The 57,671-nt window shown below is 39.9% G+C and carries 54 protein-coding genes and 3 tRNA genes; 29 read left to right on the forward strand and 28 right to left on the reverse strand.

Features of this window, described 5'->3' with window-relative positions:
- The 12 genes from FXF62_RS02905 to ychF form a co-directional block, all read right to left on the reverse strand.
- Positions 1-464 (reverse strand): sigma-70 RNA polymerase sigma factor region 4 domain-containing protein (locus FXF62_RS02905; RefSeq protein WP_149517577.1); only part of this gene is annotated, 464 nt, incomplete at its 3' end.
- 190 nt (positions 465-654) lie between these two features.
- On the reverse strand, positions 655-1,245 hold the full coding sequence (gene rpoE, locus FXF62_RS02910; RefSeq protein WP_015604416.1) for a DNA-directed RNA polymerase subunit delta: 591 nt from the start codon (positions 1,243-1,245) through the stop codon (positions 655-657).
- Between the two features lie 335 nt (positions 1,246-1,580).
- Positions 1,581-3,548: an ATP-dependent zinc metalloprotease FtsH gene (gene ftsH / locus FXF62_RS02915; protein WP_149517578.1), complete on the reverse strand. Its 1,968-nt coding sequence runs from the start codon at positions 3,546-3,548 to the stop codon at positions 1,581-1,583.
- 17 nt (positions 3,549-3,565) lie between these two features.
- Positions 3,566-4,108: a hypoxanthine phosphoribosyltransferase gene (gene hpt / locus FXF62_RS02920; protein ID WP_045499858.1), complete on the reverse strand. Its 543-nt coding sequence runs from the start codon at positions 4,106-4,108 to the stop codon at positions 3,566-3,568.
- A 4-nt stretch (positions 4,109-4,112) separates the two neighbouring features.
- Positions 4,113-5,390, reverse strand: a complete 1,278-nt coding sequence (gene tilS, locus FXF62_RS02925; protein ID WP_149517579.1) for a tRNA lysidine(34) synthetase TilS — start codon at positions 5,388-5,390, stop codon at positions 4,113-4,115.
- Positions 5,387-6,670 carry a serine hydrolase gene (locus FXF62_RS02930; protein ID WP_149517580.1) on the reverse strand — a complete coding sequence of 428 codons (1,284 nt, stop codon included), beginning with the start codon at positions 6,668-6,670 and terminating at the stop codon, positions 5,387-5,389. The genes tilS and FXF62_RS02930 overlap by 4 nt, the downstream gene beginning before the upstream one ends.
- Positions 6,663-6,791, reverse strand: a complete 129-nt coding sequence (locus FXF62_RS10820; protein ID WP_125372373.1) for an SP_0009 family protein — start codon at positions 6,789-6,791, stop codon at positions 6,663-6,665. The genes FXF62_RS02930 and FXF62_RS10820 overlap by 8 nt, the downstream gene beginning before the upstream one ends.
- Positions 6,792-6,793: 2 nt before the next feature.
- The gene (locus FXF62_RS02940; RefSeq protein ID WP_045499867.1) at positions 6,794-7,162 is read right to left on the reverse strand and encodes an FtsB family cell division protein; all 369 of its coding nucleotides are present in this window, start codon (positions 7,160-7,162) and stop codon (positions 6,794-6,796) included.
- Positions 7,155-7,421 (reverse strand): RNA-binding S4 domain-containing protein, encoded by a 267-nt coding sequence (locus FXF62_RS02945; protein ID WP_149517581.1) that lies wholly within the window; start codon positions 7,419-7,421, stop codon positions 7,155-7,157. Before FXF62_RS02945 ends, FXF62_RS02940 begins: the two co-directional genes overlap by 8 nt.
- A gap of 88 nt (positions 7,422-7,509) precedes the next feature.
- Positions 7,510-11,013: a transcription-repair coupling factor gene (gene mfd / locus FXF62_RS02950; RefSeq protein WP_149517582.1), complete on the reverse strand. Its 3,504-nt coding sequence runs from the start codon at positions 11,011-11,013 to the stop codon at positions 7,510-7,512.
- Complete coding sequence (pth, locus tag FXF62_RS02955) at positions 11,006-11,575, reverse strand: aminoacyl-tRNA hydrolase (protein ID WP_149517583.1); 570 nt, start codon at positions 11,573-11,575, stop codon at positions 11,006-11,008. Before pth ends, mfd begins: the two co-directional genes overlap by 8 nt.
- Before the next feature lie 72 nt (positions 11,576-11,647).
- Complete coding sequence (gene ychF, locus FXF62_RS02960) at positions 11,648-12,763, reverse strand: redox-regulated ATPase YchF (RefSeq protein ID WP_149517584.1); 1,116 nt, start codon at positions 12,761-12,763, stop codon at positions 11,648-11,650.
- 166 nt (positions 12,764-12,929) lie between these two features.
- On the opposite strand from ychF, the gene FXF62_RS02965 reads away from it, so the two are divergent.
- Positions 12,930-13,424 (forward strand): DUF1307 domain-containing protein, encoded by a 495-nt coding sequence (locus FXF62_RS02965; RefSeq protein ID WP_149517585.1) that lies wholly within the window; start codon positions 12,930-12,932, stop codon positions 13,422-13,424.
- 241 nt (positions 13,425-13,665) lie between these two features.
- Here FXF62_RS02965 and FXF62_RS02975 read toward each other — a convergent pair whose 3' ends face one another.
- From FXF62_RS02975 to FXF62_RS02995, 5 genes are all read right to left on the reverse strand, one after another.
- Entirely contained in the window at positions 13,666-13,860 is a 195-nt protein-coding gene (locus FXF62_RS02975) for a DUF951 domain-containing protein (RefSeq protein ID WP_015604158.1), read from the reverse strand.
- Between the two features lie 162 nt (positions 13,861-14,022).
- Positions 14,023-15,159 carry a DNA polymerase III subunit beta gene (gene dnaN, locus FXF62_RS02980; RefSeq protein ID WP_015604157.1) on the reverse strand — a complete coding sequence of 379 codons (1,137 nt, stop codon included), beginning with the start codon at positions 15,157-15,159 and terminating at the stop codon, positions 14,023-14,025.
- A gap of 158 nt (positions 15,160-15,317) precedes the next feature.
- A complete protein-coding gene (gene dnaA, locus FXF62_RS02985) occupies positions 15,318-16,673 on the reverse strand; it encodes a chromosomal replication initiator protein DnaA (protein WP_005591378.1) in 1,356 nt (451 codons plus the stop codon).
- 212 nt (positions 16,674-16,885) lie between these two features.
- Entirely contained in the window at positions 16,886-17,647 is a 762-nt protein-coding gene (locus FXF62_RS02990; RefSeq protein ID WP_149517586.1) for a ParB/RepB/Spo0J family partition protein, read from the reverse strand.
- Between the two features lie 62 nt (positions 17,648-17,709).
- Positions 17,710-18,888, reverse strand: a complete 1,179-nt coding sequence (locus tag FXF62_RS02995; protein WP_125373191.1) for a S1C family serine protease — start codon at positions 18,886-18,888, stop codon at positions 17,710-17,712.
- A gap of 202 nt (positions 18,889-19,090) precedes the next feature.
- Here FXF62_RS02995 and rlmH point away from each other — a divergent pair, with 202 nt between their 5' ends.
- The 9 genes from rlmH to sdaAA all read left to right on the forward strand — a co-directional run bounded on the left by rlmH (position 19,091) and on the right by sdaAA (position 23,998).
- Positions 19,091-19,570, forward strand: coding sequence for a 23S rRNA (pseudouridine(1915)-N(3))-methyltransferase RlmH (rlmH, locus tag FXF62_RS03000; protein ID WP_149517587.1), 480 nt, complete (start codon positions 19,091-19,093; stop codon positions 19,568-19,570).
- A 43-nt stretch (positions 19,571-19,613) separates the two neighbouring features.
- Positions 19,614-19,687: transfer RNA gene (locus tag FXF62_RS03005), tRNA-Arg, on the forward strand.
- A 175-nt stretch (positions 19,688-19,862) separates the two neighbouring features.
- Positions 19,863-19,991, forward strand: a complete 129-nt coding sequence (locus tag FXF62_RS03010; protein ID WP_149517588.1) for a competence protein — start codon at positions 19,863-19,865, stop codon at positions 19,989-19,991.
- Positions 19,992-20,013: 22 nt separating this feature from the next.
- On the forward strand, positions 20,014-21,360 hold the full coding sequence (locus FXF62_RS03015; RefSeq protein WP_394366087.1) for a GHKL domain-containing protein: 1,347 nt from the start codon (positions 20,014-20,016) through the stop codon (positions 21,358-21,360).
- On the forward strand, positions 21,357-22,100 hold the full coding sequence (comE, locus tag FXF62_RS03020; protein ID WP_061909940.1) for a competence system response regulator transcription factor ComE: 744 nt from the start codon (positions 21,357-21,359) through the stop codon (positions 22,098-22,100). Before FXF62_RS03015 ends, comE begins: the two co-directional genes overlap by 4 nt.
- Before the next feature lie 62 nt (positions 22,101-22,162).
- Positions 22,163-22,234 (forward strand) — tRNA-Glu (locus FXF62_RS03025).
- A 5-nt stretch (positions 22,235-22,239) separates the two neighbouring features.
- A tRNA-Asn gene (locus tag FXF62_RS03030) sits at positions 22,240-22,313 on the forward strand.
- A gap of 132 nt (positions 22,314-22,445) precedes the next feature.
- Complete coding sequence (sdaAB, locus tag FXF62_RS03035; RefSeq protein ID WP_149517589.1) at positions 22,446-23,117, forward strand: L-serine ammonia-lyase, iron-sulfur-dependent subunit beta; 672 nt, start codon at positions 22,446-22,448, stop codon at positions 23,115-23,117.
- An 8-nt stretch (positions 23,118-23,125) separates the two neighbouring features.
- Positions 23,126-23,998, forward strand: coding sequence for an L-serine ammonia-lyase, iron-sulfur-dependent, subunit alpha (sdaAA, locus tag FXF62_RS03040; protein ID WP_149517590.1), 873 nt, complete (start codon positions 23,126-23,128; stop codon positions 23,996-23,998).
- 57 nt (positions 23,999-24,055) lie between these two features.
- Here the strand turns inward: sdaAA and FXF62_RS03045 are convergent, their stop codons facing one another.
- From FXF62_RS03045 to yfmF, 8 genes are all read right to left on the reverse strand, one after another.
- The gene (locus FXF62_RS03045; RefSeq protein WP_149517591.1) at positions 24,056-24,712 is read right to left on the reverse strand and encodes a LysM peptidoglycan-binding domain-containing protein; all 657 of its coding nucleotides are present in this window, start codon (positions 24,710-24,712) and stop codon (positions 24,056-24,058) included.
- Positions 24,713-24,898: 186 nt separating this feature from the next.
- Entirely contained in the window at positions 24,899-25,693 is a 795-nt protein-coding gene (locus FXF62_RS03050; RefSeq protein WP_015606084.1) for an energy-coupling factor transporter transmembrane component T family protein, read from the reverse strand.
- Positions 25,686-26,525 (reverse strand): energy-coupling factor ABC transporter ATP-binding protein, encoded by an 840-nt coding sequence (locus FXF62_RS03055; RefSeq protein WP_149517592.1) that lies wholly within the window; start codon positions 26,523-26,525, stop codon positions 25,686-25,688. Before FXF62_RS03055 ends, FXF62_RS03050 begins: the two co-directional genes overlap by 8 nt.
- Positions 26,510-27,337 (reverse strand): energy-coupling factor ABC transporter ATP-binding protein, encoded by an 828-nt coding sequence (locus tag FXF62_RS03060; RefSeq protein WP_048792296.1) that lies wholly within the window; start codon positions 27,335-27,337, stop codon positions 26,510-26,512. Before FXF62_RS03060 ends, FXF62_RS03055 begins: the two co-directional genes overlap by 16 nt.
- A 1-nt stretch (position 27,338) precedes the next feature.
- The gene (gene pgsA / locus FXF62_RS03065) at positions 27,339-27,878 is read right to left on the reverse strand and encodes a CDP-diacylglycerol--glycerol-3-phosphate 3-phosphatidyltransferase (protein ID WP_005592114.1); all 540 of its coding nucleotides are present in this window, start codon (positions 27,876-27,878) and stop codon (positions 27,339-27,341) included.
- A gap of 10 nt (positions 27,879-27,888) precedes the next feature.
- Positions 27,889-28,704, reverse strand: coding sequence for a cytoskeleton protein RodZ (rodZ, locus tag FXF62_RS03070; RefSeq protein WP_149517593.1), 816 nt, complete (start codon positions 28,702-28,704; stop codon positions 27,889-27,891).
- Between the two features lie 58 nt (positions 28,705-28,762).
- Positions 28,763-30,058 (reverse strand): EF-P 5-aminopentanol modification-associated protein YfmH, encoded by a 1,296-nt coding sequence (gene yfmH, locus FXF62_RS03075; RefSeq protein WP_149517594.1) that lies wholly within the window; start codon positions 30,056-30,058, stop codon positions 28,763-28,765.
- Positions 30,058-31,305 (reverse strand): EF-P 5-aminopentanol modification-associated protein YfmF, encoded by a 1,248-nt coding sequence (yfmF, locus tag FXF62_RS03080; protein ID WP_316578646.1) that lies wholly within the window; start codon positions 31,303-31,305, stop codon positions 30,058-30,060. The genes yfmH and yfmF overlap by 1 nt, the downstream gene beginning before the upstream one ends.
- Before the next feature lie 189 nt (positions 31,306-31,494).
- Between yfmF and yaaA the strand changes: the two genes are divergently transcribed.
- Together yaaA and recF are read left to right on the forward strand one after the other, a co-directional pair.
- A complete protein-coding gene (yaaA, locus tag FXF62_RS03085) occupies positions 31,495-31,884 on the forward strand; it encodes a S4 domain-containing protein YaaA (RefSeq protein ID WP_111694604.1) in 390 nt (129 codons plus the stop codon).
- A gap of 3 nt (positions 31,885-31,887) precedes the next feature.
- Positions 31,888-33,000 (forward strand): DNA replication/repair protein RecF, encoded by a 1,113-nt coding sequence (gene recF / locus FXF62_RS03090; RefSeq protein WP_149517596.1) that lies wholly within the window; start codon positions 31,888-31,890, stop codon positions 32,998-33,000.
- Positions 33,001-33,089: 89 nt separating this feature from the next.
- On the opposite strand, the gene guaB is transcribed toward recF, so the two are convergent.
- Together guaB and trpS are read right to left on the reverse strand one after the other, a co-directional pair.
- Positions 33,090-34,571, reverse strand: coding sequence for an IMP dehydrogenase (guaB, locus tag FXF62_RS03095; RefSeq protein ID WP_015606074.1), 1,482 nt, complete (start codon positions 34,569-34,571; stop codon positions 33,090-33,092).
- Positions 34,572-34,736: 165 nt separating this feature from the next.
- Complete coding sequence (gene trpS / locus FXF62_RS03100; protein ID WP_149517597.1) at positions 34,737-35,762, reverse strand: tryptophan--tRNA ligase; 1,026 nt, start codon at positions 35,760-35,762, stop codon at positions 34,737-34,739.
- 239 nt (positions 35,763-36,001) lie between these two features.
- On the opposite strand from trpS, the gene FXF62_RS03105 reads away from it, so the two are divergent.
- The 16 genes from FXF62_RS03105 (at position 36,002) to rpsD (ending at position 54,298) form a co-directional block, all read left to right on the forward strand.
- The gene (locus tag FXF62_RS03105) at positions 36,002-37,624 is read left to right on the forward strand and encodes an ATP-binding cassette domain-containing protein (protein WP_015606072.1); all 1,623 of its coding nucleotides are present in this window, start codon (positions 36,002-36,004) and stop codon (positions 37,622-37,624) included.
- Positions 37,625-37,699: 75 nt separating this feature from the next.
- Entirely contained in the window at positions 37,700-40,294 is a 2,595-nt protein-coding gene (locus FXF62_RS03110) for a YfhO family protein (protein WP_149517598.1), read from the forward strand.
- A 144-nt stretch (positions 40,295-40,438) separates the two neighbouring features.
- Positions 40,439-40,975 (forward strand): aggregation-promoting factor, encoded by a 537-nt coding sequence (gene apf / locus FXF62_RS03115; protein ID WP_149517599.1) that lies wholly within the window; start codon positions 40,439-40,441, stop codon positions 40,973-40,975.
- Between the two features lie 258 nt (positions 40,976-41,233).
- On the forward strand, positions 41,234-42,379 hold the full coding sequence (gene mnmA, locus FXF62_RS03120; protein WP_262881580.1) for a tRNA 2-thiouridine(34) synthase MnmA: 1,146 nt from the start codon (positions 41,234-41,236) through the stop codon (positions 42,377-42,379).
- A gap of 21 nt (positions 42,380-42,400) precedes the next feature.
- Entirely contained in the window at positions 42,401-42,832 is a 432-nt protein-coding gene (locus FXF62_RS03125; protein ID WP_149517601.1) for an SseB family protein, read from the forward strand.
- Between the two features lie 146 nt (positions 42,833-42,978).
- The gene (gene mnmG / locus FXF62_RS03130; protein WP_149517602.1) at positions 42,979-44,889 is read left to right on the forward strand and encodes a tRNA uridine-5-carboxymethylaminomethyl(34) synthesis enzyme MnmG; all 1,911 of its coding nucleotides are present in this window, start codon (positions 42,979-42,981) and stop codon (positions 44,887-44,889) included.
- Positions 44,890-45,177: 288 nt separating this feature from the next.
- Positions 45,178-47,163: a DHH family phosphoesterase gene (locus FXF62_RS03135; RefSeq protein WP_187984218.1), complete on the forward strand. Its 1,986-nt coding sequence runs from the start codon at positions 45,178-45,180 to the stop codon at positions 47,161-47,163.
- A gap of 1 nt (position 47,164) precedes the next feature.
- Positions 47,165-47,617: a 50S ribosomal protein L9 gene (gene rplI, locus FXF62_RS03140; protein WP_125373170.1), complete on the forward strand. Its 453-nt coding sequence runs from the start codon at positions 47,165-47,167 to the stop codon at positions 47,615-47,617.
- A gap of 26 nt (positions 47,618-47,643) precedes the next feature.
- Positions 47,644-48,999, forward strand: coding sequence for a replicative DNA helicase (gene dnaB, locus FXF62_RS03145; RefSeq protein ID WP_015606064.1), 1,356 nt, complete (start codon positions 47,644-47,646; stop codon positions 48,997-48,999).
- A 1-nt stretch (position 49,000) separates the two neighbouring features.
- On the forward strand, positions 49,001-49,279 hold the full coding sequence (locus FXF62_RS03150; RefSeq protein WP_149517603.1) for a Veg family protein: 279 nt from the start codon (positions 49,001-49,003) through the stop codon (positions 49,277-49,279).
- 202 nt (positions 49,280-49,481) lie between these two features.
- Positions 49,482-50,105: an HAD family hydrolase gene (locus tag FXF62_RS03155; RefSeq protein ID WP_187984225.1), complete on the forward strand. Its 624-nt coding sequence runs from the start codon at positions 49,482-49,484 to the stop codon at positions 50,103-50,105.
- 404 nt (positions 50,106-50,509) lie between these two features.
- Positions 50,510-50,800 (forward strand): thiamine-binding protein, encoded by a 291-nt coding sequence (locus FXF62_RS03160; RefSeq protein WP_045499954.1) that lies wholly within the window; start codon positions 50,510-50,512, stop codon positions 50,798-50,800.
- Positions 50,763-51,515 (forward strand): ABC transporter permease, encoded by a 753-nt coding sequence (locus FXF62_RS03165; RefSeq protein WP_149517604.1) that lies wholly within the window; start codon positions 50,763-50,765, stop codon positions 51,513-51,515. The genes FXF62_RS03160 and FXF62_RS03165 overlap by 38 nt, the downstream gene beginning before the upstream one ends.
- A gap of 42 nt (positions 51,516-51,557) precedes the next feature.
- Positions 51,558-52,556, forward strand: a complete 999-nt coding sequence (locus FXF62_RS03170; protein ID WP_187984219.1) for an ABC transporter substrate-binding protein — start codon at positions 51,558-51,560, stop codon at positions 52,554-52,556.
- Positions 52,556-53,278 (forward strand): ABC transporter ATP-binding protein, encoded by a 723-nt coding sequence (locus tag FXF62_RS03175; protein WP_149517606.1) that lies wholly within the window; start codon positions 52,556-52,558, stop codon positions 53,276-53,278. The genes FXF62_RS03170 and FXF62_RS03175 overlap by 1 nt, the downstream gene beginning before the upstream one ends.
- 408 nt (positions 53,279-53,686) lie before the next feature.
- Positions 53,687-54,298 (forward strand): 30S ribosomal protein S4, encoded by a 612-nt coding sequence (gene rpsD, locus FXF62_RS03185; RefSeq protein ID WP_037614998.1) that lies wholly within the window; start codon positions 53,687-53,689, stop codon positions 54,296-54,298.
- 255 nt (positions 54,299-54,553) lie between these two features.
- Here the strand turns inward: rpsD and FXF62_RS03195 are convergent, their stop codons facing one another.
- Positions 54,554-55,084 carry a TetR/AcrR family transcriptional regulator gene (locus FXF62_RS03195; RefSeq protein ID WP_149517607.1) on the reverse strand — a complete coding sequence of 177 codons (531 nt, stop codon included), beginning with the start codon at positions 55,082-55,084 and terminating at the stop codon, positions 54,554-54,556.
- Between the two features lie 141 nt (positions 55,085-55,225).
- On the opposite strand from FXF62_RS03195, the gene FXF62_RS03200 reads away from it, so the two are divergent.
- The gene (locus FXF62_RS03200) at positions 55,226-57,625 is read left to right on the forward strand and encodes a YhgE/Pip domain-containing protein (RefSeq protein ID WP_149517608.1); all 2,400 of its coding nucleotides are present in this window, start codon (positions 55,226-55,228) and stop codon (positions 57,623-57,625) included.
- The last annotated feature ends 46 nt before the right edge of the window (positions 57,626-57,671 follow it).

Consider the following 57,671-nt stretch of genomic DNA (forward strand, 5'->3'; position numbering starts at 1 on the left):
AAGTCGCTTAAATATTCCTCTAACTCTCGCAACAGGCTTTTACGTCCCTTAAAACGTTCATCGCCTAGTAAGCGGTGGTATAACTCTAGTTGTTCTTTATCTAACTTAGAAGTGTAGGTTGCTAACGAACTTCGAAGAGCAACCAAATCATCTAAGGCTAGTTCTCGCTTACTCAGTCTATGACTAATGGTTCCAACTTCTTCATAAGACTGACGATCGAAGCGGCGTTTTTGGCTCTCTTGCTTTCGAAGAATGTCATGGATATGATTCCGAAATTTTGTCTTGAAGTAGCGATAGAGGCGGCTTTCATCTTGACTGATATCTGGATGGCTTTCTTCCAGCTGGTGATAAACCAGCATACCCTCTTGTTCCCAGTCACTACTCTCCCATAAATGTACATAATAATCCCGTGCACAGCGCCGGACGATCCACTGCACTTTCTCATAGCGTTCCTTGAAGTTCATGTTATCTCCTTTTCCTTTGATAATATGATTCTACAAGAAAAACTCTTCCCTCAGGCCTCCTGTCCCTATCCTGTCTATTTTATACCCTAACTGGTACTTAATGTAAGAAATTTCGACATCTCAGGAACTTTTTAAGACATATCGGAACACAAAAACAACCGCTTTAAAAGCAGTTGTTTTCTCAGGGATATTATTCTTCGTCTTCAACATCCTGATCATCGTCAGAATATTCATCGTCTTCTTCATTTAACTCAACTTCTTCGCCGAGATCATCTGGAGCTATTTCATTGATTTCAGCATCGTAGGCTTCAACCTCACTCTTTTCATCATCTGGATTGTCTTCATCGTATGAAAGAGCTGGATCCTCTTCATATGAGTCCTCATCTTCAGGATCATCATCGCTGTAATCAATTGCATCTTCGTCGCCGTCCATAAAGGCATTAACGCGTTTTTTCTTGCGTTTCTTAGGTTCGTCTTCTTCGTCCGTTTCTTCCAAAGCGATGATTTCTTCATCGACTTCGTCAATCGCATACCAAGAACGAAGGCCCCATTTATTGTCACCAAGTGGAATGAAGCTGCCATCTACATTCAGTTCTGTATAAAATAGAGGCAACGCTTCTCGGATCTCGCTATTTGATTTTTCCAGATAATTTTGAATTTCATTGACAAGCTCATCGAAATACATTTCATGGTCACGCCCGCGCAATTCTAAGATGGCACGTGCTACCTCAATCATCGAAAGCTCACTTTTTTCTTGTCCTGCAAATACTTCTAATTCCAAAGTTATTCTCCTTAAGATTACACAGGCATTTAGCCAGGCATTTTTTCGCTACTTTCTATTGTACGATAAATTTGCCGTCTAGTCAAAAAAATTTCACCTAAGCCATCCGACTTTTCAAGTCCAGCTTTTCTACTATAAATTAGAGCATCTATAAAACAGCACCTTCCTTCAATTTATACATTGACATATTTTGTACCTTTGTCAATGATGTGAGACCTAAAATGTTATTTTGAAGCAATCCATTTGTTAAGCTTTACTANGTTAGACTTTAAAGAATAAAAAAATAGCTTGATTACTAATTGTGTAATCAAGCTATTTAATAAGAAAAGCATCTCTTACTTTTCTTCCATTTTGGACTTAATTTCATCATAAGAAAGGGCATGTGCTTCTCGTTCTAAGTCTTTTTCAGACTCTTCCGGCATCTGACCTGTTTCATAAAGAGATTTAATCTGTGTACTATCCAATGTTTCGTATTTCAACAATGCTTCTGCAATCAACTTGTGGGTTTCACGATTTGATTGAATAATTTCAGCTGCTTTGTTTCGTGCCTCATTCAATAATGAACGAACTTCCTCATCAATCTCATAGGCTGTTTGCTCTGAAACTGATTTCTGAGGACTTTGTGCACCAAACATAGCATGATTACCTTCATATTGAACTGGGCCAAGTTTTTCACTCATACCGTATTCAGTGACCATTGCACGCGCCATCTGTGTAGCTTGTTCAAAGTCATTTGAAGCTCCTGTAGTTTGGACATTAAAGATAATCTCTTCAGCTACACGACCACCCATCAAACCTGCCAATTGCTCTTTCATGTCTTCTTTAGACAGAAGCATTTGGTCTTCCTTAGGCAGAGCAATCATATATCCGCCAGCGCGTCCACGAGGTACGATAGTTACCTTATGTACGACACGCGCATTTGACAATACCAAACCAACAATAGTATGTCCAGCTTCATGATAAGCAACTATTTGACGATCGCGTTCAGAAACCATCTTATCTTTCTTAGAAGGTCCTGCGATTACCCGGTCTTCTGCTTCATCAATATCATCAGCATCAATGACTTTCTTGTTACGACGGGCAGCAACCAAAGCAGCCTCATTCAAGACATTTTCCAAATCAGCACCAACAAAACCTGGTGTCTGCTGAGCAACTAGTTTCAAATCAACATTTTTAGCCAGCGGCTTATTCTTAGCATGAACACGGAGAATAGCTTCCCGACCTTTAACATCAGGACGGCCGACCAAGACTTTTCTGTCAAAACGGCCAGCACGCAGCAAGGCTGGATCTAATACATCCGAACGGTTAGTAGCCGCAATGATAATGATTCCTTCATTGCCTTCGAAACCATCCATTTCAATCAAGAGCTGATTGAGGGTTTGCTCACGCTCATCGTTACCACCGCCAAGGCCAACACCACGCTGACGACCGACTGCATCAATTTCATCAATGAAGATAATGGCAGGGGCTGCTTTTTTCGCATCTTCAAATAAAGAACGAACACGGCTTGCTCCGACACCAACGAACATTTCAACAAAGTCAGAACCTGAGATGCTAAAGAAAGGAACACCTGCCTCACCAGCAACTGCCTTAGCAAGCAAGGTCTTACCGGTCCCTGGAGGGCCTTCCAAAAGAACACCTGCAGGAATACGAGCACCCAGCTTAGTATAACGTTTTGGATCTTTCAGGAATTCAACAACTTCAACAAGTTCTTGTTTTTCCTCTTCTGCACCAGCAACATCTGAGAAGCGTACTTTGATATCTTCTTTATTGGCCGCACGAGCTTTGTTACGTCCAAAATTCATAGCGCCACGAGCACCGCCACCGCCTTGATTCATCATAGACATAAAGATGAAGGCGATGATGATAAATGGAACCAAGGAAATCAAAAGATTAATCCACATTCCACTGGAGCTTTCACGCTTAATAGTCACTTCTGTCTCATGCTCAGCAGCTAGCTTTTGCAAATCAGAAACTGTTGTATCTGATGGCAAAACAACACTAGTAAATCTGCTAACTTTTGAGATTTCCGGACTGAAAAACAGGATTCCTGTCGTATCTTTTGATTCTTTAGGTTTTTTATAAGTACCTGATACCTCGATAATACTACCATTTGGCTGGTAGCTCATCTCTGTAACATTATTATTTTGGATTTCTTTTACTAATTGGCTGTAGTTGATTTGCTGGCTACGACCTGTCGCATTTCCCGTAAAGAAATACTGAAAACCTGTAACAAGGACTACAATAATTAGAATATAGAGAAAAGGATTTTTTATAAAACCATTATTTTGTTTATTTTTCATTTATATCTAGTAAACCTTTATTTTGTATAAACTTCTTCTTTCAAGACACCTACATAAGGAAGATTGCGATAATACTCATCATAATCCAGTCCATAACCCACCACAAATTCATTTGGAATTGTAAAGCAAGTATAGTCCGCCTCAATATCAACAATGCGTCCTTCTGGCTTATCCAACAACGTAGCAATTTTTACAGATGCTGCATTTCTTTCTTTGAACAAATTACACAAATTCTTCAAAGTTTGGCCAGTATCGATAATATCTTCGACAAAAAGAATATCACGACCAGTAATATCTTGATCAATATCTTTGATAATATTAATCACGCCACTACTAGTTGTACCGCCATGGTAACTAGACACCAGCATAAAATCTAATTCAATATCTGTATCCACGTGTTTGATTAATTCGGCCATAAAAGGAACCGAACCCTTCAAAATTCCTACAAAAATAGGCTTTTTACCTTGATAGTCTACTGTCAGCTGTTGGCCCAATTTTTTTGCTGCTGCTACGATTTCCTCATGAGAAACCAATACTTTTTTAATATCTTGTTCTAGCATAATTTTACCTATCTAATTTCTGAATATAAAGTACAGTACTCATTATATCACTTTTTAATTCCTTACTCAAATCACTGATAGCGATATTTACAATTGCCAAGATTTGCTGATTTTGCTCAACAACAATCGCTTTTTCTCGTTCCTCAAATGGAATTTTTTGATCAATGAATAGCCGACGAAGTTTTTTGTGATGTCCTTTCAAACGAAGATAATCACCTGTTTTCCTGTGACGTAAAAGAAGTGGTGTTTCACGTGAAACTGCAATCGTTTGAACATTTTCACCCTCCAAAGGAGTGCCAAATGAGAATTGATAGTCCCCAAATTGAATTTGATTACCACATTCTAACAGAATTGAGTCCATTTTCAAATCAGACCTACGACTGATTTTTCTGATTTCAAAGTGCTTATAATCTTTAACCAACTCATATCCATCCTTCAAAGGGTGAATATAATTAGCCTTGTTTCGTAAGATGCCTAAGATTTCTTCAAATTGCTTTTTATTTAGATTTAAAGAAGGAAATTTCTTCAAATACTCCTGCAGAAGGAAATTTTGAACTTCTGGAATTTGCCGCTCAAACACTTCAAGTTTTGTAATGTCAAATCCCTGCGTCAGATGAGACAGGGCTGTCTGTAAATCCTCAACTTCTTTCCCTAAAGAAATCAGAGAATCCTTAAAGCGTGGATTTTCCTTTTCAAGACTGGGAAGATAAAGATTGCGAATCCTATTTCTGAGATAGTCATTTTGAAAATTGCTCTTATCTTCAAAATGCAAAATATCAGGAAAATCTTGCTTATGAAAATAAAGTAGAGGTCGGATTAATTCCCCGTTTGCAAAGGGTTGAACCTCTGTCATTCCAGACAAGTGGCGCAACCTTGCTCCTCTTAAAAACCTCATAAACACCGTCTCGGCCTGATCATCAGCATGATGAGCAGTTACTAAGGCAGTGTAGCCTTCTGTCAGCATGATTTCTTCAAAAAAACGATAGCGAAATCGCCGAGCTTTTTCCTCAGAAAAATCACCAGAAAAATTTGAGCTGAAAAATTTCACACCAAGTTGCTGGGCAAAATTTGACAGCTCTTTTTCTTCCATATTTGACTCTGGACGTTGCTTGTGGTTGACATGCGCTATCCCCAGCTCAATCTCCAGCTCTTCCCTATTCTGGTACAAAAGATGGAACAAGGTCATCGAATCCAAGCCACCAGAAACTGCTACCAACACTTTCCGATGATTTTGAAAATACCGCTTTTCCTGCATTTGTTTGCGAAACTTCTGATCGATCATTTCAGAACTCCGTACACATCATCCGCGATTTTAGAAATTGTATCGTAATCCGAATTATTCGTAAGAATTGCAATGATAAATGGCGAATCCGCATACACAATAGCGACATCATGCTTGAAGTCGTAAGCATCACCGATTTTATGGGCAACTTTTACATTGATATTTTTAGAAATCCGCTGATTATCATAATTTGTCTGAGATAAGGCATCGATAATCATGCCATTTTGTTCATAGATCGCTTCCATGACATTACCAGCCATTCGAGCAGAGGCTTGTCTGCTCTCCACATCCCACTTTTTACCTGCAATTTTTTCAATAGTATTTTGAAATTGGCTATCAGATTGATTGCTTGTATAGTAGGCGAGGATATTGTGGGCCACATTATCCGACTCTTTTGCTACACCATTGATTAAGTCCTGCACAGAATATTCCTTATCATTTGCTGATTTGGAAATACTGCCACTTCCCTCAGGGTCATAGGCACCTGCAAAATCATTGACAGCCGCTGTATATTTTAACTTTTTATCCAAGGAAATGGTATGATTGTTCAGTTGCTCCTGCGCATAATAAAGATAAGGAATTTTCGTCACACTGGCTGAGTACATTTGTTGATCTGGATTGATACCTGCTTCTTTGCCCGTTTCTAGCTGTTTTACATAAATTGAAAAGTCAGCTTTTTTGTACTTAGAATTTAAAAGCTCCTGAACCTTTTCCATTCGATTATCTTCTTGGGAAAGAAAATCAACAGAAACCCAACCTTGACCTTCAATTTTAGCGTACTCTCCCTTAGCTGTTTGAGCAATTTGTACTACCTTTACTTTGCTATAAGCAGGTAGTTTAGCTGCAATCTTTTTAGAAGAGTTGATTGGGATAGTATCGTAGAGCACATAGTTAGGGACCAGCCATCTTTCCTGTTTAACATCTGTGATAGACTGAACCGTATCCTCATAAATGCTATTCTTATCTGCAATTACAAACTGGCCATTCTTTAATTTAAAGATAGGAATCCCAGCTGCATTCACGTGCAACTCTGTCAACTGTAGTGGCTGATCTGGAAAAAGTTTCCCAGCTACCTTAGTCAAAGTAGCATCTGTAAAAGTAGGTGTTTCTTCATAAACATTAGGATTTGTAGGGATACTCGTATGATAACGGCCATAAGCTGTACCTGTCAGCTGATACTTTTCTTCTTCGTCTAAAACAAGTTCCTTTTCAGTACTGATTGCTGTTTGACTGCTCCATAAGGCTGGCAGTAAAAATATCAGCAAAAATAACTTACGCATGACCTCCCCTTTCCTTTTTTGTTTCTTGAAGTTTTAAAGCTTGATTCTTTTCGGATAATTCTGCTAGTTTTTCATCCGAAAAAGATAAAAATTTCTCTATATTTTGAAGTAAATTTTCCATGATTATTGTGGTAATAAATCTGGTGTTGTGTAAATATATTCTCCTTCTTTTGAAAAAGAATACTTGGCACGAGCATATTTGGCAGCATAGCTGTCATCTTTCAACTTAGTAGCGATATCAGACTGATAGCTCTTTTCTTCACCTAATTTTTCATATTTTTTCTGTAGTTGTGCATATTGAGCACGGCGATTAAGTAAAGTTTCGTAGCTCTGGTATAAATTATAGGCTGGAAGAATAAAAAGTAGCATGACTAAAATTAGAACCCATCCCATAAAACGATTTCGTTTCCGACGCTCCTCATCGAGGTATCTGCGACGCTGATTTTCATCTTGGATAAAGCGATTATTTATTTGAACAATATTTCTAGACATTTTCTTCAATCCTTGTCTCACTGATAATTTCATACATTTTAGCAGCATCTTCTTTTTTGGTGCTGTCTTTCATTTCTAGCACCCGCACTGTTAACAGCTTATTACCAAAACGAACTTCAATTTGATCATTGATTTTCAACTCTGTCGAACTTTTTGCCAGGATTCCATTTACCTTGATACGACCTTTATCTGCTACCTCTTTAGCTACAGGGCGCCGCTTGATAATGCGTGATACTTTTAAATATTTGTCTAATCTCATAGTCTTTTCCTCGATTTTCTCTTAATATTCTATCATTCTTTTGAAAGAAACCAAGCCAAAAAGCTGAAATTTTACCGAATTGTAATGTTTATTCAGCTTTTCGATTCTTGATTTCTACCAGTTTCTCACCAAAGTTCAGCAAATTTTCCAAAATCTCGAAATCTTTTTTCTTCCAAACATCAAAAACGACTTCAATCAAGCCTTGCTGCTCACCAATTCGAGCTTTTAGATTTGTCGCTGACAAGGCTTCAAAATAATCCTGAGTCAGATAGATTTGCTGAGAGATTTTTTCAAAACGAATAATGACAGACTCTTGCTTCCGCTCAGCAAGTGCAACAAAAGCCTGATCAAGATAGGACTTGACTAAGCCAATCTCTAATAGGTAAGCCACTACGTCCGGATATTCTCCAAAGCGGTCAATCAATTCATCTTGTAGATGTTCATAGTTTACACGGTTGTCAATTTCACGAATTCTCTTGTAAACTTCGATTTTCTGACGTTCATCAGAAATATAATCACTCGGAAGATAGGCATCAATCTGAAGATTGATTTCAGCATTGCTTTTTTGGCGCTTGATTTCCTTACCTTGCTTCTTAGCAATGGCTTCTTCTAAAAGCTGAGAATACATTTCGAATCCTACAGAATCAATGAAACCAGACTGTGAACTTCCTAAAATGTTTCCCGCTCCTCGGATAGACAAATCCCTCATAGCAATCTTAAATCCAGATCCCAACTCGGTAAATCCTTTAATGGCTTCCAGTCTTTTTTCTGAAACTTCAGTTAGAGTTTTATCCGGCCGATACATAAGATAGGCATAAGCGATTCGATTGCTGCGGCCAACTCGACCACGAAGTTGATACAAGGTTGACAGACCCATGTGGTCAGCATTTTCGATAAAGAGAGTATTTGCATTTGGAATATCGACACCTGTTTCAATAATCGTTGTTGTGACTAAAATATCATATTCGCCATTAACAAAGTCTAAGAGGGTATTTTCTAAACGTACCTCAGTCATCTGTCCATGAACATAACCAATTGAAGCCTCTGGAATCAACTCTTTTAATTCTGAAACTTTTTGTTCAATGGTGTCAACTTTATTGTAAAGGTAGTAAACCTGTCCACCTCGGTCTATTTCACGTAAAACTGCATCCCGAATAACTGTCCTATTATTCTCTAAAACATAGGTTTGGACTGGATAACGATTTGTCGGTGGTGTTTCAATTACCGATAAATCTCGAATTCCTAACATCGACATGTGTAGGGTTCTTGGAATAGGGGTAGCCGTCAAGGTCAGCACATCAACCTTCTTTTTTAGTTCCTTTAACTTTTCCTTATGCTTGACACCGAAACGCTGCTCCTCATCTATCACCAGTAGCCCCAAATCGGAAAATGTCACATCTGCCGATAAGAGGCGATGGGTACCGATAATAATATCAATCTGCCCTTTTTCCAACTTTTCCAGAGTCTCTTTTTGCTCCCCTTTGCTTCTAAAACGGCTGAGAACATCGATATTTACGGCAAAATCATTGAAACGTTCTTTAAAGTTTGTGTAGTGTTGCTGAGCTAAAACAGTGGTCGGAACCAAGATAGCCACCTGTTTATGATCGTTGACAGCCTTAAAAGCAGCCCGCATAGCCACCTCGGTCTTCCCAAAACCAACATCTCCAACCAAGAGTCGGTCCATAGGACGGTCACTCTCCATATCTTTCTTGATTTCCTGAATACTTCTGAGTTGGTCATCTGTTTCCACATACGGAAAGGCATTGTCAAACTCTACTTGATGTTGGTCATCACTAGAAAATTGGAAACCTTTTAATTGACTACGCTCTGCATATAATTTAATAAGGTCATCGGCAATGTCTTCAACCTGATGCTGGACTTTTTGCTTTGTTTTTTGGAAACGCCCATCATTTAACTTGTTAATTTTAGGTGCTTTTCCATCGCTAGCTACATATTTAGACAGAAGGTTGATTTGATCCACTGGAATGGAGATACGATCCGCATTCTGATACTGAATCGTCAAATAATCTCGGTGAACTCCTGAAACTTCAATCGTTTCAATTCCTAAATAGCGACCAATACCATGGATATTATGAACCACATAGTCGCCTTTTTCCAGCTCATTATAGTCTTTCAACCTTTCAGCATTAGAAATATTTTGACGACGAATCCTACGTTTGATTTTTTTCTGAATCATCTCATGTTCAGTAATCAAAACGATTTTTTCATCGACAAAATTAAATCCTTGAACTAGATTTCCTTCTATGAGCTGGACAGCTTTTTCATGGATGTCTTTTTCCTTGATGTAATCTAAATGAATCTCATAATCCTGTAAATTTTTGTGTAAATTTTGTAAACTCGAGGCTGAATTTACCTGCAAGACGACCGTATAATCCGATTTCCTAAAGCGATTGATTTCTTCTTTTAAGAGAGGAAACTGACTAAAAAACTCCTGCATCGGATATTGATTGAATTGATAAAGCGCATCAAATTTTAGATTTCCTAAGCCCTTATGAAAGTTAGAAAAAAATGTAGCAGGTTTATATTTGCGATAGTCCTGATAGTTATTTGCAAAGTATTGTTGATTTGACATTGCTTTACTATTTTGTAAATCATCTGTCAAGATATTGGCAACTTCTAATTCAAACTGGGCATGCTTGTCCATTATCTTTTGAAAATCATCAAAAAATATAGGAGTGTGCATTGGAAAATAGTCTAAAATAGTCCATTCTTTCTGATAGAAAAAGGAAAGAAATTTGCGAATATCTGCATGATGAAATTGCTCTCTAGCAGAGATCAATACTTCTTCTAAATAGGATTTCAAAGACGGATCAAGAACTGTAGAAAGAGCTGCTTCTAGATTTTTCTGGCCTCTTGCATAATCTTCTTCTGTAAATAGAAGATCTGTGACAGGCCCTATCAAAATCTCTTCCACATTTTCAAGAGAAAGTTGATTTTCAGGATTGAAAATTCTTATCCCATCAATCTCATCTCCAAAAAATTCTATCCGATAAGGATATTGAGCCGAGCGTTCAAAAATATCTAGAATATCCCCTCTCAGGCTGTACTCTCCTTGGCTGAGAACTTGCGAAACTTTTTTATAACCGTTCCTTGACAAAGACTTTACTAGCTTGTCAAGATTATATTCTTCACTAACAGAAAGAATAAGCTCAGATTTTTTAAAAATATCAGGCTGGGGCAAGAATAAGCGACTGGCTGCAACGTTGATGATTAGAATACCTTTTTTCTCTTTGTCCGATAAAAATTTCATGTCCTCTAACCGGGCAAAGATTTTTTCTTGGGATGAAAAAACAAACTCAGCCAAAGGTGTATCATCTGCCAAGAAAGTATAGATCTTTTCTTCTCCCAACAAAGAAATCAAATCACTAGCTAGACGCTCTGCTTCGTTTTGACTCGAAGTGATGACTAGGATTTTCTCCTGCTCTTCTAAGCTGCTAGCAATCGCCAAAGCTTTTGTTGAAGCTGAAAGTCCCATCACTAACTGCCGAGTCTTCTTTTGTAACTGTTTCTTCCAGTCTATAATTTGTTTGTTTCGACCAAATAGATCAAGTAGTGTCATTGTCTTATCCATTGTATTGTTGCATTGTTTGCTCAAAATTCTCAGTTTGTAAATAATGATTTACAGCACTGTCAACTTTCTCTAATGTATTTAAAATACTGATATAATCTTCCTCATCAAATTTCCCTAAAACATGATGAATAACTGACATATTATTTTTAGGTCTTCCTATGCCAATTTTTACTCGCTTGAATTCCTGTGTTCCAATATGTTTAATAATGGACTTGATACCATTGTGCCCGCCAGCTGAACCCTTGGTACGAAGACGGATTTTCCCAACTTCCATATCCAGATCATCATAAATAACGAGTAAGTCATCTATATCTAAGCCGTAGTAAGTGAGCAAGGCATGGACTGCTTTCCCACTTTCATTCATAAAAGTAGTTGGTTTTACAAAATAGACTTTTTCTCCATTCAAGAAAGTTGAAGTAATTTCTGCTTGAAAAATCTTATCTGCTGTAAACTTTAGATTTAATTTTTTACACATCTTGTCAACTAACATAAAACCAACATTGTGTTTTGTTTCGAAATATTTATCTCCTGGATTCCCTAATCCAACAATTAATTTTGCCATTTTACTCCTTTATAAAAGCCAAAAGGGCTGGAAATTTCTTTCCAACCTAGGTATTTTAAATTTACACTTGATTTACACGTTAAAGCGGAATTCCATAATATCGCCATCTTGAACGATATATTCTTTTCCTTCTTCACGCAAACGTCCAGCTTCTTTTACAGCTTTTTCAGAGCCATATTTCACTAAGTCGTCATAAGACATCGTCACTGCTCGGATGAAACCTTTCTCAAAGTCTGAGTGAATGATTCCAGCTACCTGAGGAGCTTTCATGCCACGCTTGAAGGTCCAAGCTCGGACTTCCTTTTCACCAGCAGTAAAGTAGGTTCCAAGCCCCAACAGATGATAGGCTGCACGTGTCAATTTGTCTACACCTGACTCTGTCAAGCCAATAGCTTCTAGAAATTCAGCCTTATCTTCATCATCCAATTCAGAAATTTCTTCCTCTGCACGCGCTGAAATGACAACAACCTCAGCATTTTCTGTAGCAGCAAATTCGCGAATCTGCTTCACATAGTCAATATTATCTGGTTCTGCAACTTCATCTTCACTGACATTGGCCACATAAAGCACAGGTTTAGTAGTTAAAAGAAAGAGACCTTTGACGATTTTTTGCTCCTCTTCTGTAAACTCAACTGTCCGAGCTGACAGACCGTCTTCCAGGACTGGCTTGATCTTTTGTAAAACATTAAATTCTGCAACTGAGTCCTTGTCCTTCTGGGTACGAGCCATTTTCTCAACACGCGCATAGCGTTTGTTAATGCTTTCCAGATCGGCCAAAATAAGCTCTAGATTGATGGTCTCAATATCAGCCATGGGGTCGACAAATTCAGACTCACGGCCCTGTTCCCGCATGACATTTTCATCATCAAAGGCACGGACTACATGAACGATAGCATCCACTTCGCGGATATTAGCCAAGAATTTATTTCCCAAACCTTCACCTTTCGAAGCTCCCTTTACAATACCTGCAATATCTGTAAACTCAAATGTAGTGGGAACCTTCTTTTGAGGTTTAATCAATTCTGTTAATTTATCCAAACGAGCATCTGGCACTTCTACCCGACCGACATTTGGATCAATTGTCGCAAAAGGGTAGTTGGCAGCTTCTGCCCCTGCTTTTGTAATTGCATTAAATAAAGTTGACTTACCAACATTGGGTAAACCAACGATTCCTGCTGTCAAAGCCATTCTTATCTTCTCCATTCATCTTTTCAATCCAAACCATTATACCATAAATCCTTATCCTAAACAGCGGATTTGAATGAAAAATTTCCTGCTTTCTGGATAGAAATAAAAAATATTTTCTACAAAAAATGATATAATATAGTTAATATTTTGATAAAAGGAGTTAGCCATGAAAAAAATGACAATTAAAACCTTTGTTCTTTCTTTCTTGACGATGTTTACTTTACTTTTTTTAGCTGCCTGCAGTAGCAGTCCTAAAAAAGCCTATTTTCAGTTGATTGACCAAAAAACCAAGCAAGACAGTCGGATCACTCTTGAGTACAAGGGCGATGATTTGCTGAACAATGAAACCAGCAATGTTTTCTATTATGAGCCTATCGGATTGACAAAAGATACCGCCAAAGAGCAAATTGGGGGCTACATGAAAACCCTGGAAAATATTAAAGGACTTACTAATAAAATCGAGTATAAAGACGATCATTTGACGCAAAAGATAACGATGGATTTTAGCAAGGCAGATATTTCAGAACTGAAAAGCAAACAACTTATCCAAACAGATGGAGACCAAAAAGCTAATTATATCAGTTATAAAGAAACGGTAAAATCCCTCGAAGCTTCTGGTTATAAAGAAGTCAAAGATGGCAAATTTGAAGATCTTAAATAAAAGCAGAAAAACGAGGCTGGGACTTTTGTCCCAGCCTCTCAATTGTCTTTGAATTGTCGAGCAAGACGCAGTGGTTGAGTGGGCTCTACTAGGCTGATTTCATCAGCTTTTACAGCCCTACTCAACTGTGCGGAGGTGGGACGACGAAATCGAATTCTAACGAATTACCGATTTCTGTCCCAATCTCGTTCTTTGTTGATGAGGTATCTTATTCAAAATCAAGCTAAGTCTAAAATATGGACTATTCAATGACCTTCTTCATTTTTCTTTCAAAATCATATCTGCTCATCATGACAACGTGTTCGCAGTTGCTGCAGCGAATCTTGATATCTGCTCCCATGCGGATAACTTCCCAACGATTGGCCTTCTTGCCCGTTGACTTAATGGTACAGGCATGGGGCTTTTTCATTTCTACAAAAGTTCCAAGTTCGTACATCTTCTCTCCTTTTGACAATCTATTTTTTATTCTCTTAAAAATACAGATTGACGCTTTTCTCAACCCTAGCTGTATTATACCACAAGTTTAGAATCAGCTGGCATGCAAATTATAAAAATAAGACAAGGCGGATCGAGTCAACCTTGTCTTAAATCTTATCTTCTAATTGGTACGGACTGGCGTGATCAGCTGGATAAAGTTTTCAGCATCTTCACTTGGAACCAAGGTGAAAGGCCGAACAGCTGAAATAAAGCTGATGGTCACCTTCTCGCTGTCGACTGCCTTTAGCGCTTCGATCAGATAGGTGGGATTGAAGCTGATGGTCAAATCTTCTCCTGACACACTTTCTGTATCAATTTCTTCATTTACGCGCCCAACTTCTGGTGAATGGACATGGGCGCTGACAATGCCCTTCACAATTTCCAATTTCACTGTTCCGTTCTGGGTCGCATTGGACAGAAGACGCGACCGTTCCATGGCATGACGTAAATTATTGGTATTAAAGGTCACAACGCTTGAAAATTCTGTCGGAATCAAGCGGTCTGTGTCAGGATAGTTGCCTTCCAACAGGCGTGTATAGAAGCTGATATTTTCACTTCTAAAGAGAAGTTGATTATTGGCAAAGAAAACCTCTACTGTTTCAATTTCGTCTGTGAAAACAGCTGTAAATTCACGCAGAGAACGGCTAGGAATCACCACATCAAAGTCGTCACCTTTCTTGTCCAAAGTAATTTTCTTTTGGCTCATCCGGTGAGAGTCTGTCGCAACTGTTTTGAGGGATTGGTTATCTGTCAAGACAAAATGAACCCCCGTCAAAATAGGACGACTTTCTTGCGTGCTGGCAGCAAAAGCTGTTTCATTGATGATATTTTTGAGGACTTTTGTTTCTAGAACCAAAGGATTGCTAGTAGAGACTTCTTGGATACGTGGATATTGATCAGCATCTTTTCCTTTTAGCGTAATTTCTGATTTGCCGCTGGTAAGGACGATTTGTTTTTGCTCAATTTCTTTAAAATCAAGCACGATATCTGGCAAGCTAGAAATGACATTGATAAAGAAATTTGCTTCAAGGAGGATAGAACCTGGTGAAGTAATCAAGAGCCCGGCATTCTCATTTTGCACTGAAATGAAGTTTTCAATGGAAATTTGGCCATTGGAACCAATCAAGGTAATGCCTTCTTTCGTTACATCAATTTTAACAGTTGATAAAATTGGAATAGCGTTTTTGGTACTGATAGCTCTCTTAGTTGTATTCAAGGCTTGTAGGAATAAATTTTTGTTAATAGAGAAGTGAATCATAGGGACTCCTTTTATTATTTATGATTATTAAGTTAATAGTAATAGTAGTTCTTGTGGAAGCTGTGGAAAAATGGAGCAAAGTATCTAAAATCAAGTTTTAAGACTTGTTCACAACCTGTGGAAAAAAACTTCAGATTAGCTCAATCTTTTCCACACCCTTATTTTATCTTGTTTTTGATATTTTCGATTTCAAGTCGCAGGCTATCGTCAGTTTCGAGTCGGTTTTTGATTTTTCCATGCGCGTGAATGACTGTTGTATGGTCTTTGCCGCCAAATTCTCGTCCGATTTTTGGTAGGCTATTGTCTGTTAGTTCGCGGGCTAGATACATGGCCACTTGTCTAGCCAAAACGATATTTTGGACTCGACGACTTCCCTTCATTTCCTTGACACTAACGCCATAGAAATTGCCGACCTCAGACTGGATCTTTTCAATCGGAATGACTGTTACCTGACTAGAGTCCTGCTTGCGAGCTCGAATAGCTTCAGCAGCGATGTCAATCGTAATTTCCTTGAGATTGCGGACTCTTGCAATGAGTGTAATATCATTGAGTGCCCCTTCTAGGTCACGGACATTCGAGTCAAATTGTCCGGCGAGGTACTCCAAAGTATCATTAGGGAAAATATAGTCCAGATTTTCGATTTTGTTTCGGAGGATGGCAATCCGTGTTTCAAAATCAGGTGGTGTAATATTTTGAGTGAGCCCCCATTTGAAGCGCGTGACTAAGCGCTCTTCCAAATTATCAAGATGATCAGGACTGCGGTCGCTGGTCAGCACAATCTGCTTGTTATCGCCATGAAGGGCGTTAAAAGTATTGAAAAATTCTTCTTGGGTAGAGACTTTTTTTCCGCCAAGAGACTGGATATCATCAATCAAGAGCAAATCCAAGCTCCGATAGATTTTTTTGAAATTATCCATATCACCGAGCCTCAGATGCTCCAGAAAGTCATTGATAAAGGTTTCTGCCGGAATATATTTTACACGCGCATCAGGAATATTTTCCAAAATTTGATTGCCGATAGCATTTAGTAAGTGGGTTTTTCCTAGACCTGGACCGCCATAGATAAATAGGGGATTATAAGTAGTCGCTAGGTTTTCAGACACAGCTAAGGCTGCTGCTTTGGCCCAGATATTTCCATCCCCTTGTACAAAATTATCAAAGGTATATTTAGCTTTTAATCCAGTATCAATGGGCGGTAAACTTGGTCGAAATGGAGTTTTTTCGGCCTGTTCCTCTAGCTGATATTTGGAAACAAGGTCATGTCCTGCTTCTTCAAAGACGTATTTAGCCGTGATTTGATCGTTAAAAATTTCAAAGCCAGCTGTAAGAATAACGCCCACTAAGTTTTGCTCCCAAAACAGTTGTTTGACTGGGCTATCAAGAAAGATAGTGGCCTGATTATTTTCAATGGCTATCAATTTTGCTTCTGCAACAAAAAAATCATAGGTTGTCTGTTTTAGTTGAGCAGCTGAAAGTTCTAAAATTCTTCGCCAAAATTCTTGCTCTTTGGTCATTGCCTCCTCCTTTTCAAAAAATTATTCTCTATGTCGACTCTCATTTTAACATAAATCGCCTAAGTTTTCCACAACTTGTGGAGAAAAATTAACAATGTTTATAAGACTTATCCACAGATTGTGGATTACAAGTAAAATCCTTATTTTTCAACAATTTAGGCCGCTTTTAAAGGTGGAAAAGTCTGTTAGTTTGAAAAAAGAAAATAACAGCCCTATTTCAGGCTGTTTATAATTCTTTGGTACTCTTCCTCATTTTCAAAAGGAATAATGATCTTTCCTTTTGAAGGAGTTTTCAATTGAATAGTGACATTGAGGCCAAGGATTTTTTTCAGTTTTTCTTCTTCTGAATGGGCGAAAATTTCTTTGTTCTTCCTAGTCTTTGACTTCTTGGTCTTTTGTAATGAAAGTTCAAGAGCACGAACGGATAAATTGTCTTGAATGATTCTGTCCAGCCAAAAGACTTGCTCTTCCTTTTTGAGTGGAATGAGGAGACGAGCATGACCTTGCGAAATCATTTCCTCTTTGACAGCGTCCAGCATAAAAGCTGGTAGTTGTAACAAGCGGACAAGATTACTGATGTAAGGCCGAGATTTTCCCATGATTTTTGCAATTTCTTCATGGGTCAGGCCTTTCTCAATCAGATGCTGATAGGATTCCGCTTCTTCGATTGGATTGAGATCTTCTCTCTGCAAATTCTCGATGATGGCTTGCTTCATCATGTCATCGTCAGATAGGTCTTTAATGAGGGCAGGAATCTTTTCTAAGCCAGCAATCTTAGCAGCTCGGAATCGTCTTTCACCTGCTAAAATTTCGTAACCAAATAAGGAAGATTTTCTCAAAATAATGGGCTGGATAATTCCATTCTCTTTAATAGAAGCTGCCAATTCATTTATTTTTTCTTGAGAAAAGCTTTTTCTGGGCTGATAAGGATTTGTTCGAATGTCTTTTAGTGGTATGTATTGATAATTTTCCATTTGTATATAGCATAACACACCTTTACGATGGTGTAAAGGTGTGTTGACAATTATGTAAAGTATTAGTTGTCACTTAAGTCCTGGGTTGATTTGGTCAATTTGATGGTTGTAGTAGCTTCTTTACCATCCCTAAAGTAAGTCACTTTCAACTCATCTCCCAGAGAGTGTCTGTAGAGAGCAGATTGTAAATCACTGGTTGACTCAACATCTTTATCGTCAACTTTTGTGATGACATCGTATTTCTGAAGTTTATTTTCAGCAGGCATTCCTTCTTGCACAGAGCGGACAAGGATACCTGATTTTACAGATGAAGGCAGACGTAATTTTGCTAAGTCAGAAGTGGCGATATTAGATAAATCGAGCATTTGGATACCCAGAGCAGGACGAGTTACTGTTCCAGTTTTCTCTAATTGCTTGATAATATTGACAACATCGTTTGATGGAATTGCAAAGCCCATGCCTTCTACAGCAGTTTGGCCATTGTGAGAGATTTTGCTGGACGTAATACCGATAACTTGCCCTTGGATATTGATGAGTGGGCCGCCAGAGTTACCAGGATTGATAGCAGCATCTGTTTGCAAGGCAGTCGTCGAAATATTTTGGCCGTCTTCAGATTGGAGAGTTACATTTCTGCCTAAACTAGAGATGATTCCTTGTGTAACAGAGTTAGCGTATTCTGTTCCAAGAGGGCTTCCGATGGCAATAGCAGTCTCTCCTACTGTCAGAGAGTTGGAATCTCCGAATTCAGCTACATCTTTCACCTTTTCAGAGCTAATTCTTACTACAGAAATATCAGAATAAACATCTGAACCAACGACCTCACCAGGAACCTTACTACCATCTGCTAGTAGAATATCAGGATTTTTTGCTCCATTTAGCACGTGAGTATTGGTAACAAGGTAGGCATATTTTCCTTCCTTCTTATAAATAACGCCAGATCCCTCACTAGCTACTTGAGGATCACTGGTTGATTCATTATTGATCACTCCTTCTTGATTAGAACCTGTATAAGTAATTACTGATACAACTGCGTTTTGCACCTTTTTTACAGCCTTTGTAGTGTCGGTTGTGTTTTTATAAGATGTTGATACAGTGGTCTTTGAGCTAGAAGGACTAATATTAGCCATTTTATTATTAAGAAATGCAGTGGCTAAATTTCCTAGGCTTCCGCCAATAAATCCTACAACTAAAACAATAAAAAGCAACAAAGATTTTTTAAAGAAATTTGAAGCGTTTTTCATATTTTCCTCCTTGATTACAATTGATGAAATTATATAAATCTATTCTTAATTATAACTTAAAATCCACAAGTTTTCCACAAGTTGTGGAAAACTTATAAAAAATGTTGATGGAGGTTAGAAAATATATAGATTCAACAAGTTTTTCATGAAAAACTGATGTGAATAAAGTGTGAAATCCATGTGGATATGATAGAATGGAAATATGAAAATAAAGCTTGTAACCGTTGGAAAATTAAAAGAAAAGTATCTTAAGGATGGAATTGCTGAATATGCCAAACGCCTGAGTCGATTTTCTAAGTTAGAAATTGTGGAATTAGCAGACGAAAAAACACCAGATAAGGCCAGTGAGCTAGAAAATCAGCAAATCCTCGAAAAAGAGGGAAATAGGATCTTAGCAAAAATCTCTGAACGAGAATTCGTAGTTGCTTTGGCTATTGAGGGAAAACAATTTCCTTCAGAAGAGTTTAGTTCGATCTTGAACGACATCACAGTTCGTGGTTTTTCTGATATTACATTTGTGATTGGTGGCAGCTTGGGTCTGTCTCCTGCTGTCAAAAAAAGAGCTAATCTACTGATGAGTTTTGGAAAATTGACCCTGCCTCATCAATTGATGCGCCTTGTTTTGGTAGAGCAGATTTATCGGGCTTTCATGATTCAACAGGGAAGTTCCTACCATAAGTAAATCTTGACGATACTAGATTTTTCTGATAGAATGAAAAGGTATCGGTCTCATAGCTCAGCTGGATAGAGCATTCGCCTTCTAAGCGAACGGTCGCAGGTTCGAATCCTGCTGGGATCATAATATACACTATTCAGACACGAAAAATTTCGTGTTTTTTTATTATATTTTTGAGAAAACGACATTTCAGGAATAAAAAACGACATTTCAGGGAAAGATGACAGATTATTTGAAATTTTATTTATAATAGATCTTGTAAGGTAACACTTACGAAAAAATTTTTAGGAGATTTATAATGAAAAATACTCAGGAAAACTTTAAAGCAATCGTTCACTTCCCAGCCTTGAATGAAAAAGAACTTAAAGAAGTTCTTGGAGGAGATTTAAGAAATATCTTCTTAAAAATTAAATTTAAGAAAAAATAACATCGATAATTGAGGAAATGGAATTATGTTTGAATTATTTTTTTGGATATTGCAAGCTGCCATTGAAGTATATTTCACTATTGTTATATATGAAAAGATCAATAAAGTAAAATCTAGTTTTTACTTTACTTTTCTGTGTGCTATAGTCTTAATTTTATTACCATTACTCATATTAAATTTAGAATCTATATTTTCTTTGTCAAGGCATGTTCTGTATTTTATTTTACTACTGATTTATCCTCTTTTTTTCTACAGGTATTTTTATAAAAAAGAGAAGTTATCAATTCTTTTCTCTATATTTCTATCTCTTCTCCTTTATTTAACAGTTCAGGCATCTACTACCTTTTTTTCCGTCATTATTTCCTCAATTACAGGGGATTCATTTGTAAAAGATAATTGGGCTGTCTTTTATATCATGATAAACAGTATCTCTGTTTTATTTATGCTTAAGTTTATCGATTACTTACCATTTTACGCATGTGATTTTAAAGAGGAGGTCTTTAAAAAGACAATTAAGAGAATTAATATTTTTTATGTTATAGATATTTTCATTTTAAATGTTTCTCATTGGTTAAGTGAAGACGATCATTTTAATAGTTTTAGCAGTATGCTAGCGACTATTTGTTTCTTGATCTTTATGACGACTCTTTTCTATTTGAAGGCGATTCGGGAAAAGTATGAAAAAGAAGAGGAGATTCGACAAAGAGAATTGGAACAGTTGCAGCTGCAGCAGTACACAGATGAAATTGTTTCTCTTTATAATGAAATTCGTGGCTTTCGCCATGATTATGCTGGCATGCTGACTAGCTTTCAGACGGCCATCAATACTCAAGATATCAAGGAAATTGAAAAAATATATCAAGAAGTCTTAGTTGATGCAAATTTAAAATTACGCTCGGACAAATATACCTATTTTGATTTGAATAATGTTGGCGACTCAGCTCTTCGAAGCGTTATGACAGAGACTTTATTCAAAGCGCGTGAGCACCAGATTGATTTAACATTCGAAGTCAAAGATCCTGTTGAGAAATTACCGATTAAGCTATTAGATGTGGTAAGAATGGCTAGTATATTGCTAAACAATGCTGTTGAAGGCGCAATTGAAAGCTATGAAAAAATGATTCATGTGACTTTAGTTCAACTCGATACGGAGATTATTTTTGTTGTAAAAAATTCCCGCAAGCAAAGAAAATTAGATTTAGAAGAAATTTATGAACCAGAGTTCTCAACGAAAGGTTATCGAAGAGGCCTAGGTTTAAATAATCTGAAAGAAATTTTAGAGAATTATGAATATATCACGCTAGATACAGAAATAAGTAAGTATGATTTCACCCAAGTATTAACAATTAAAAGAAGGAATAGTTTATGAGAATCTTAGCATTAGAAGATACTTTAGCGCACCAACTCCGCATGGAAAAAACTTTAGCAGAGATTGCTGAAGAAATGGGGCTTGATATCCAGGTAAAAATCACAGGAAAAATTCAGGAATTTAAGGACTACGTCGAAAATGAAGATGTCAATCAGATTTATTTTCTGGATATAGATATTAAAGGGGAAGAGACCAAAGGGCTAGAGGTCGCTCGTTTTATTCGTCACCATAATCCATACGCTATTATTGTCTTTGTGACTTCAAAATCAGAGTTTGCGACCATGACTTTCAAATACAAGGTATCAGCCCTTGATTTTATTGACAAGGATATTAACGATGATTCGTTTAAAAAACGTATTAAAGATTGTATCATTTATACGAAAAACACCTTAATTACAAACACCAACATGGTTGATTACTTTGAATACAGCTATCGAGGCAATGATGTGCGCGTGCCATTTAATGATATTTTGTATATCGAAACCTCAAGCTCCTCCCATAAGTTACGGATGGTCGGAAAAAACTTTATAAAAGAATTTTATGGAACGATTGCCAGTGTTCAAGAGCAGGATGAGAAAACCCAACGTTTCTTTGCTTCCCATAAATCTTTCTTAGTCAATATCGATAATATCTGCGATTATGATAAGAAAACAAAGGAAATTATATTTTATGAAGGCCGCCGTTGCCCTGTTTCCAGGCTAAGAACAAAACATTTAAAAGAAATTTTAAAAAATAAATAAAAAACTGTTGACAAAGATTCAAAACCTGATATAATAGAATATGTTCTGAAAAGAACATATATGGTCCGTTGGTCAAGGGGTTAAGACACCGCCTTTTCACGGCGGTAACACGGGTTCGAATCCCGTACGGACTATACTATCCGCCATAGCTCAGTTGGTAGTAGCGCATGACTGTTAATCATGATGTCGTAGGTTCGAGTCCTACTGGCGGAGTAAAAGAGTTTCAGGTATGCGAATTACCAAGAATGAAAAGAGGACAATTGTCCTCTTTTTTTGTGTGATATGAGGCAGAACTTTGATAAGTTTGATATAATAATTTTAGAAAATATGTTCAAGAGGTTTCTTATGAAATCATTAAAATTTCAATCTGTTTTTGACATTATCGGGCCTGTCATGATTGGCCCTTCCAGCAGTCATACTGCAGGGGCTGTGCGTATCGGTAAGATCGTATCCTCTATTTTTGATGATACACCAACCGAGGTTGAATTCCAGCTTTTTAATTCCTTTGCAAAGACTTATCGCGGGCATGGAACAGATTTGGCTCTGGTAGCCGGTATTTTAGGAATGGATACGGATGATCCTGAAATTCCTAACAGCCTTGAAATTGCCCATAAACGCGGTATCAAGATCGTCTGGACTATCCAGAAAGATAGCAATGTTCCCCATCCAAATACGACAAAAATCACGGTTAAGAATGACTATAAGACTATCAGTGTAACGGGTGTGTCTATCGGTGGTGGAAATATTCAGGTGACCGAGTTAAATGGCTTCTCAGTCTCTCTCAGCATGAATACGCCAACCATTATCATCGTCCACCAAGATGTTCCAGGTATGATTGCCCATGTAACGGAGGCTCTGTCCCGCTACAATATCAATATTGCTCAAATGACGGTGACTAGAGAAAAAGCGGGTGAGAAAGCGATTATGATCATTGAGGTGGATAGTCGTAGTTGCGAAGAGGCTATCGAAGAGATTCGGAAAATCCCCCATCTCCATAATGTCAATTTCTTTAAATAGGAGAAGAGATGTTTTATTCAATAAAAGAATTGGTTGAGCAGGCTGATTTGGATTTTAATGGCAATGTTGCTGAATTAATGATTGCGACCGAGTACGAATTGACAGGTCGGGAAAGAGACGAAGTTTTACGTCTGATGAGTCGGAATCTTGAGGTCATGAAAGCTTCGGTTTTACTTGGGCTTGATGAGAGTAAATCTCGCAGTGGATTGACCGGTGGAGACGCAGCCAAGCTGCACCACTATATCCAGTCAGGGAAGGCCTTGTCAGATTATACTGTGCTGACTGCTGCAAAAAATGCCATTGCTGTCAATGAATACAACGCTAAAATGGGGCTGGTTTGTGCAACTCCTACGGCTGGTAGTGCCGGCTGCTTGCCAGCCGTGCTCACATCAGCGATTGAAAAATTAGATTTGACAGAGGAGCAGCAATTAGACTTTTTGCTGGCTGCTGGCGCTTTTGGCTTGGTTATTGCCAATAACGCTTCTATTTCCGGTGCAGAAGGAGGCTGTCAAGCCGAGGTTGGCTCCGCTTCTGCGATGAGTGCAGCTGCTCTGGTTTTAGCTGCTGGAGGCTCTGCTTTTCAGGCTAGTCAAGCTATCTGTTTTGTCATCAAAAATATGCTGGGCTTGATTTGCGATCCTGTGGCTGGTCTGGTAGAAGTACCTTGTGTTAAAAGAAATGCTATGGGAGCCAGCTATGCTTTCATCGCAGCAGACATGGCTCTGGCCGGAATCGAGTCCAAAATCCCTGTTGACGAAGTCATTGATGCCATGTACCAGGTCGGCTCTAGCCTGCCTACTGCTTTCAGAGAAACAGCTGAAGGTGGTCTTGCTACAACACCTACAGGTCGTAGACTTTCAAAAGAAATTTTTGGAGAATAAATAGTCTCTTTGAGTAAGAAAAAATGACTAAATATGTTTAGTCATTTTTTTATTATTTTAGTAAGCCCAAGCAGATAGTCCTTGTGCACTGTAAGCACGGTAAGCTGCTTGAATTTGATCTTCAACAGTTGCAGTAGATCCCCAACCTGGCATTGTTTGGAAAAGACCACTTGCTCCTGATGGGTTGTAAGCATCGACTTGTCCGTTAGATTCGCGGGCAATGATGTTTTCCCATGTAGATGCAGACACACCTGTCATTTCAGCCATACGAGCAGCCGCATAAGAACCTACAGCACCTGGAGTATTACCATTTGCGAGTACGACACTTGATGAATAGCCAGAATAGTCTGTTGTTGCAGTAGCTACAGGAGTTTCCGTAGCTACTGGTGCAGCTGGAGCTACAGGGGCTACTGGAGCTGGTGCGGGAACAGCTGGTGTTGCTGATGAGGCAACAGGTGCTGATGTTGTTTGTTTTGCAACATCTTTCAAATCACCCAATTCCAAAACTTGTCCAGTCATGATAAAATCTGGATTTGAAATTTTGTTTAATTCTACCAAACGTTCAACAGTTGTTTTTTTATTTTCAGCGATTTCTGATAGGGTATCTCCAGCTTTTACTGTATAAGATTCAGCACTAGCAACAATAGTTGATGCAAATAGTGTTGCTGTAGCAATCGTTCCTGCTAGAGTCAATTTTTTCACTTTCATACTCATTTTAAAAGTTTTCTCCTTTAGTTATAATACTATCATACACATTAAATATTACTAAAAGATTACATTTTAAGTGCGAATATTACAAAAATATTGAGATTTACACATAAAAATATTATTTTAAAAGGATTTTTAGTGTATTTCATTAGATCTCTAACAAAAATATTGCTATCAAACTTATACTATTCTTTATTTTTTTAAGATAAAGAGCAAGATACCGATCAGGAAAATAGAGAGAATAGCCAGATTGTCAATCATTTTCCAAGAAAGTTGTCGATAGCGGCTTCTTCCTTCACCACCACTATAGCCACGCGCTTCCATTGCGATAGCTAAGGCGTCTGCCCGTTTGAAACTAGAAGCAAATAAGGGAATTAAGATTGGAATGATTGATTTAACCTTTTGAACAATCGTTCCTTCGCCAAAATCAACTCCGCGAGCCCTCTGAGCGTTCATAATTCTCGTAGTGTCATCCATTAAAGTTGGTACGAAACGCAGGCTCATAGAAAGCATGAGGCCAATTTCATGTGTAGGAACTTTAAAGACTTTGAGTGGCTTTAGTAGGGCTTCTACTGCATCTGAAAGGCTGAGAGGTGTCGTGGTTAAGGTCAACAGAGTTGAAAAGAAGATAATCAAAACAAAACGGCTAAAGATAATCCCCGCTTGTGAAAGCCCAAATTCCGTAATTTTAATGAAACCAAATTGGAAAAGTACCTTGCCTCCCGCCGTTAGAAATAGCTGGAAGAGGGTGGTAAAGGCAATAATGAAAACCATTGATTGAATTCCCTTTAGGAAGAATGTCAAAGGAACTTTTGAGAGAAAAATCAGAGTAAAAACGAAAACAAATAGCAGCAAATTAGTGATGAGATTGTTGGCCCAGAAAATTAATAAGATAAAGCAGAACATGGCCACCAATTTACTGCGCGGATCCAATCGATGGATGACTGAATTTCCTGGGATATACCGTCCTAAAATCAATTTATCCATGCATCATCTCCTTAAATTCCTCAATCGTAATTGGATAATGAGAAAATTTCATTCCTTTTTCAGCTAATTCTTGGGCAAATTTCGTGATTTTAGGAACCCCTAGCTGAATCTTTTCCATAAAATCGACATCTTGAAAAACTTGAGCAGGCTGACCGCTTTTGACGACGCGCCCCTTTTCCAACACATAGACCGTATCAGCAAAATTCGCTACATCATCCATTAAATGGGTTACAAGAACAATGGTCATTCCAGCTTGGTGCAGTTTCTTAAAGAGTTCCATCAATTCCTTGCGTCCTGCTGGATCAAGTCCAGCCGTTGGCTCATCCAAAACCAAGATATCAGGCTCCATTGCTAGGATTCCGGCAATGGCAACCCTTCTCATCTGCCCGCCAGAAAGTTCAAAAGGACTGCGGCTAAACAATTCTTCAGAAATGCCGACAAGGCTTAATTTTTCACGCGCTAAAGCCTCGGCTTCTTCTTTAGAGACACCAAAATTTTGCGGACCAAAGGCTACGTCTTTCAAAACAGTCTCATCAAAAACCTGACTTTCAGCAAATTGAAACACCAAACCAACCTGTTTACGAACTTGTTTGATGTCTTTGTTGACGGAATTTGAAGTAATGGTAACATTGTTGACTTGCACGCTGCCCTCACTAGGAGTCAGCAAGCCATTCAAGAGCTGTAGAATGGTTGATTTTCCGCTGCCAGTGTGCCCAATCAAAGCCGTATAGCTACCATCTTTGATTTCCAAATCAACTTCAAAAAGCGCTGGACCCTCAAATGGAGTTCCAGCCTGATAGGTATAACTGACTTTATTTAGAGTAATTCCCATAATTGTTCCTGCAATTCTTTTTCAGTTAAATAGGTTTCTGGCAGAGTGAGCCCAGTTTGAATCATGGCAGCTTTGACCTGGTTTACAAAGGGTTGATCCAAGCCCAAGTCTTCCAAATCAGGTCTAGAAAAGAGTTCTCTCGGTGTAGCAGTTGACTCAACCTGACCATTTTTCATAACGAGGACACGGTCACTCAGCGAAATCTCGTCCAAATCGTGAGTAATGGAGATGACTGTTAAATGATTCTTATCTTTAATTTCCTTGACAGTCCGAATCAATTCCAGTCGTCCTTCAGGGTCTAACATACTGGTTGCTTCATCCAAGATGATAATATCTGGCTGAAGCGCGACTACGCCAGCAATAGCGACTCTTTGCTTCTGTCCGCCAGAAAGTCGAGCAGGTTCTCTCTCTTTAAAATTCTGCATGCCGACTAATTCCAGAGCTTCATGGACACGTTTCACCATCATGGGATAATCCATGCCTTGATTTTCCAGACCAAATGCAACGTCATCCTCAACAGTCGCCCCAACAAACTGATTATCAGGATTCTGAAAGACCATGCCGATTTGGCGACGTTTTTCCCAAACATTATCAGCCGTCAATTTATCTCCAGAAATGATGATATCACCACTCTCGGCCTCTAAAAGACCGTCAATCAAACGAACCGTAGTCGATTTTCCGCTACCATTGTGACCGACGATAGACAACCATTCTCCTTGTTTCACGTGAAACGAGACGTCTTTTAAAATATAATCTTCAGACTTATGGTCATAGCGATAACTAAGATTTTTTACTTCAATGATATTTTCCATATTATTTAAATGTATCTTTAAAGAGATAGGCACTGCCCTTGAAATAATCATAGCCAGAATAAATAGTGAAAATCAGGGCTATGTAAAGGAGAATCTGACCGAGTAACGTCCAATGGAGCAGAAGAAAGAGGATGGCAAACATCTGCGTGAAAGTCTTTATCTTGCCTGGCATAGCGGCCGCTAGAACTGTTCCGCCAGTTTCTACCAAGAGGAGTCTCAGACCAGTTACGGCCAGCTCTCGGCAAATGATGATAGCTACCACCCAAGCAGGAGCCATTTTCATTTCAATCAGCATGATAAAAGCGGACATAACCAGCAGTTTATCGGCCATGGGATCGGCAAATTTTCCAAAATTGGTCACGACCTGCCACTTGCGCGCCAGATAGCCATCCAGGTAGTCTGTGATGCTGGCAAGGGCGAAAATGATTCCAGCTAGGATATGCATGGCTGGCGAATGCCCAAAAGTCAGAATCAAAATAAAGATTGGAATTAAGGCAATTCTGGCAAGGGTTAAAGCGTTGGGGATATTTTCTTTTTTCATCATTCTTCCTTTATGATTCAATTGTAAGGGTAATTATAGCACTGTCGCTGGTCAAGGTAGATAGGTCTATTTTCTGACTGCCGACAGTGACAGTGACGCCTTTCACGACCCCTAAAGTAATTGTATAAGTGGTATTGGGAGAGAGTGTCACTGTTTGGCTTGATTGGGTTGGAGTAAGGGTTATACCTGCTGCCAAGTCCGTATTTGTCACACTAATCCAGCTTTGGGTGTTGCTCGCTGAGATTGTTAACTGAGTAGTTTGCGACTCGCCACGATATTTTGCAGTTAAATAGTTTCCTTCTCCAGTGACTTCCAGCTTTTCTTTTGTTGAGCTAGAGTCTGTTGTGGAGGTCTCAGGTGGACTTGAACGATCTTCGAGACTTGAGCTAGAGACAAGGCTGTAACTATCAGAGCTGCTAAACTGCGGAGTAGTTGTATTGGCATATTGCCAAACGTAATAGGTGACAAAAATAATGATAGACAGTGCAACCATTAGGAAATAAAAGAGCGGAAGCGAGAAAGAACGATTTTTATATTTTCTGCTTCGAAATTCTTCGTTTTCAGCTAATTCAATTTCGTCATAAACGACAGTATTATCTGTGTCGTATGCCTCTAAAAGAATTGTCTCGTCTAAATCCAAGGCCCAAGCGTATTTTCGTAGCAGGCTACGGACGTAAAAGGCATTCGGAAATTTTTCGTATTGATTGTTTTCAAGAGCCTTTAGGTAGTCAGTTTTTATATCTGTTTTTTTGGCTGCATCTTCTAAAGTAAGTTTTTGATTTACTCGAGCAAGTCTGAGTACCTCTCCTATCGTTTTTTTTCTCATAGGGATAGTCCTTTTCTCTTAGACATTATTCTAACAAAATTTTGAAATAAACTTGGAACTATTTTGGAAAAATAGTAAAATCTGTCATATCACACTGGTCGATAAAGCGACGTCCGACTTTTAAGACGTCATTTAAAGTGATATCCTGTAAAATCTTAGGTAAATCAAAAAGATTTTCACCTTTTAAATGCGGTTCATACTGGGTTGCCATGTATTCAAGAGAATTCAGACCATGCAGAAGATCTCCAAACATTTCACTTTTAATCGTGTCTAGATGTGTTTCTGTGACATCTGGATCCTGGGCAAACTTCCGAATGGCTGAGCGGAATTGATGAGAAATTCCTACTGGTTCCTGCGTGTCCATAGTTAGGATGACAAAGTGGAAATCCTTTTCCACCTCTACTTCAAGAGTGAGCGAATTGTCAATCTTGCCATTTTCATACAGGGTCTGGAAACACTTGGAAGTCCAACCAAACATCATGGCAAAAAGCAATTTCAGGGCAATTTTATAGCGATAAAGCTCCGTATCCTGTATCGCATCTTTTCCACGAATACCAATCGCCAACTTAGGACTGGCAACTTCCATCCGACTAGTAGCGGTTGAAAGCACAGGTTGTAAGATGATAGGTTCTTTTTCAATTACTGAAGTTAATAATTTAGGAGATAAGGTCTCTTGTGTTTGTATGATGTCTTCAAAAGTGGACTCCAAGTCGAAATTTCCAATGACAAATAAAGTCATGTTGGACGGACGGTAGAAAAGATCGAAGTTCTCTGTCAGATCTTCCACAGTAATATCCATGATTGACTCTGTCGTTCCGGCGATATCTTCTGCTAGTGGAGTTTGAGGGTAGAGATTGCTCAAAGCACCAAAGAAGAGCCGATAATCTGGATCGTCTTGGTACATTTCGATTTCTTGTTGGATAATTCCTTGCTCACGTTGAACAGATTCTTCTGAAAAATTAGCTTGGGAAACGAGTTCCTGCAACAGCTTCAGATTTTCTGCCACACAGTTTGTCGTAGAAAACAGATAGCTGGTACGTGTAAAGCTTGTAAAGGCATTACTTTCTGCGCCAAACTTGGTAAATTCCTGCAGCAAATCCTCGCCGTTTTCACGCTCGAATAATTTGTGCTCCAAAAAATGCGCAATCCCTGCTGGATAATGAGAAACTTGCTTTGTTTCACGTGAAACAACCTTAGTATCAACAGAGCCAAAATGTGTTGAGATGATGCCGTAGGTTTCATTAAAATCATTTTTAGGGAGTAGGTAAACCTGCAATCCATTTGCTAGTACCGCCCGATAGATGCTTTCTCCCACGGCTATATAATTGATTTTTTCTAGACCTGGATTCTGCATTATTTCCCTTCCATAAAGTAAATCGCCTGTAATTTCAACTGCTGGGATGCCTCTATAAGATCAGCTTTGCTGACATTTTCTAATGCTTTCAGCCAAGCCTCTAGTGATAGAAATTTTTTCCCTAGAACAGAGGACATGTAAGCACGCTCAATCAAGGTGTTTTGTCGATCCTGAGCCAGAAGTATTGAATTTTTCAGCATATTCTTGGTTTGCTCAAGTTCTTCATCTGTGAAATGTCCCCGCTTCAAATCTAGAATTTGGCGGTTGATTAAAGCGATGGTCTTTGTCCGATTTGCTCGGTCAATTCCAGCATAGATTCGCATCAAACCAGAAAAAATATCAAAACTACTAGAAATAGTGTAGGCTAGGCTCTCCTTTTCCCGAACATTGACAAAGAGTTTGGAGTGAGCAAATCCTCCCAATAAGCCATTCAAAACAATCAGGGGCAGATGGCCTCTATCTCCATATTGACTAGAAAAATGGTAGGCCAGTTCAACAATGGACTGATGCACATCTCGCTGCTCCAGCTTTTCTTTGGTTATATTTGAATAGTTTTGTTGGTAGCTAAGCTGTAAAGGCTGCTCTCGTTCAGAAAAATGGAATTCTTGGATTTTCTCACGGACAGCAATCTCATTGAAATCACCGATGAAGAAAAAATCGATTTGATCTTGATTTAGCATTTGCTGAAAAGCAGCAAAACTAGTTTCAGCTGTTTCTCTTTCTACTAGATCGATTGTTGCCACGCGCGGAATCCGCATTTCTGGTAAATCGTAAAATAAATTATTTAATTCTCTGTGAGCATGGTAGAAATGATTCTCAATCTCAGCTTCCAAGTCTGTTAAAACATTTCTCTTTTCAATTTCAAAGGTTTTAGTATCAAAAGCCTTTCCATTTGACAGAGGAAAAAAGAGACTAGCCTTCAAAAAATCTAGCATTTCATCTGCTAACATATTCTTACGACTCAAGAATTGATCTCGCACAAAAGAAAGATTGATATCTAGGTAATGCACTAATCCCCGTCGTGAAAGGCTTGTCGAATAATTAGCACCGTATAAATTCGCTAATTTTTCTCGAAAGGCTTGCGATTTTGGGTAAAGAGCATTTGAAGTTTCTAGCATACTGGCCGTAAGAACCCGCCCGGCTATTGTTTTTTCAGACATAGGAGCTGAAAATCGCACTTTAATTTTATTGGTTTTAAATTTTTCTGATTGAATGAAGTGAAGATGTACTCCTTTTATGATTTCCATTGCGCTCCTCATACCGAATAATATAGACTTCTATTATAACACGAAATGTTATTTAATGCTTTGTAAGGATCGGCAATTTTAGTGATTAAAGCGTTTTCTGTTTTTCTAGTAAAACTTGTCCTTGAATGAGACTACCACGGAACAGTTTCTGCTTAAATTATGATATAATGACAAGGATTGAGGTGAAATATGGAATACAAATTATTTGACGAATACATTACTCTACAGGCTCTCTTAAAAGAAGTCGGTATCATTCAAAGTGGCGGAGCAATTAAGTCCTTTTTAGCAGATAATCAGGTCTTTTTTAACGGCGAACTAGAAAATAGACGAGGGAAAAAACTTAGAATTGGAGATGTCGTCTCTCTCCCAGACCAAGAGCTGGAAATTGTCCTCCTTGCTCCAAATCAGGAGGAAATTCTTGAACATCAAGAGGAGCAAGCAGAGAAAAAAAGAGTGGCAGACTTAGTTAAAACCATGAATAAGGACTTGAAAAAATCTCAACCAGCGAAAAAAGAAGAGAAGAAAAGAAAGCCCGAGCAGAAAAGCAAAAAAGCCCCTGTTCGCTTTCCAGGAACCTAAGCCATGTGGTTAAAAACGCTGAAAATTAAACATTTTCGTAATTACCAGTCTGCAGAGGTTGATTTTGATCCTGGCCTTAATATCTTTCTGGGGCAAAATGCACAGGGGAAAACTAATATTCTAGAAGCCATCTATTTTTTAGCCCTTACTCGCAGTCACCGTACCCGAACCGATAAGGATTTGATTCATTTCCAAGAAAAAAATCTTCAAATTTCGGGAATTATTGAAAAAACAGCGGGTAAAATCCCACTTGACATCGAGTTGACACCAAAGGGGAGAATCACCAAAATAAATCATTTAAAACAAGGTAAATTATCAGATTATATAGGGGTTGTCAACGTTGTCTTGTTTGCTCCAGAAGATTTACAGCTCATTAAAGGAGCCCCTGCTTTACGCCGAAAATTCATTGATATTGAGCTTGGGCAAATCAAGCCCATCTACCTTGCTGACTTATCTAGCTATAATCATGTGCTCAAGCAAAGAAATGCTTATCTTAAGGCCAATGACAAGATAGATGAAACCTTTCTCTCTGTTTTAGATGAGCAACTGATTGATTTTGGTTGTCGTGTCATGCAACATCGTTTAGACTTTATTGAAAAGCTAGAAGGTTTTGCTCAGGAAAGTCATAGCGATATTTCTCAAGGGAAAGAGAAATTGACAATCAAGTATGTATCCTCTGTTCCGTTTTCGTGTCTCGAAGACTTGGAAGCTTCTTTTCGAGCAGCCTTATCAGAAAGCCGTAGACGCGATCTTTTCAAAAAAAATACAGGTGTCGGACCTCACCGAGATGATATCAAGTTTTTTATCAATGATATGGATGCTGGATTTGGCAGCCAAGGCCAGCATCGTAGCCTTGTCCTATCTCTCAAGTTAGCTGAAATTAAACTCATTGAGAATCTTACAAAAGATACTCCAATATTATTGCTTGACGATGTAATGAGCGAACTTGACAACATGCGTCAATTAAAATTACTAGAAACTATCTCTCAAAACATCCAGACATTCATTACGACAACCAGCTTAGATCACTTACAAAATCTACCAGATGATATCAATATTTTTCAGATAAGTCAGGGTGTAATAAAGAAAGAAGAGAATATTAACTTTACAGATTAGTCAATAAATTGTAAATATATTTTACAATTTTGTAAATTAGAAAAACAACCTTGTCAAGGAGTTGACAAGGTTGTTTTTATTTATAATTTTTATTGGACAGAGTAGTTTGGAGCTTCATTTGTGATTTGTACATCGTGAGGGTGACTTTCTTTCAAACCAGCACCACTCATCTCAATAAATTGAGCATTTTCATGAAGTTCTTGCAGATTAGCTGCACCGACATATCCCATACCAGAACGGATCCCGCCCAACATTTGGAAGACGATATCTGCAGCCGCTCCTTTATAAGCTACACGCCCTTCAATTCCTTCTGGAACTAGCTTATTAGCTTCATTGACAGAACCTTGGAAGTAGCGATCGCTGGAACCTTTCTTCATAGCTGCGATAGAGCCCATTCCGCGGTAAGTTTTAAATTTACGTCCTTGGAAGATTTCAGTTTCACCTGGCGCTTCGTCTGTTCCAGCAAACATGGATCCAAGCATAACTGCATTTCCACCTGCAGCAAGAGCCTTGACGATATCACCTGAGTACTTGATTCCTCCATCAGCAATGATGGTCTTTCCATACTCACGCGCAACTGCAGCTGCATCGTAGATTGCTGTGACTTGTGGTACACCGACACCGGCAATGACACGAGTTGTACAGATAGAACCTGGTCCGATTCCGACCTTAACCACATCAACACCTGCTTCATAAAGAGCGCGTGCCCCTTCAGCAGTTGCGATATTACCCGCAATCAAGGTGCGGTCTGGAAAGTGTGCACGAATTTCAGCAATTTTACGTAGAACACCAGCAGAATGACCGTGTGCTGTATCAATAACAATGGCATCTGCTCCCGCTTCGAAGAGGGCTTCTGCACGCTCAAAAGTATCTGAAGTTACACCAACGGCCCCCGCAACTAGTAGACGACCAAATTCATCCTTGGCTGCATTTGGAAACTCAATCACTTTTTCAATATCTTTAATGGTGATAAGACCAGAGAGGCGACCGTTTTCATCTACTAAAGGTAGTTTTTCAATCCGGTGTTCTTGCAAGATTCTTTCAGCCGTTGTTAGATCAGTTCCGACTGGGGCTGTAACAAGATTTTCACTAGTCATGTGATTAGAAATTGGTTGATTGTAATCTGAAATAAAGCGCAAATCGCGGTTGGTTAAGATACCAACTAATTTACGATTTTCCATCGTTTCAACCACTGGCACCCCACTGATGCGGTAGCGTCCCATCAATTCATCCGCTTCAGCAATTGTATGATTAGGAGTCAGGAAGAATGGATCAATAATGACACCATTTTCAGAACGTTTTACCTTACGAACCTCATCAGCCTGCTGTGCAATAGACATATTTTTGTGGATGACACCTAAACCGCCGGCCCGGGCAATAGCAATCGCCATTTGACTTTCGGTAACTGTATCCATAGCCGCAGTAATAATTGGGATATTTAATTTTAAATTCTCAGCAAGTTTTGTACTTAAATCAGCATCATTTGGCAACACATGACTTTCAGCTGGAATAAGCAATACGTCATCAAAGGTAAAACCTTTTTTCAGAAATTTAGTGTCCCAGTTAGACATCCACAGTTTCCTCTTTTCTTATATATTGAGCAGGGCTCGTCTTTTTATTGTTATTATCATACCATTCTATAGGCATTTGTCAATGATTATTGTGTAAAAATTAAAAACCATCTCTTTTTTGGGTAAAAGACGATGGTTTTTGTCGCAATTAGATCTTATCGTTCGTTATTTAAAGTAATTAATTCCCATTGCATTTTTGACTTCTGACAGGGTTTGTCCAGCAACTTGTCGAGCACGATCACTGCCTTCTTTCAGCATGTCATAAACTTGCCCTATGTCTTTTGCAAACTCAAGTCGACGCTCTCTGATTGGTCCTAATTCCCGCTCTAAAATCTCTAAGAGATAGCGTTTAGTTTTGACATCACCCAGACCACCACGTTGGTAGTGTTCTTTCATAGCCACAATTTCAGCAGCATCTTCTGGTCGACTAAAAACATCCAGATAATGGAAAACCATATTACCTTCGATTTTTCCTGGATCTTCAACTTTGATGTGGTCGGGATCGGTGTACATACTCATGACCTTTTTCTTGAGTGTATCCATGTCATCCGCTAGATAAATCCCATTGTTTAATGATTTGGACATTTTAGCATTACCATCAAGCCCTGGTAAACGCCCAGCTGCTTCATTTTCTGGATAAATCCCTTCAGGCTCCACCAAAACCTCACAGCTATAGGCATGATTGAAAGAACGAACAATTTCACGTGTCTGCTCAATCATTGGTTTTTGATCATTTCCGACAGGTACATAATTTGCCTTAAAGGCTGTAATGTCAGCTGCCTGAGAGATAGGATAAACCAAAAATCCAGTTGGGATACTTTCTCCAAATCCTTTCTGAGCAATTTCTGTCTTGACAGTCGGATTGCGCTCTAAACGAGCTAAAGACACCAAATTCATGTAGTACATTGACAGTTCTGCCAACTCTGGAATTTGACTCTGGATGAAAATAGTTGCTTTTTTTGGATCCAGTCCAGCTGCTAGATAGTCTAAGGCTACATTGCCAATGGATTCTACAATCGTTTGTGGATCTTTCGCATGGTCTGTCAGAGCTTGTTGATCCGCCAGAAAAACAAACATCTCATACTTGTCTTGATTTTGTAAAAGGACACGGTTACGTAGACTTCCGACATAATGACCAATATGTAATTTTCCAGTTGGACGGTCTCCAGTTAAAATAATGGGTTTTGTCATTGCTTGCTCCTCAATTAGTATTGCTCTCATTATATCATTTTCAAAGAAAATGCGGAAGAAGCTAGAAGAAAAAAGAAGAAACGCAGCTCAAAAAACAATTGATTGACAACATGTTTACAGTATATTTACAAGGTTTACGGCATATTTATCTCTTAAAATAGTTTTTTATCCTATAATAATTTGAAAAAAGAAGAATTTTCTAGTAAAATGTAAGGGATTATATATATAGGAGAAAATCATTGCTTACAGTATCTGATGTGTCACTGCGTTTCAGTGATCGAAAATTATTTGATGAAGTAAATATTAAATTTACAGAAGGAAACACTTATGGCCTGATTGGGGCGAATGGTGCGGGTAAGTCCACCTTCTTGAAAATTTTAGCTGGAGATATTGAGCCGACGACAGGCCATGTTTCTTTGGGGCCAGATGAGCGACTTTCTGTTTTGCGTCAAAATCACTTTGACTATGAGGATGAGCGGGCCATTGATGTTGTTATCATGGGGAATGAGCACCTTTACAATATCATGAAGGAAAAAGATGCCATCTATATGAAGCCTGACTTTTCTGACGAGGATGGGGTTCGAGCGGCTGAGCTGGAAGGTGAATTTGCTGAGTTGGGTGGCTGGGAAGCTGAAAGTGAAGCTTCTCAATTGTTACAAAATCTCAATATTCCAGAAGACTTGCATTACCAAAATATGAGTGAACTGACGAACGGAGACAAGGTCAAAGTTCTTCTTGCCAAGGCTCTTTTTGGTAAACCTGATGTCTTGCTTCTAGACGAGCCGACCAATGGTTTGGATATTCAATCCATTACTTGGTTGGAAGATTTCTTGATTGACTTTGACAATACAGTTATTGTCGTATCCCACGACCGTCACTTCTTAAATAAGGTTTGTACCCACATGGCTGACCTTGATTTTGGTAAGATCAAACTTTATGTCGGAAACTATGATTTCTGGAAAGAATCAAGTGAATTGGCAGCTAAGTTGCTCGCTGACCGAAATGCTAAGGCGGAAGAAAAAATCAAGCAATTGCAAGAGTTTGTGGCTCGCTTCTCAGCCAATGCTTCCAAGTCTAAACAGGCAACATCTCGTAAAAAGATGCTGGATAAGATTGAATTGGAAGAAATTGTTCCGTCAAGTCGGAAATATCCATTTATCAGCTTTAAAGCGGAGCGTGAAATCGGGAACGATCTCTTGACAGTAGAAAATCTTTCTGTCAAGATTGATGGCGAGACTATTCTTGACAATATCAGCTTTATCCTGCGCCCTGGCGATAAGACGGCTTTGATTGGACAAAATGATATCCAGACAACTGCCTTGATTCGTGCCTTGATGGGAGATATCGACTATGAAGGAACTGTCAAGTGGGGCGTTACAACCAGTCGTTCTTATTTGCCAAAAGATAATTCTCGCGACTTTGCGGGCGGTGAATCTATTCTTGATTGGCTCCGTCAATTTGCGAGCAAGGAAGAAGATGATAATACTTTCCTTCGCGGTTTCTTGGGTCGGATGCTCTTCTCTGGCGATGAGGTTAACAAGTCTGTCAACGTCTTGTCAGGTGGAGAAAAAGTTCGTGTCATGCTATCTAAGCTCATGCTTCTCAAGTCAAATGTTTTGGTCTTGGACGATCCTACTAATCACTTGGATCTGGAATCTATTTCTAGTCTGAATGATGGTTTGAAGAACTTTAAAGAGTCGATCATTTTTGCCAGCCATGACCATGAGTTTATTCAAACCTTGGCCAACCATATCATCGTTCTCTCAAAAAATGGTGTGATTGACCGCATTGACGAAACTTATGATGAATTTTTGGAAAATCAAGAAGTTCAGGCAAAAGTCAAAGAACTTTGGAAAGATTAATAAGTTGTCAACATAAGTTGACAGAGGTTTACAGAGGCATGAAACAACGTTTCGGCCTCTTTCTCTATAAGAAACATGGAAAAAATCAGATATTTTTTTAAGAAAAATTGGCTTTATTTGGCTTCCTTCATCTTACCTTTTCTCATTATGTGTTTCGTTTATCTGAGTCAAGGTATTTACTGGGGAAGCGATACTTCGCCGTTACTTGGAGACGGCTTCCATCAGTATGTCGTATTTGATACGACCTTGAGGAATATCCTTCATGGAACGGATAGTCTTTTTTACACGTTTTCAAGTGGATTAGGACAAAATTTTTATGCCCTATCCAGCTATTATCTAGGAAGTTTCCTTTCCCCCTTCGTCTACTTTTTCGATTTAAAATCAATGCCGGATGCGGTCTACTTATTTACTCTTATCAAGTTTGGCTTGATTGGCTTGACAACTTGTATCGGTATTAAAGGGATCTTTAAAAAAATTCCAGAAACACTAATCTTGATTCTGTCAATTTCCTTTGCCTTGATGAGTTTCTCAGTCAGTCAACTAGAAATTAAAACTTGGTTAGATGTATTTGTATTGGTACCCCTTATCATCTTTGGTTTACATAAGTTGATGAATGGACAAGGGAGAGTTTTATACTTTACAAGCTTGTCAATTCTCTTTATCCAAAATTATTATTTTGGTTACATGATGGCTCTGTTTTTAGTTCTTTGGTATCTCGTTCAGCTTTCTTGGGACTTTAAGGCTAGGATTCGGTCTTTCCCTGATTTTGCTATCGTGTCAATATTAGCAGGGCTTACTAGTCTAATTATGATTTTGCCGACTTATCTAGATCTGAGTTCACATGGTGAGACCTTGACAAAGGTTGAGGGTTTGTTTACTGAGAAAAGTTGGTATCTAGATATTTTTGCTAAAAATTTTATAGGAAGTTTTGACACAACTAAGTATGGCTCTATCCCTATGATTTATGTTGGTCTATTTCCTCTTATTTTAAGTATCTTATTTTTCACGATAAAAAGTATTAAGCTTCGCGTGAAACTGGCCTACATTTTGTTGATTGGCATTTTTATAGTGAGCTTCCGACTGCAGTATTTGGATTTACTCTGGCAGGGAATGCATGCGCCAAATATGTTTTTACATCGCTATTCTTGGCTCTTTTCTCTTCTTATCATTTTGATGGCTGCAGAAACGCTCAATCGTTTGGAGGAAGTTAAATGGTGGCAAGTATTCCTTAGCTTTCTGCTTATTTATTTTGGTTTTCTAGCCACCTTATACTATAGTAAACGCTATGATTTTCTTGGTCCTGAAAATTATATTTTTACTTTAGAGTTTTTCTTTGCCTATCTCTTAATTAGCTTTGCTTTTATTCGTTGTCACGTTAGGCAGAGTATGTTTACATTATCTTTACTATTTTTTGTGGTTTTTGAGCTTGCTTTAAACTCATATTATCAGGTTGATGGGATTGCTAAAGAATGGGTCTTTGCAAGTCGTTCGTCCTATTCGAAAAAGATGAACGAAATTGACAGCCTTGTCAAGTATAGTAAGAAAGAAAACAGAGATTTCTTTCGAACAGAGAGGCTTGATCCTCAGACTGGGAATGACAGTATGAAATTTAATTATAATGGAATTTCTCAATTTTCATCAGTCAGAAATACGCAAGCTAGCTCGACTTTAGATAAATTAGGATTTAAATCGGTAGGAACGAATCTCAATCTCCGCTATCAAAATAATACTATTTTGATGGATAGCATCTTTGCTGTAAAGTATAATTTGTCTGAAACAGACCCACAGAAATTTGGTTTTTCTGCAGAGAAGACTGAGCGGTCAATGACACTGTATGAAAATAATTATGCTTTAGGCTTGGCTTTCTTAACCAATGATCTTTACAAAGATGTCAAGTTTACAAATTTGACACTTGACAATCAAACAGCCTTTTTAAATCAATTATCAGGTTTGAATCATAAATATTATGAGCGGATTTCTATAATTGATAATGAGGAAGAGACTGAAGGAAAAGTAACTGCAAGCATTGAAAATGACAGTCAATTAAGTTATGCTAGCATAACCTATACAATTGAGGTAGCTGCAGGTAGTCAAGTCTATGTCAACCTTTCAGATCTTGATTTTTCAAACGATAATCAAACGGATGTCAATATCACTGTAAATGGAATCACGAATCGTTACTCAACTCATAATGTTTTTCCATTTTTGAATATTGGATATTTTAAGGAAGCACAGACGGTTTCTATCCAATTTTCTTTTCCAGAGAATCGGACTGTGACTTTTAACCAGCCAGAATTTTTCTCCGTGGATGTGAATAAATATCAGCAGTTAATAAGTAAATTGAAAGAACAAGAAGTTTCTGTGACGACAAAATCCAATATGGTAACGGTTGATTATCATGCAGATAGAGACAGTTCTCTCTTTTTCACCATTCCTTATGATAAGGGCTGGACGGCTAGTGTGAATGGCAAGAAGGTTCCGTTAAAACGTGCGCAAAATGGTTTTATGAAACTTGATGTGGGTAGAGGAGCGGGTAGAGTTACTCTATCATTTATTCCAAGGGGATTAAAGGAAGGTACAGTAGCCTTCATTTTCGGTATAGTTCTATTTTTCTTCTACGATAGAGTTCGATTTAAATGGAGCAAAAAACATAGAAATAGTTCGGGATAGCTTTTAAACTATCAAAAAAGTTTAGAATATATGTCTGTTTTTACAAGTTCTTCAATAGTCTGTAATATAATTCATCAAAGTAATAAGATTCTGTAATACTTTTGCTTTAGGATAGATATATCACAGAAAAGGAGAATTCTAAACATGAATTTGTATTTTAAAAATAGAATGATGAAAGCAGGCTTACTCAGTTTGATGGCAGGAGCTGCTGTTTTGCTTCCGATTGTAGCCAATGCAGAAAGCTATACTGTCAAGTCAGATGATACCTTGTCCGCGATTGCTGCTTCTCATCAGACGACTGTTGACAAGATTGCGCAAAAAAACAAGATTAGCAATATCAATCTGATTAGTGTTGGCCAGGTTTTAGAACTGGACGATGATGTATCTGAGCAAATGACTGTTGAAAAATCAGATAAGGCTGAGCAATCTACTGTAAACCCAAGTTCTGGCTTGAGTGCTGAGGATGCAGAATCCAAGGAGTGGATTGCTCAAAAAGAATCCAGTGGCAGTTATACAGCGCAAAATGGGCAATACTATGGTCGCTATCAGTTGACCATCACCTATCTAAATGGAGATTTGTCATCAGAAAATCAAGAGAAGACAGCAGATGCTTATGTAGCAGGTCGCTATGGCTCATGGTCGGCTGCTAAAAATTTCTGGTTAGCAAATGGCTGGTATTAAAACTTTATTTAGAAATATGTCTATAGGGACTGGAATTTGCATTCTAGTTCCTTTTTTATAATTATTAGTACACTTTTGTTTGGAATATGATGTTTTGCATCAAGGTATTTACAATACTGTAAACTTACTTGATAACTTGAAATACTCATCAGATTGGCCAAAGGTTATTCGTTGTTCTCCTTGCTAAATCATGCTATAATAGACCTTGCTCAAGCGACCTTCAATCGTTGAAAGCACAGCACGACCTTCAATCGTGAAATAACGAAAAGATGGGAGAACACAATGAGTGATAACTCTAAGACTCGTGTCGTCGTTGGTATGAGCGGAGGGGTCGATTCATCAGTAACTGCTTTACTCTTGAAAGAGCAAGGTTATGATGTAATTGGCATCTTCATGAAAAACTGGGACGATACAGATGAATTTGGTGTCTGCACAGCTACGGAAGACTACAAGGATGTAGCTGCTGTTGCAGATCAGATTGGCATTCCTTACTACTCTGTCAACTTTGAAAAAGAGTATTGGGATCGCGTTTTTGAATACTTCTTGGCAGAATACAGAGCTGGTAGGACTCCAAATCCAGATGTCATGTGTAACAAGGAAATCAAGTTCAAGGCCTTTTTGGACTATGCCATGACCTTGGGGGCAGACTATGTGGCGACTGGGCACTATGCCCGTGTGGCGCGTGATGAGGATGGCATTGTTCATATGCTTCGTGGTGTGGACAATGGCAAAGACCAGACCTATTTCCTCAGCCAACTTTCGCAAGAACAACTGCAAAAGACTATGTTTCCTCTGGGTCATTTAGAAAAGTCAGAAGTTCGAGCGATTGCTGAAAGAGCCGGCTTAGCTACTGCTAAGAAAAAAGATTCGACCGGCATTTGCTTCATTGGTGAGAAGAATTTTAAAGAATTTCTGAGTCAATATTTACCAGCCCAGCCTGGTCGCATGATGACCTTGGAAGGCCGAGATATGGGCCAGCATGCTGGGTTGATGTATTATACCATTGGCCAGCGGGGGGGTCTTGGAATTGGTGGTCAGCAGGGCGGTGACAACGAGCCTTGGTTTGTAGTCGGAAAAGACCTCAGCCAAAATATTCTTTATGTCGGTCAAGGATTTTATCATGACAACTTAATGTCAACTAGCCTTGACGCTAGTCAGGTTCATTTCACCAAAGAAATGCCAGAAGAATTTATTATGGAGTGTACAGCTAAGTTCCGTTATCGTCAGCCAGATTCCAAAGTGACAGTTACTGTAAAGGGTGACAAGGCAGTTGTCAACTTCGATCAACCACAAAGGGCAGTTACTCCAGGTCAAGCAGTCGTTTTCTATAATGGAGATGAGTGCCTAGGTGGAGGATTGATTGACAGAGCTTATAAAAATGGTCAAGTCTTGCAGTACATTTAAGTAACTACGAGAGGAGCGAGGATGTTTCATTTTTTTAAGAAAAAGACTGGTAAGAAGGACGGACTTGAAACTCTTTCTGACTATAAGAAGCAGTATTTGGCTGAGAAAACGACAGAATCTATAGAGGCACTATTTAAGGTATTAAAGCAATCTAAGGTTTGGGTTCCCTTCAATGCTTATCTAATGGATGAGAGCGAAGGTCAAGAAGGTGTTCGCCTAAAACCCGATATTCTGCAAAAGGGAGATGATTATTTTTATCCCTGTTTCTCAAACGAGCAAGAGATTCCAAAAGAATACTATGATCGCTTTTCTTGGTTGCAACTGCCTGTCACAGATTGTTTGTTTGCAGCAGAAGGCAGAGGGAGATTTTCATTAAGAGGGATTGTCCTGGATGCATTCTCTGAATCTGTCGAGATTGATAAAGAAGCTTTTGAAGCGATTCGCCAATCTTAGTTGCTTTAGATTGACAATTTCGCTCAATTTGCTACAATAAGATAAGCAATACCTATGATGGTCAAAGCTCATGGATGTTGCAGGCTTTTTTGTCCTGCACTTCTAGAGACTTGGCCTTTTTTGGTGAAAAAATGAAGGAAAAAGAAATGACACACAATTTTACTGAAAGTTATGATATTGTCGTGATTGGAGCAGGGCACGCTGGAGTTGAGGCGTCTCTGGCTGCCAGTCGTATGGGATGTAAAGTTTTGCTAGCAACTATAAATATTGAGATGCTGGCTTTTATGCCCTGCAATCCCTCTATTGGAGGGTCTGCAAAAGGCATTGTCGTTCGTGAAGTAGATGCTTTGGGCGGGGAGATGGCTAAGAATATTGACAAGAGCTATATCCAGATGAAAATGCTCAATACTGGCAAAGGACCTGCAGTTCGTGCTCTTAGAGCGCAAGCGGATAAAGAGCTCTATTCTAAAGAAATGCGCAAGACTGTTGAAAATCAAGAAAATCTGACCCTGCGACAAACCATGATTAATGAAATCTTGGTTGAAGATGGTAAAGTAATTGGTGTTAAAACAGCGACGCAACAGGAATATGCAGCTAAAGCTGTCGTTGTTACCACTGGAACAGCCTTGCGGGGAGAAATCATCATTGGTGATCTCAAGTATTCATCTGGTCCAAACCATAGCTTGGCAGCCATTCCTTTAGCAGATAATCTGCGCGATCTAGGTTTTGAAATTGGCCGTTTTAAAACCGGAACGCCTCCACGTGTTAAGGCATCGTCGATCAATTATGATGTAACCGAGATTCAGCCAGGAGACGAAAAAGCCAATCATTTTTCATACACCTCTCGTGATGAGGACTATGTGAAAGATCAAGTTCCTTGCTGGTTGACTTATACCAATGCCGAAAGTCATGAAATTATCCAAAATAACCTGCACCGTGCTCCTATGTTTTCAGGTATCGTTAAAGGAGTAGGGCCACGTTATTGTCCGTCTATTGAGGATAAGATCGTCCGTTTTGCGGATAAGGAACGCCACCAGCTTTTCTTAGAGCCTGAGGGTCGTGATACAGAAGAAGTTTATGTGCAGGGGTTGTCAACTAGTTTGCCAGAAGATGTACAAAAAGAATTGGTTCACTCTATCAAGGGTCTAGAAAATGCTGAGATGATGCGGACAGGCTATGCCATTGAGTATGATATGATCATGCCTCACCAGTTGCGGGCAACCTTGGAAACCAAGAAAATTTCAGGGCTCTTTACAGCGGGTCAGACCAATGGAACGTCTGGTTATGAAGAAGCAGCGGGTCAAGGGATTATCGCTGGGATTAATGCGGCTTTGAAGATCCAAGGGAAGCCAGAGTTAATCTTGAAGCGCAGTGATGGTTACATTGGAGTCATGATTGATGATTTGGTGACTAAAGGGACTGTAGAACCTTACCGACTCTTGACCAGTCGAGCTGAGTACCGTTTGATTCTCCGCCATGACAATGCCGATATGCGTTTGACAGAGATAGGACGAAAAATTGGTCTTGTGGATGATGAGCGCTGGGCTCGTTTCGAGATTAAAAAGAATCAATTTGACAACGAGATGAAGCGTTTGGAATCGATCAAGCTAAAACCTGTCAAGGAAACAAATGCTAAGGTAGAAGCGCTAGGCTTTAAGCCTCTGACAGATGCAGTAACCGCCAAAGAATTTATGCGGCGTCCGGAAGTATCTTACCAGGATGTGGTTCAGTTCATTGGTCCAGCTGCAGAAGAGCTTGATGACAAGATTATCGAGCTACTTGAGACAGAGATTAAGTATGAAGGCTATATTTCTAAAGCACTTGATCAAGTTGAAAAAATGAAGCGCATGGAAGAGAAGCGGATTCCAGCAAATATTGACTGGGATGATATTGACTCGATTGCGACAGAAGCGCGGCAGAAGTTTAAGAAAATCAATCCAGAAACGATTGGTCAGGCAAGCCGTATTTCGGGTGTCAATCCAGCAGATATTTCTATTTTAATGGTTTACCTAGAAGGCAAGTCTAGAAGTATTTCTAAAAACAAAGCAAAATCATAGCCATATTAACGTACTATCTTATTGATAGTGCTTTTTTGTATAATTTACAGAACTGTAAACACATGTTTACAAAAACCTCTTTCTATGTAGAGAAATATTTACAACTACTGTCAACTTTTTGTTTGATAAATTTTACAAGATTTACAAATCTTGTAAAATGATTGTGAATGCTTAATTTGAGAATAGATCCGGGATTTGAGTCTTTCTTGCTTTACAAGTATCCAAGGACAGTGAAAACTCGCTTTTTTTAAGAAAATATGGTAAAATGGCGCAATAAGAGGTTTTTTAATGAAAAGAATTCGTTTTTCCCCGAGCTACTTTGCGATAGTGGGGTTTACTTCCTTTATCATATTAGCTATTTGTCTACGCCTTTTTGGTGATAGTTTGCCTATGCTGGTGTCTCTTTTCATAGTGCTGGTGCTCTTGGTTTGGCTATTTATACAGCAGCAAAGAGTGACCGAATTGGACGAGCTTGAGCAGATTCGCTATGTCAATCATCAAGCAGAGGGAAGTTTAGCTTCTTTGTTGGTTAAGATGCCAGTTGGTGTGATTAAAATCAATGAAAATAGTGGAGATGTGGACTGGTTCAATCCTTATGCTGAATTGATTTTTACAACGGATGATGGGGAACTAAATAGCAATCTCCTGCAGGAAATTATTCACATTGCTGCTTCACAAGCGGGTAGTTATGCAACAGTGGGGGATAATCAATATTCTGTTTATTTTGATTCAGCTTCTAGCGTCCTGTATTTTTTTGATGCATCAAATGAGTATGAAGCGACAGTTGGACTAGTGACAACGCGGCCAGTTATCGGTATCGTTTCGGTTGACAATTATGACGACTTGGAAGATGCCGTTTCAGACTCGGACATCAGCCATGTCAATAGTTTTGTTGCCAATTTTGTTGCAGAGTTTTCTGATCAATTTCACATGTTTTACCGTCGGGTGGGGATGGATCGCTATTATCTATTTACGGATTATACGGTTTTGGAACAACTGATGGATAGTAAATTTTCGATTATTGACCAATTTCGGACAGAAGCTAAGAATCGAAAACTTCCTTTGACGCTTAGTATGGGCTTTTCTTACGGGGATGGCAAGCATGATGAAATTGGTAAGACCGCGCTCCTCAATCTTAACCTAGCTGAGGTTCGGGGTGGTGACCAAGCGGTTGTCAAAGAGAATGATGAGACCAAGAATCCAGTTTACTTCGGTGGTGGAACGGCTGCATCTGTCAAGCGTACGCGTACGCGTACTAGAGCCATGATGACAGCTATTTCGGATAAAATCAAGAGCGTGGATCAGGTGTTTGTGGTTGGCCACCGCAATCTTGACATGGATGCTTTAGGCTCTGCTGTTGGTATGCAGCTTTTTGCCAGCAATATCATTGAAAAAGCTTATGTTGTGTATGATGACCAACAGATGGGCTCAGACATCTATCGCTCCATTCAAAAATTGACGTCGGAAGGCGCTGATTATCTTTTGTCGATTTCGGAAGCTATGAACCGAGTGACCAGTCGTTCGCTCTTGATAATGGTGGACCACTCGAAGCTAGCTTTAACACTTTCAAGGGAATTATTTGACCGATTTAGCCAGACGATTGTGGTGGATCATCACCGCCGCGATGAGGATTTCCCTGAAAATGCAGTTATCGCCTATATCGAAAGTGGCGCAAGCAGTGCCAGTGAATTGGTAACGGAGCTCATTCAGTTTCAAAATTCCAAGAAGAATCGCCTGAATAAAATTCAAGCCAGCCTGCTCATGGCCGGGATTATGCTGGATACCAAGAAGTTCACTTCCAGAGTGACGAGCCGAACCTTTGATGTAGCCAGTTATTTGAGAGCTAGAGGCAGTGACAGTGTAGTCATTCAGGATATTTCTTCGACGAATTTTGAAGAGTATCGAGCAGTCAATGAGCTGATTTTGACTGGTAAGAAGCTTTTGCCAAATGTGATTGTAGCAGCGGGTCCTGAAAATGCCAGCTATGATACAGTCGTCATTAGTAAGGCAGCTGACACCATGCTTGCCATGTCGGGCATTGAAGCAACATTTGTAGTCAGCAGAAATACTGAGGGTTACGTATCCATTTCAGCTCGTAGTCGCAGCAAGATCAATGTCCAGCGGATTATGGAGAAAATGGGCGGTGGCGGCCACTTTAATCTAGCAGCAGCGCAAGTCAGCGATCAAACGGTTTCTGAAGTCACCCAGCGTCTAAATCAAGAGATTATGGATCAAGTGATGGATAATGAAGAATCACTAGAAAAGGAGAAATAAAATGAAAGTTATTTTTTTAGCAGATGTAAAAGGAAAAGGGAAAAAAGGGGAAATCAAGGAAGTGCCTACTGGCTACGCTCAAAATTTCCTGATTAAGAAAAATCTGGCTAAGGAAGCCAATGCACAAGCTATCGGTGAGCTGAGAGGAAAGCAAAAATCTCAGGAAAAGGCTCATGCAGAGATGGTGGCAGAAGCACAAGCCATTAAAGCTAAGTTGGAAGAAGAAGCAACGGTTGTTGCTTTTACAGAGAAAGTTGGACCAGACGGACGGACTTTCGGTTCGATTACCAACAAGAAAATTGCTGATGAACTACAAAAGCAATTTGGCCTAAAAATTGACAAACGGAATATCAAGGTTGATTCTCCCATTCGTTCGATTGGTCTGATTGATGTTCCTGTAAAGATTTACCAAGATGTGACAGGTGTGATTCGCCTGCGGGTTACTGAAGGGTAGAAAGGGAATAAAGGAAGGATTCACCTATGGCAGAGATTGATGAGTTGCGAGCTCAGCCTCAAGATATTTTAGCAGAACAGTCTGTACTAGGGGCCATTTTCATCGATGAGAGCAAACTGGTCTTTGTCCGTGAATATATTGAGCCTGGGGATTTCTTTAAATATGCCCATCGGCTGATTTTTAAGGCCATGATTGACTTGGCGGATCGTGGGGATGCTATCGATGCGACCACTGTCCGCAATATTTTGGATAGCCAAGGAGACTTGCAGAATATTGGCGGTTTGAGCTATCTGGTGGAGGTCGTTAACTCTGTACCGACTTCTGCCAATGCAGAGTACTATGCCAAGATCGTTTCTGAAAAAGCAATCTTGCGTCGGCTGATTTCGCGTTTGACGGAATCCATCAACCAAGCTTATGATGGTGAGAGACCATCCGAGGAAATCATTGCGGGTGCGGAAAAGGCCTTGATTGATGTCAGCGAAACGGCCAGCCGTAGCGGTTTTAAAACAATCCAGGATATTCTAAATCTTAACTTCGCTAGTCTGGAAGCTCGTTCTCAGCAAACTACTGATATTACAGGGATTGCGACGGGTTACCGTGAGCTGGATAAGATGACGACTGGCTTGCACGAAGAAGAGTTAATCATCCTAGCTGCTCGTCCTGCGGTCGGAAAGACGGCCTTTGCCCTCAATATCGCTCAGAATATCGGGACCAAGCTGGATAAGACGGTGGCTATCTTCTCCCTAGAAATGGGGGCAGAGAGTCTGGTGGACCGGATGCTGGCTTCAGAAGGGGTGATTAATTCTCACTCTATTCGTACGGGGCAACTGACAGATGAAGAGTGGCAGAAATATACCATTGCGACAGCTAATCTGGCCAATGCTAGTATTTATATTGATGATACGCCAGGGATTCGGATTACAGAGATTCGTTCGCGAGCTCGTAAGTTGTCTCAGGAGACAGGCAATCTTGGCCTGATTTTGATTGACTACCTGCAATTGATTACAGGAACGGGTCGTGAAAACCGCCAGCAGGAAGTTTCGGAAATTTCCCGCCAGCTTAAGATTTTGGCGAAGGAGCTCAAAGTGCCGGTTATTGCGCTGAGTCAGCTCTCGCGTGGCGTGGAGCAGCGGCAGGATAAGCGACCAGTGCTGTCTGATATTCGGGAGTCTGGATCTATTGAGCAGGATGCGGATATCGTAGCCTTTCTTTATCGGGATGACTATTATGAGCGGGCCGGTGAGGAAGAGGAAGGCATTCCGAATAATAAGGTCGAAGTCATTATTGAGAAAAACCGGAGCGGAGCGCGTGGTACGGTTGAGCTGATTTTCCAAAAAGAATATAATAAGTTTTCAAGTATTTCTAAAAGAGAGGATGTATAGTATGAGTGATGCATTTAAGGATGTAGCAAAAATGAAGAAAATCAAGGAGGACATCAAGGCACATGAGGGGCAGATAGTAGAAATGACTCTGGAAAATGGTCGCAAGCGCCAAAAAAGTAAACAGGGCCGCTTGATTGAAGTTTACCCTTCTTTATTTATTGTTGAATATGCAAATGAAGGGGGACAACCAGGTGAAATTACGAACACCTATGTGGAATCTTACACTTATTCAGATATTTTGACAGAGAAAAATTTAATTCGTTATTTTGACCAAGAATAACATGTAATTCCAGAACTTTGTATTGCTTTCTAGAGTTGGGTAAAAAGTCCCAACTTTAAGGAACAGTTCATTTCTGGGATTTTTTCTTAGCCTAAACATGCTATACTAGAGATAGTCAAGGTAGGTTGGAATGGCAGATTTGCAGTGGCATGAGCTAGAACTTACGAAAGCTTCTATAAAAGGAAAAGTGCTGGTGAAAGAAATGATAAAAAACTTGGTTTTTGACTTAGGAAATGTCTTGATTGAATGGAATTCTGAGAAAATATTGACCTCTTTTGAACCTGAGAAAGAGCGGCGACAGCTTCTTAGACAGGTCATTTTTGAGTCGGGTGTCTGGCATCAAACAGACAAGGGAGAGCTGAGTTTGAAAGAAGCCTGTGACGAAGGGCTAGCTCAGCTGGATGATTCGTATCATTCTGCCGTTCAGAATATCTTCTACAATTGGTATGAGGTTGTGGAGGTTTACAGTGGTTTACAGGAGCAGATTCGGCTGTGGGCTGAGCAAGGCTATCGCATTTACATCCTGTCAACTACTTGCGAGATTTTTTACCGTATTGAAAAAGCTGGTTTGCTACCCATCTATCCACTGCTGTCAGGCTATATTCTCTCCTCAGAAGTCGGGGTTGTCAAGCCAGAGCTAGAGATTTATCAAAAACTGCTGAAAAAATACGGGATTGAGCCGACAGAGTCCGTTTTCATTGACGACATTCAGGCTAACTTGGATATGGCAGCTGAATTGGGATTTGAAACCATCTTAGCTAAAAGAGAGGGCGACAACGTCCTAGCTATGCAGAACTTGCTACAAGAAAAAGGCGCATATAGATAGCTGATTAACTGCTAAAATGTCTGGCAAGCTTGGAGCTATACAGACCAAAATCTTGACTTTTTTAGAGGGTTAGGCTATCATAAAAACATATATGGGAGTCTGTGTACAGTCTGAGAGGAAGTGTAAGCTTCGACCGCACCTGATCTGGGTAATGCCAGCGTAGGGAATTGTATTTGTAAAGACCTTGTGGTTTTGCTAAAATGGAGAGTCATTCGCCAAGTTAGTTTACTGATGCATGCAACACCTTTTCCATATTGGAGAAGGTGTTTTTGTATGGAAAGCAAAGTGTTTATAAAGGGAGCTTGCTGTCTTTTTGTTTAAATGCCAAGTTATTTTCTTGTGACTTTTAATCCGATCTGCATACATTATTCTCAGATGAAGCATGAAAGTAAGGAGGTGAAGAGATGAAAGCCAGTATCGCTTTACAAATTCTTCCTTTGTCACATGATGTGAATCGTTTGGCAGTCATAGAGGAAGTGATTGAGTTTTTGCAAAAACAGCCAGTGAAGATGGTCGTGACGCCTTTTGAGACCGTTCTAGAAGGGGAATGGGAGACCTTATTTCCTATTCTGCAGCAGGCGATTGAGCTTGCAGGCACTCAGGCAGACAATGTTTTTGCGAATGTGAAAATAAACTATGGAAAGATTTTAAGTATTGATGAAAAACTTGAAAAATATCCTGCGGCAGCAGATTAGCCTTTTGGGTATGCTGGGAATCCTTGTCATCTGGCAGGTTATGGGCTGGCTCAAGCTCTTGCCCAAGTTTATCCTGCCGACACCTCTGGAGATCGGTCAGGCCTTTATCAGAGATGCTGGCTTTCTAGCAAGTCATAGCTGGGCCACCTTAAAAGTAGCCTTGCTGGGGTTAGTCTTGGGCGTCATCTTGGCTTGTATACTAGCTATACTCATGGACAGCATGAGCTGGCTCAATGATCTGATTTATCCCATGATGGTCGTGGTGCAGACGATTCCGACCATTGCTTTGGCGCCAATTCTGGTTCTCTGGATGGGTTATGGTATTTTGCCCAAGATTGTGCTCATTATTCTGACGACGACTTTTCCGATTATCGTCAGTATTCTGGATGGTTTTCGGCATTGTGACCGGGATACTCTGACGCTCTTTGAGCTTATGCAGGCCAATCGCTGGCAGATTCTCTGGCATTTTAAGATTCCAGCTAGTTTGCCCTATTTTTATGCGGGCTTGCGCGTCAGTGTATCCTATGCCTTTATCACGACCGTGGTTTCCGAATGGCTGGGCGGTTTCGAAGGTTTGGGTGTTTACATGATTCAGTCCAAGAAACTTTTCCAGTACGACACCATGTTTGCTATCATCATATTGGTTTCGGTCATCAGCCTCCTAGGGATGAAGTTGGTGGCTGTCAGTGAAAAATATGTTATCAAGTGGAAATAGGAGCTCAGCTCTGCTATTTCCAAAAAAGAAAAGAGGATTATAATGAAAAAAACTTATAAAATGTTGCTGGCAGGTTTGGCTGCCGTGTCTATCTTTGGCCTAGCGGCTTGTGGTAAGTCAGGCTCAGAGTCTGCTAGTAAGGATAAAAAGATTGATTTTATCCTAGACTGGTCACCTAACACCAACCATACCGGTCTTTATGTGGCTCAGGAAAAGGGCTACTTCAAGGAAGCAGGTGTGGATGTGGATATCAAATTACCGCCTGAAGATAGCAGTTCGGATTTGATTATCAACGGCAAGGCACCTTTTGGTATCTATTTCCAGGACTCTATGGCCAAAAAACTGGATAAGGGCGCAGAAATCACAGCTGTCGCAGCTATTGTAGAGCATAATACTTCGGGCATTATTTCTAAGAAGTCTGCAGGGATTACAGGTCCTAAGGATCTGGCTGGCAAGAAATACGGTACTTGGAATGACCCTGTGGAGCTAGGCATGCTCAAAACCTTGGTCGAAAGCCAAGGCGGTCAGTTTGATGAGGTGGAAAAGGTTCCCAACAACGATTCCAACTCAATTACGCCGATTGAAAATGGCTTGTTTGATGCAGCATGGATTTACCATGGCTGGGACGGCATCATGGCTCAGACTCAGGGCATGGATACCAATTTCTTTTATATGAAGGACTATGTCAAGGAGTTTGACTATTATTCTCCAGTCATCATTGCCAATAATGACTATCTCAAGAAGAATCCGGACGAGGCGAAAAAGGTCCTGCAAGCTATCAAAAAAGGCTATCAATATGCTATGGAGCACCCTGAAGAAGCGGCGGATATTTTAATCAAGCATGCGCCAGAATTGAAAAACAAGCGCGACTTTGTCTTGGCTTCGCAAAAATATCTGTCTGAGCAATATGCATCGGATAAGGATAAGTGGGGTCAGTTTGAGGCTAGCCGCTGGAATGCCTTTTACAAATGGACCAAGGACAATGGCATCGTGAACAATGACTTGAGTGACAAGGGATTTAGCAACGATTATATAAAATAATGACAGAAATTAAACTTGAAAATGTAAGCTATGCTTATGATGAGCAGCAGATTTTGAAAGGTATTAGCCTAGAGGTAGAAGCTGGACAAGTAGTGGCAATCTTGGGGCCTAGTGGCGTTGGGAAAACGACTCTTTTTAACCTCATTGCTGGGATTTTGGAGGTCCAGTCGGGTAGGATTGTCCTAGACGGGCAGGAAAATCCCAAGGGTCGGGTAAGTTATATGCTGCAGAAGGACTTGCTGCTGGAGCATAAGACGGTGCTGGGCAATGTCATCTTGCCCCTCCTCATCCGAAAAGTATCCAAAAAGGAAGCGACGGAGCAGGCAAGTCGGATTTTGAAGGAGTTTGGGCTCTTTGATGTGGCAGACAAGTATCCACATGAACTGAGCGGGGGGATGCGGCAGCGCGTGGCTCTGCTACGGACTTATATGTTCGGCCATAAGTTATTTCTTCTGGACGAGGCCTTTAGTGCTCTGGATGAGCTGACCAAGATGGAGCTGCACGCTTGGTATCTGGATATTCATCGTAGGCTGGGTCTGACGACTCTTCTCATCACGCATAGCATTGAGGAAGCTCTCGCTCTCAGTGACCGTATCTACATTCTGAAAAATCGCCCTGGGCAAATTGTTGCAGATCTCCAATTGACTTGGTCAGACAGCGAGGATAAAGAACTGCAGAAGCTGCGATACAAGCAGGAGATTTTGAAACTTTTAGGTTTGTGAGTTTCCTTGTTTTCTAAAAATGATTTTAGAGAGTGGGAAAGAAATCGGTAATTCGTTAGAATTCGATTTCGTCGTTCCACCTCCGCACAGTTGAGTAGGGCTGTAAAAGCTGATGAAATCAGCGTAATAGAGCCCACTCAACCACTGCGTCTTGCTCGACAATCCAAAAACAATTGAGGGGCTAGGACTTTTGTCCCAGCCCTTTTTTTGTTTATTCCCCTTTACTTTTTCTTTTGTTCATGGTACAATAGCCTTTGTGTGAAATAGCAGCAGGAAAGCATGAAGCTCGTCAACAGGTGTCTTATGACAAGTAACCTTGGCTGTTTAGGCGAAGGGCATCTGCACGAATCAGGGCTCTCTAAGTGACTATTTCCACCGAAATATTATTTATATCAGGAGGACATACATATGTCACGTTATACAGGACCATCTTGGAAACAAGCTCGTCGCCTTGGCCTTTCACTTACAGGTACAGGTAAAGAATTGGCACGTCGTAACTACGTACCAGGACAACACGGACCAAACAACCGTTCTAAATTGTCAGAATACGGTTTGCAATTGGCTGAAAAACAAAAACTTCGTTTCACTTACGGTGTAGGTGAAAAACAATTCCGTAACTTGTTCGTACAAGCTACAAAAATCAAAGGCGGAATCCTTGGTTTCAACTTCATGCTTCTTTTGGAACGTCGTTTGGACAACGTTGTTTACCGTCTTGGTCTTGCGACTACTCGCCGTCAAGCTCGTCAATTCGTAAACCACGGTCACATCCTTGTTGACGGCAAACGCGTTGATATCCCATCATACCGCGTAACTCCAGGTCAAGTGATCTCAGTCCGTGAAAAATCATTGAAAGTTCCTGCAATCCTTGAAGCTGTTGAAGCAACTCTTGGACGTCCAGCATTCGTATCATTTGATGCTGAAAAATTGGAAGGTTCATTGACTCGCTTGCCAGAACGCGACGAAATCAACCCAGAAATCAACGAAGCGCTTATCGTCGAATTCTACAACCAAAAACTTTAATTTCTATTGGAAATTTATTCAGAAGCCGTTTTCGGCTTCTTTTTTATTCGATTAAGAAAAAGGAGGCTGGGACATCTTGTCCCAGCCTCTCGATTGTCTTTGGATTGTCGAGCAAGACGCAGTGGTTGAGTGGGCTCTACTAGGCTGATTTCATCAGCTTTTACAGCCCTACTCAACTGTGCGGAGGTGGGACAACGAAATCGAATTCTAACGAATTACCGATTTCTGTCTCACTCTCTCTTTAGTTGTTAAATTTTATAGCATCTTTAAAAGGAGATCAGCCATTTGTTCAGGGCTTTCTTTACTGCCTCGGGCGATCCACATTTGGTAGACGCCAAAGAAAGCATTAACGAGGTAGACGATGCCGTATTCCTTTTCGATTTGATTGAAAGCTTTGTTTCGAAACCGTTCTTGTAGGATTTGGGAAAGCAAGGATTGGAGCTTATGACGGAGGAAATTTTGGATTTCTCTAGTGCCGTTTTCCGTCAAGAGGGCAGCCAGAAGGGGCTCTTGGGTCAGGAATTGAAAGACCTCTGTGATAGCGACTGCGATATCTTCTTGATGATGTTCAAAGATATATTCTAGTTGATGAAAGAGCCCTTGCTGATAGCGTTCAATCATATCATATTTATCCTTGTAGTGGGTATAAAAGCTACTGCGACTGATGCCAGCAGCTCTGGCCAATTCGACTGTTGTAATGTGGTCAAAAGACTCCTTCTGCAATAATTCAACCATGGCCTTCTCAATGATGGCCTTGGTTTTTTTACGTTTATTACTTTCTGTCATTTCAATCTTTCCTTTATTATTGAATTGCACAAAATTAGACAAGGTGTACAAAAATTGATTTTTCTGCTTGCCTTAATTTTTTTATTGTGTATAATCTATTATATCAAATTTTTAGACAAGGTGTATAAAAAAGGAGAAAAGATGTTTAAAGAATGGAAAGCTATCTTCAAAAAACCGAAGATTATGGTGGTCATGCTGGGAGTTGCCTTGATTCCAGCCTTGTATAATGTGATCTTTTTGAGTTCCATGTGGGATCCGTATGGCAAACTTTCTGATTTGCCAGTAGCGGTGGTCAATCAGGATCAAAAGGCGAGCTTGTATGGACAAGACCTGTCCATTGGGTCAGACATGGTCCAAGATATGAAGAAAAATGCAGCGCTGGATTTTCATTTTGTGGATGCGGATCAGGCAGAGAAGGGACTGGAAAAGGGCGACTATTATATGGTTGTGACTCTTCCCAAGGATCTGTCAGCCAATGCGGCTAGTATCTTGAGCAATCAGCCCAAGCAAGTCACGATTCACTATCAAACATCCAGTGGCCATAGTTTTATCGCTAGTAAAATGAGCGATTCTGCCATGACTTCGATGAAGCAGTCGGTCAGTCAGAAGATCACGAACAGCTATGTGACAAGCCTTTTTGCGAGTATGGACAAGCTAAAAGGTGGACTTGGAACAGCCGCAGATGGGACAGCTAAATTGGCTGAAGGCAGTCAGGAATTGGCAAACGGCAGCCAAAAACTGTCTACTAACTTGGAAAGTCTAGCTCAGTCCAGCCTCACTTTCTCAGATGGAGCCACAGCGCTGTCAACTGGTCTGGTAGCATATACAAATGGAGTGGCTCAGATCAATGCCGGCTTGCCGACTTTTACTAGCAAGATGACGGAATATACAAATGGAGTTGGGCAGCTTTCAGCTGGTGCCAGTCAATTAACCGCTCAGTCACAAACTTTACTGAATGGAACTAACCAACTGACCGGCAATTCACAGGAATTAGTCGCTGGTGTGGAGCGTCTAAATAGTGGTTTGGCAGAACTGCAATCATCCGTTAATAGCAGTGTTACTGCTAATCAAGAAAAGGTTGCTCAGTTGACGACAGGTCTAGATCAGCTCAATACAGCTATTCAGAATGCCACATCGGGAACGAGCCTGCCAACGGAAACAATTGCGGCTTCTCTCACGACGATTGCGACCAATGCCCAGTCTTTGGCAAGTAGTGCGCAAAGTGATCGGGCGGCAGCCGTGGCCGCTTTAGAAGGCACAGCTGCTTACCAAAAGCTTTCTGCCAGTGAGCAAGAAGAACTAAAAGCAGCTCTAGCAGGTGGCACGGATTCTAGCAGCAGTGCGGCGGCAGCCATTGTACAGGAAGTCCAAGCTATCCAAACAAATCTCCAAGGTTTGCAAACAGCTAGCAGTCAGGCAAGTCAGCTGTCGGCAGCAGCCAATCAAGTCCTGCCAGGTGCTTCAGCTATGATTAATGGTCTCTACGGTGGTCTAGGTCAGGTAAATGAAGCTCTGTCCTCTGCCAGCACTGGTTCAGCGACCCTTTCTCAAGGCATTACGGCTTATACAGGTGGCCTTTCTCAAGTAGCTCAGGGAGTAGCAGCTTATACTGCAGGGGTTGATCAGCTTTCTCAAGGAGCGGCTAATCTAGCGAGCCATAATGACCAAGTGACTTCAGGAATCGGTCAAATCAGCTCAGGCCTCTCTCAATTAAATGATAAATCCTCAACTTTGGTCACAGGGATGCAAACATTATCTACGGGTGCTATTCAAATGGCGGATGGTTCTCAGCAGTTAGCGGCTGGTGGTCTTACCTTGAACAGTGGGCTGGGAGATTTATCAATCGGTGCTCAGACTCTAAATACAGGCTTGACGGATGCCAAGGGTCAATTGTCCGATCTTTCAGTGACAGAGGACAATGCAGCTGCCTTGGCTGGTCCTGTCGAGCTGAAAAAGACAGATAAAGATCAGGTTGGTAAAAATGGTGTTGGTATGGCTCCCTACATGATTTCTGTTGCTCTTTTTGTAGCGGCGATTTCAACCAATGTTATTTTCGGCACGCTCCCTTCTGGCCAAGTTCCAGCTTCTCGCAAAGCTTGGCTCAAGGCTCGTCTGGAGGTCAATGGCTTGATTTCTGTTTTAGCTGGTATCTTAGTTTATGGAGCGGTTCATTTGATTGGCCTTGAGGCCAACTACGAATGGATGACGCTGGCCTTGACTGTTTTAGCCAGCATGGCCTTTATGGCGGTTGTGACGACTCTGGTCACTTGGGATAGTAAGGTCGGGGCCTTTATCTCCTTAATCCTCTTGCTCCTGCAACTTGCTTCCAGCGCTGGTACTTATCCGCTACCCCTGACGGCGGAAATCTTCCAAATGCTCAATCCAATCTTGCCGATGAGCTATGCGGTGTCAGGACTTCGGGAAACGATCTCGATGAATGGTCAGATCGGTGGCCAGCTAGCCTTCTTGACCGCGGCTTTACTGCTTTTCATGGCCTTAGGAACAATAGCTTATCGTCCTGATAAGAAAGAAATCATTTAAGATAGAGAAGAGCGCAGACTATTTCTCTACGAAAGGAACAACTTGG

The sequence above is a fragment of the Streptococcus cristatus genome (assembly GCF_008369405.1).
Classification (GTDB): Bacteria; Bacillota; Bacilli; order Lactobacillales; family Streptococcaceae; genus Streptococcus; species Streptococcus cristatus_G.

Coding starts and splice junctions, on each gene's coding strand:
- ftsH (WP_149517578.1), bottom strand. CDS start 3,548: ATGAAAAATAAACAAAATAATGGTTTTATAAAAAATCCTTTTCTCTAT.
- hpt (WP_045499858.1), bottom strand. CDS start 4,108: ATGCTAGAACAAGATATTAAAAAAGTATTGGTTTCTCATGAGGAAATC.
- tilS (WP_149517579.1), bottom strand. CDS start 5,390: ATGATCGATCAGAAGTTTCGCAAACAAATGCAGGAAAAGCGGTATTTT.
- FXF62_RS02930 (WP_149517580.1), bottom strand. CDS start 6,670: ATGCGTAAGTTATTTTTGCTGATATTTTTACTGCCAGCCTTATGGAGC.
- FXF62_RS10820 (WP_125372373.1), bottom strand. CDS start 6,791: ATGGAAAATTTACTTCAAAATATAGAGAAATTTTTATCTTTTTCGGAT.
- FXF62_RS02940 (WP_045499867.1), bottom strand. CDS start 7,162: ATGTCTAGAAATATTGTTCAAATAAATAATCGCTTTATCCAAGATGAA.
- FXF62_RS02945 (WP_149517581.1), bottom strand. CDS start 7,421: ATGAGATTAGACAAATATTTAAAAGTATCACGCATTATCAAGCGGCGC.
- mfd (WP_149517582.1), bottom strand. CDS start 11,013: ATGGATAAGACAATGACACTACTTGATCTATTTGGTCGAAACAAACAA.
- pth (WP_149517583.1), bottom strand. CDS start 11,575: ATGGCAAAATTAATTGTTGGATTAGGGAATCCAGGAGATAAATATTTC.
- ychF (WP_149517584.1), bottom strand. CDS start 12,763: ATGGCTTTGACAGCAGGAATCGTTGGTTTACCCAATGTTGGTAAGTCA.
- FXF62_RS02965 (WP_149517585.1), top strand. CDS start 12,930: ATGAAAAAAATGACAATTAAAACCTTTGTTCTTTCTTTCTTGACGATG.
- FXF62_RS02975 (WP_015604158.1), bottom strand. CDS start 13,860: ATGTACGAACTTGGAACTTTTGTAGAAATGAAAAAGCCCCATGCCTGT.
- dnaN (WP_015604157.1), bottom strand. CDS start 15,159: ATGATTCACTTCTCTATTAACAAAAATTTATTCCTACAAGCCTTGAAT.
- dnaA (WP_005591378.1), bottom strand. CDS start 16,673: ATGACCAAAGAGCAAGAATTTTGGCGAAGAATTTTAGAACTTTCAGCT.
- FXF62_RS02990 (WP_149517586.1), bottom strand. CDS start 17,647: ATGGAAAATTATCAATACATACCACTAAAAGACATTCGAACAAATCCT.
- FXF62_RS02995 (WP_125373191.1), bottom strand. CDS start 18,888: ATGAAAAACGCTTCAAATTTCTTTAAAAAATCTTTGTTGCTTTTTATT.
- rlmH (WP_149517587.1), top strand. CDS start 19,091: ATGAAAATAAAGCTTGTAACCGTTGGAAAATTAAAAGAAAAGTATCTT.
- FXF62_RS03010 (WP_149517588.1), top strand. CDS start 19,863: ATGAAAAATACTCAGGAAAACTTTAAAGCAATCGTTCACTTCCCAGCC.
- comE (WP_061909940.1), top strand. CDS start 21,357: ATGAGAATCTTAGCATTAGAAGATACTTTAGCGCACCAACTCCGCATG.
- sdaAB (WP_149517589.1), top strand. CDS start 22,446: ATGAAATCATTAAAATTTCAATCTGTTTTTGACATTATCGGGCCTGTC.
- sdaAA (WP_149517590.1), top strand. CDS start 23,126: ATGTTTTATTCAATAAAAGAATTGGTTGAGCAGGCTGATTTGGATTTT.
- FXF62_RS03045 (WP_149517591.1), bottom strand. CDS start 24,712: ATGAGTATGAAAGTGAAAAAATTGACTCTAGCAGGAACGATTGCTACA.
- FXF62_RS03050 (WP_015606084.1), bottom strand. CDS start 25,693: ATGGATAAATTGATTTTAGGACGGTATATCCCAGGAAATTCAGTCATC.
- FXF62_RS03055 (WP_149517592.1), bottom strand. CDS start 26,525: ATGGGAATTACTCTAAATAAAGTCAGTTATACCTATCAGGCTGGAACT.
- FXF62_RS03060 (WP_048792296.1), bottom strand. CDS start 27,337: ATGGAAAATATCATTGAAGTAAAAAATCTTAGTTATCGCTATGACCAT.
- pgsA (WP_005592114.1), bottom strand. CDS start 27,878: ATGAAAAAAGAAAATATCCCCAACGCTTTAACCCTTGCCAGAATTGCC.
- rodZ (WP_149517593.1), bottom strand. CDS start 28,704: ATGAGAAAAAAAACGATAGGAGAGGTACTCAGACTTGCTCGAGTAAAT.
- yfmH (WP_149517594.1), bottom strand. CDS start 30,058: ATGCAGAATCCAGGTCTAGAAAAAATCAATTATATAGCCGTGGGAGAA.
- yfmF (WP_316578646.1), bottom strand. CDS start 31,305: ATGGAAATCATAAAAGGAGTACATCTTCACTTCATTCAATCAGAAAAA.
- yaaA (WP_111694604.1), top strand. CDS start 31,495: ATGGAATACAAATTATTTGACGAATACATTACTCTACAGGCTCTCTTA.
- recF (WP_149517596.1), top strand. CDS start 31,888: ATGTGGTTAAAAACGCTGAAAATTAAACATTTTCGTAATTACCAGTCT.
- guaB (WP_015606074.1), bottom strand. CDS start 34,571: ATGTCTAACTGGGACACTAAATTTCTGAAAAAAGGTTTTACCTTTGAT.
- trpS (WP_149517597.1), bottom strand. CDS start 35,762: ATGACAAAACCCATTATTTTAACTGGAGACCGTCCAACTGGAAAATTA.
- FXF62_RS03110 (WP_149517598.1), top strand. CDS start 37,700: ATGGAAAAAATCAGATATTTTTTTAAGAAAAATTGGCTTTATTTGGCT.
- apf (WP_149517599.1), top strand. CDS start 40,439: ATGAATTTGTATTTTAAAAATAGAATGATGAAAGCAGGCTTACTCAGT.
- FXF62_RS03125 (WP_149517601.1), top strand. CDS start 42,401: ATGTTTCATTTTTTTAAGAAAAAGACTGGTAAGAAGGACGGACTTGAA.
- mnmG (WP_149517602.1), top strand. CDS start 42,979: ATGACACACAATTTTACTGAAAGTTATGATATTGTCGTGATTGGAGCA.
- FXF62_RS03135 (WP_187984218.1), top strand. CDS start 45,178: ATGAAAAGAATTCGTTTTTCCCCGAGCTACTTTGCGATAGTGGGGTTT.
- rplI (WP_125373170.1), top strand. CDS start 47,165: ATGAAAGTTATTTTTTTAGCAGATGTAAAAGGAAAAGGGAAAAAAGGG.
- dnaB (WP_015606064.1), top strand. CDS start 47,644: ATGGCAGAGATTGATGAGTTGCGAGCTCAGCCTCAAGATATTTTAGCA.
- FXF62_RS03150 (WP_149517603.1), top strand. CDS start 49,001: ATGAGTGATGCATTTAAGGATGTAGCAAAAATGAAGAAAATCAAGGAG.
- FXF62_RS03155 (WP_187984225.1), top strand. CDS start 49,482: ATGATAAAAAACTTGGTTTTTGACTTAGGAAATGTCTTGATTGAATGG.
- FXF62_RS03160 (WP_045499954.1), top strand. CDS start 50,510: ATGAAAGCCAGTATCGCTTTACAAATTCTTCCTTTGTCACATGATGTG.
- FXF62_RS03165 (WP_149517604.1), top strand. CDS start 50,763: ATGAAAAACTTGAAAAATATCCTGCGGCAGCAGATTAGCCTTTTGGGT.
- FXF62_RS03170 (WP_187984219.1), top strand. CDS start 51,558: ATGAAAAAAACTTATAAAATGTTGCTGGCAGGTTTGGCTGCCGTGTCT.
- FXF62_RS03175 (WP_149517606.1), top strand. CDS start 52,556: ATGACAGAAATTAAACTTGAAAATGTAAGCTATGCTTATGATGAGCAG.
- rpsD (WP_037614998.1), top strand. CDS start 53,687: ATGTCACGTTATACAGGACCATCTTGGAAACAAGCTCGTCGCCTTGGC.
- FXF62_RS03195 (WP_149517607.1), bottom strand. CDS start 55,084: ATGACAGAAAGTAATAAACGTAAAAAAACCAAGGCCATCATTGAGAAG.
- FXF62_RS03200 (WP_149517608.1), top strand. CDS start 55,226: ATGTTTAAAGAATGGAAAGCTATCTTCAAAAAACCGAAGATTATGGTG.